Genomic DNA, 55905 nt, shown 5'->3' with positions numbered 1-55905 from the left:
CGATCTGACGCGCTTTCCCGCCGCAGGGGGCGGCATGGTGGACCTGACCCAGTATCCGCGCGGCAGCGGGCATGAGGATTTCGTCACTTTGGTGGAAGCTGAGGTCGGGATCGGTTGGACCGCCGTGACCCGTGCGGCACAAAATGACATTGTCGTGGTGCTCAAAGACAGCGCGGTGATGCCGGTGACGATGCTGTGGATTTCCAATGGCGGGCGCGACTATGCGCCGTGGGACGGGCGCCATGACGGGGTTTTGGGCATTGAAGATGGCTGTACGGCCGGGGCGGAGGGCCACAAAGCGGCGCTTGGTGACAATGCGATTGCCCGCGAAGGCGTGCCCACCGCGCTCGTCCTTGCTCCAGAGACCCGCCATACCCTGCGCCATGCCATCGCCGTTCTGCCGCGCCCGGAGGGGTTTGATGGCGTAAAATCGCTGACGATCCGCGAAAATCGGCTTATTTTGACCGCAATCAACGGGTCCGAGGCCGAAAGTCGGTTCGAAAGCGGTTATTTCTCTATTTGAAATATACCTTTCTGATGTAGATCAACGTGGCACAAAGCACCGCTTTATAAGCTGTCAGAAATCTCACAGGGAGCCCCCCGCCATGCGGCTGACAATCCGAACCAATCTTGCCATGCGTGTGTTGATGGCCTGTGCCGTGAACACCGGCCATATGGTGCGCCGTGCGGAGATCGCCAAAGCGGCGAATGCATCCGAGAACCATTTGGCGCAGGTGGTGCATCTTTTGGCCAATGAGGGCTATATCGACACCACGCGCGGGCGGTCGGGCGGCATCGCTTTGGCGCGCAGCCCCGACAGCATCACCATCGGCGATGTGTTTCGTCATTTCGAAGCGGGCGTACCCTTTGCCGAATGTTTCGCGGGCGATGACAATACCTGTCCGCTCAGTGCCGTCTGTCGGTTGCGCGTGGCGCTCACGGCGGCGTTAGAAGCGTTTTACGGCGTGTTGGACAGCATGACCTTGCAAGATCTGATTGCAGACAATGCCGGTCTTGAGGCGTTGTTGAACCTGCCGCAGCCGGATATGATGCTGCCGCAAGGCGGCTGTACGGTCGCGGCTCAGCTCTGAGGTCAGGCGGTAGTCTCTGATCCGGCGCGCGCGGCGCCAAAGTCAGCCATAACCTTGATCGGCCTGCACTTCAGCGCCAGTCCAGACAAGCCAGTGCCAACGCCAGTGCCAATGACATTCAGTCGCCAGCCCATGCAACGTAATCCATGCCCTCGCCGAGGGTTAAGGCGCTGAGCGGCCCATTCTTGCAAGGCTCGCAAGAGCTGTGTTCAGCACCGTGTCAAAACTTGCCGTCGCGTCGACCTCGATCACATCGGGTTCGTTGGCGGGCGGCTCCAACGTGGCGAATTGGCTGTCGATCAAGGTGGCGGGCATGAAGTGATCCGCGCGGGCGCTGACGCGGGATTTGGCGACATCGTAGGGCAGGGCGAGGTGGATAAAAACCACGCCCGGCACGCCGCGCAGCCGATCCCGATAGGCGCGTTTGAGCGCGGAGCAGGAGACCACGACACCCGCGTCTTGCGACAACTCCGCCGCGATCCGGTCCAGCCACGGCGCGCGCATTGTGTCATCCAAGGGCCGCCCCGCCGCCATCGCGGCACGGTTTTCGGGCGGGTGAAGATCGTCGCCCTCGACAAAGCGCCACTCAAGCTGCGTCGCCATGGCCTGCCCGAGCGTGGATTTGCCACAACCGCTTACCCCCATGATGACAAGGCTCTGTGCCATGGTGTTCCGCCTGTTCGCTGTTTTGTCGCTTTGTTCTATCATGTTGTTCTATCAAGGGCATGCGCCCTGACAAAGCCCCTGATGTCTGCCAGACAGCGCCCGGTCTTTGGTGTCGCCCTCACATGTTTGTGTTCTCATCCGTCACCCTATGCTGACCTGGGTCAATGTCATTGCTGTGGTTTTCTATCAGGCTACACTGATTGGAGAGGACTCACCGGTCGGGCGTGCTGTGCGCGCTGGGTTTTGGATCTGAAAAAGGGTCAAACATGTTATGACTGCCACGCCGAAAGAGGTTAAACATCAAAGTGATCAGCCGGGCGTGGATGCTGCGGCGTCCCGCGACGGTCATATCGCCGCCATTCGCGGCGGCGTTGTCGATGTCGCCTTTGACGGGGATGTGCCCCGTATCCATGATCTGCTCTATGCCGGCGATGTGGCGCTTGAGGTTGCGGCCTTAATTGGCGACGGTTTGGTGCGGGCCATGGCCTTGGCCCCCGTGCGCGGGCTTGGTCTGGGCATGGCGGTGCGCAACACCGGCGGGCCGATTACGGTGCCGGTGGGCGATGAGGTCTTGGGGCGGATGCTCGATGTGTTCGGTGCGCCAATTGACGGACGTCCCGCGCCCAAAGGTGCCGCTCTGCGCTCCATCCACCAAGCCCCGCCGAACCTCAGCGACCGGGTGTTGCAGTCCGAGACGCTTGAGACCGGGATCAAGGCGATTGATCTTTTGTCGCCGATTGAGCGCGGCGGCAAAACCGGGCTGTTTGGTGGCGCGGGGGTGGGCAAGACCGTGTTGATCACTGAGCTGATCAACAACACCGTCCAACATCACAAGGGCGTCAGCCTGTTTTGCGGCATTGGCGAACGGTCGCGCGAGGCCGAGGAATTGTACCGCGACATGGGCGAGGCCGGGGTGCGCGACAAGACCGTGATGCTGTTTGGCCAGATGAACGAGGCCCCCGGCGTGCGGTTTTTGATCGGCAACACCGCCCTGACCATGGCGGAATATTTCCGCGACGACAAAGGTCAGGATGTGCTGCTGTTGATCGACAATATTTTCCGCTTTGTTCAGGCCGGGTCCGAGGTCTCGGGGCTGATGGGGCGGATGCCCTCGCGGGTCGGCTATCAGCCGACTTTGGCGACCGAATTGGCGGCGCTGGAAGAGCGGATCACCTCGACCAACAAAGGTGCGATCACCTCGATTCAGGCGGTCTATGTCCCGGCCGATGATTTCACCGACCCGGCGGCGGCGCATATCTTTTCGCACCTCTCGGCCTCGGTCGTGTTGTCGCGCAAACGCGCCAGCGAAGGGCTGTATCCGGCGGTCGATCCGCTCGCGTCGGCCTCGGTGATGTTGACGCCCTCGGTGGTTGGCCAACGCCATTATGACATCGCCCGCGCGGTGCGCCGGACCTTGGCCGACTATGAAGAATTGCGTGACATCATCGCCATGCTGGGCCTCGAAGAACTGTCCTCGGCGGATCGGGCCACCGTGGCCCGCGCCCGTCGATTGGAGCGGTTTTTGACCCAGCCGTTTTTCACCACCGGCTCTTTCATGGGCACGACGGGCAGATCGGTGCCGATTTCGGACACGCTCGACGGCTGTGAGCATATTTTGGGCCAGAGCCAATTCGATTTGCCTGAGAGCGCCTATTACATGATCGGCGGGTTGCAGGACCTGAAGGGGGCGACATGAGCCTTGCCTCTGAGATGAGCGTCACCCTGCGCCTGCCGACCAAAACGTTGTTTAAAGGGCAAGCGACGCGGTTGATGGCGGTGGCGCAGAACGGCGGCTTTGGGATTTTGCCGAACCATATGGATATGGTCACGGCGCTGGTGCCTTCGGTTCTGACGCTGGTTCTGACGGATGGCAGCGAGGTGATTTTTGGCCTTGATGAGGGGCTTTTGGTGAAAAAGGGCCATCATGTCAGTGTCTCCACCCGGCGCGGTGTGGCGGGGGATGATCTTGTCAGTCTGCAAGACCGGGTGCAAGACAGTTTCATCCAGATGGACGAAGACGAACGCATCGCGCGCGCCGCCCTGTCGCGGCTTGAGGCCAATATGGTGCGCCGCTTTGCCGATTTGCGAAAGCCATCGTTATGAGCAACCCCCCAGATCCCAAATCGGACCGATCAGACCAGTCTGCCCGTGACATCGCACGTCATGCCCAGCGGATGAAATCGACCCGCGATCATCCCCCCCCAAGCCCGTTGCGTGGCATCAGCACCTTTGGCATGGTCGGCTGGTCGGTTGCTGTGCCCACGGTGGGCGGGGCGTTTTTGGGGATGTGGCTGGATCGGGTCGCGCCACAGACGTTTTCATGGACCATCGCTTTGATTTTGGGCGGTGTGGTGCTTGGGGCGTTCATCGCCGGGGCATGGATCAGCAAAGAAAGAGGCGAGCGATGATTTCGATAGACGCGGTGAGCGTGGATTGGATGGCTTTGCTGATCGGGCTTGCCAGTGGCGCGGTGATGAGTGCGGTGTTTTTTGCCGGCCTTGCCTATGGCATGCGGCGCGCTTTGAAAGCCACGCGCCCGGTTCCTGTCCTGATCCTGAGCGCGGTTTTGCGCATGGTGCTTTTGCTCGGCGCGGGCTGGGTCGTGGTGACCTTGGCCGGGGTTTGGGCCTTTGCCGGCTTTGCCTTGGCCTTTGTCATCTTGCGGTTTCTCGCCATCCGTTTGGACCTGTTTACCCCTGGATCAGGAGCCACATCATGACCCTGTCCCCCGACCAAACCATCTTGTTCGACCTATGGGGCATCTCGCTGAATGCCACGGTGTTTTTCACCTGGATCGTTATGTTGGTGCTGACGTTGGGCTCTATTTTGGTCACCCGAAATCTGCGCCCAGATGTGCCGCCAAATCGCTGGCGCACCATGTTGGAGGTGATCGTTCAGGGCATCGAAGGCCAGATCAAAGAGATCGCCGGACGCTCGGATCGCCCGTTGCTCTACTATGCCGGGACGTTGTTTTTATTCGTCGCCGTCTCCAACTTGCTGCTGGTCATTCCGGGGTTTGAACCGCCCACCGCGTCGCTGTCCACCACCACAGCGCTTGCGCTCTCCGTCCTGATTGCCGTGCCGCTGTTTGGCATCACCAGCCGGGGCCTTGGGGGCTATCTCAAGACCTATCTCCAACCCTCGTTCATCATGCTGCCTTTCAATATCATCTCCGAATTTTCGCGCGGCGTCTCTTTGGCCGTGCGCCTCTATGGCAACATCATGAGCGGGGCGGTGATCGCCACGATTCTGCTCGGGGTTGCTCCATTTTTCTTTCCGGTGATCATGGATGTGCTGGGCCTGCTGACCGGCATGATCCAAGCCTATATTTTTGCCATTCTGGCGACGGTTTACATCTCAAGCGCCACAGACTCTTCAAGAGCCTCTTCATCCGAATCCGCACATCCTCCCCAGACTGAAAAGGAAACATCATGACTGATCTCGGTCTCATTGCCGCCATCTCGATCTTTACAGCGGGCATCACCGTGTCGTTTGGCGCCATTGGTCCGGCGCTTGGCGAAGGGCGGGCGGCCTCCACCGCGCTTAGCGCCATTGCCCAACAACCTGACGCCGCCTCAACCCTGTCGCGCACCCTGTTCGTCAGCCTTGCGATGATTGAATCCACGGCGATTTATTGTTTCGTCGTGGCGATGATCCTGCTCTTTGCCAACCCGTTCTGGAACGCCGCCGTTGCGGCGGCGCAGACGGTTGCACCGGGTGTGGGCGGGTAAATCATGTCGATCGACTGGATCACGGTTGCGGCCCAGATCGCCAATTTTCTGGTGCTGATCTGGCTTTTGAAACGGTTTTTATATCGGCCGATTTTGGACGGCATCGACGCGCGTGAGGCCGAGATCAAGGCCCGGATGCAACAGGCCGCTGAGGCCGAAGCCGCCGCCAAAACGACGGAGGCCTCCTATCGCACCCAGATTGCGGAGCTGCAGTCGGCACAATCCGATGTCTCTGAGCGCCTGCGCCAAGAGGCCGAAATTGAACGCGACACGCTGTTGGCCGAGGCCCACGCCCGCATCGACCAAGAGCGCAAAAGCTGGCAGACGCATTTGACGGAAGAGGGGCAGAAATACAGCATCAAATTGCACCGTGCAGGGGCAGGGGCTTTGTTGTCTTTGACCCGTAAGGCACTGATGGATTTGGCAGATGACACATTGGAAGGGCGCATGGCCCATCACCTGATAGGCCAAATCAAACCGATGGTCTCTGACATCAAACAGGCCTCTGGACCCGCGACGGAGGCGGTTTTCACCAGTCATGCGACCCTGCCAGAGGCGGCGCAAACGGCCCTGAGTGCGGAGCTTCAGGCCGCTTTTCCTGGTGTGACACCGGCGTTTCGCACTGACCCGGACCAGGCGCCGGGGCTTGTCCTGCGCATGGGGGGGGCACAGGTGGCCTGGACCGTGGACAGCTATTTGGACGGGTTGGACGCGGTGATTCAGGATCACCTGTCCGCAGGGGGCGACCTCAAGGCGCAATCCAATGAAGCATGAGAGCGATGTGACTGTCCCTGATCTTGACCCAGGCCGACTTGTCAACACATTGTTGACCCTGAAAGCCCCCAAGCCGCATCTCAGCGAGATCGGCAAGGTCGCGGAGATCGCCGATGGCATTGTGATCGTCACCGGGCTGGAGCGCGCGCTCTCGGATGAGGTGTTGCTGTTTGAGGGTGGGGTGCAGGGCATCGTGTTGGACCTTGAACCGGACCGTTTGGGGGTGGTGTTGCTGGGTCCATCTGACCGGATTGCCGTGGGCGACACGGTGCTGCGCTCGCACCGGGTGGTCAGCACGGCGGTGGGGTTTGCGCTGTTGGGCCGGGTGGTCAATGCGCTTGGCGCGCCGCTTGATGGTAAAGGGCCGATCAAGGCCCAGGCCCAGCACCCGGTCGAAGCAGAAGCGCCGAAAATCCTCAACAGACAGGCGATCAAACGACCCTTGGCCACGGGGATCAAAACGATTGACGCCGCCGTGCCCGTGGGGTTGGGCCAGCGTGAGTTGATCATCGGGGATCGGCAAACCGGCAAGACCTCTTTGGCGGTGGATGCGATCCTCAACCAAAAAGACACCGATCTGATTTGCATTTACTGCGCCATCGGTCAGCGTGGCGATGCGGTGGCCAAAGTCATCGGCGCGCTCAGCAAAGGCGGTATGTTGGCGCGCACGATTGTGATGTCGGCAGGCGACGAAGACGCCGCCGGGCTGGCCTATGTCGCGCCCTATGCGGCGATGAGCATGGCCGAGTTTTTTGCCGCTCAGGGCCGGGATGTTTTGGTGGTGATGGACGATCTGACCCACCACGCGCGCTCCTATCGCGAACTCTCGCTGTTGCTGCGCCGCCCGCCGGGGCGCGAGGCCTTTCCGGGCGATATTTTCTACATCCACGCCCGGCTGTTGGAGCGTGGCGGACAATTCACCGATGACGCGGGCGGCGGCTCGATCACCGTGCTGCCCGTGGTCGAAACCCAAGCCGAAAACCTGTCCGCCTATATTCCCACCAACCTGATTTCCATCACCGATGGCCAGATTTACCTGTCACCCAGATTGGTGCGCAAAAATCAATTTCCGGCGGTGGACTTGGGCGTCTCGGTATCGCGCGTTGGCGGCAAGGCGCAAAGCCAAGCGTTCAGGTCCGTGGCGGGCAACTTGCGGGTGATGCTGTCGCAATTTGAGGAGTTGGAAGAATTTGCCCGCTTCGGCACACGGCTTGATGAGGCGACACGGGCGCGGTTGACCCGTGGGGCAGCGGTGCGCGGCGCCTTGCGACAGGCGGAGCGTGATCCGATGTCGGCGGTCGAACAGCTCACGGTTTTGGTCGCTGCGATGGAGGGGCAGTTTGACGGGCTGAGCGAGGCGGAGACGATGGCGGTGGTGTTGCGGCTGCGCGCCCGTGCCCGCGCCGATCTGGGCGATCTGGCCCAACGCATTGCCGAGAACGCGCCGATCAGTGAAGCGGATCGCGCCCGGATGGTCGAGCTGGGTCGGCACATGCGGCAGGCGGGCGGCGGGCCAGACAAAGGCACAGGCAAGGGGACAGGCAAGGGACGCTCAGGATGACCCAGTCGCTTGAACGCCTGACCCGGCGCACCGAGAGCATGAACAGCATTCGCGGCATCGTGCATACGATGAAAACCCTTTCGGTCATCAACGCCGCGCCTTATGATCATGCTGCCCGCGCCATCGAGGCCTATCATGACACGGTTCTGACCGGATTTCAGGCGTTTTTGCATCACTATCCATTGGATGCGAGGGACACGCCGGTTGTGCGGCGGGTGCTGATTGTCTTTGGTTCAGATCACGGATTATGCGGCAATTACAACGAGGCGCTGGCTGCCCATGTCGCCCAAGCCGTGCAAGATTGGCCGGAGGGGCCGCTCACTCTGCTTTGCGTTGGCGCGCAGATGGAAGATGCGCTGACCGATCAGGGCATGACCCCGAAAGAGACGCTGTTTCCGCCCGCCTCGGTGGACGGGATCGGACGGTTGTCCAATCTCTTGACCCAGCGCCTTGACGACATCCGCCATGCGGCCCATCCGGGCGACATCTCTGTGTCTCTGGCCTATTTTACCCGAGACGGCGGGGCGGGGCAGGTGCCAGACATCAAGTCGCTTTTGCCGCTCGACTCTGAGCTTTTGCGCGTTCTGTCCGCCACGCCTTGGGTCTCGCGCACGCTACCGTCCTTTACAATGGCGGCCGAGGATATGTTGATGGCGCTGATCCGTGAACATCTGTTCGCCAGCATGTTTCGCGCCGCCGCCGAAGCGCTGGTCACCGAAAACGCCGCACGGATGTCGCTGATGCAGCAGGCGGAACAGTCGATCGACGACCGTCTGGAGGGGTTGACCGGGCAAATGCGCGCGGTGCGCCAAGATGACATCACCACGGAATTGCTGGATGTGATTGTCGGCTTTGAGGCGCTTAAAAAGGGCAAAAGGCGCAAAAAAACCAAGGCTGATTGACGTTCATAGGCCGCGAGTCCGACCCGCTGCGGGGCTTTGCGACCTGTTATGTGGTTCGGGCCGCCGAAGGGCCAATGAGGAACCACTGCCCCGTTTGCTATGAAGAGACGTAGCTTTGTTTATTTCGCGGTTGTTTCGATTGCCGCAGCCTTGAAAGCCCGGCGTCTTGCAAAAAGCGACCGACGAGGAACCAATCGACAAGACCCCAAAAAACTGCAATCAGAATCAATTCCGGTGCAAAGCGCGAAGTCGCCGAAGCCATGGTTAAAAGAACCGTATCCAAAACTCCAAAGCCGACGGCCCACATCATTGCCCGGTGAAAAGAACGTGCAAGAATGCCGGAAAGCAGCCCACCGACGCCCCCGAATCTTAGGGACATGCCCAAGAACATCGCCAAACCGTTCATTTCTTTCCTACCTTCTTCCGTAAGTGTCCAAGTTCTTCCGCAAGTTTAACCGTATCGGGCACCGCGAAGAATCCCACAATCCCGCGACATCTTTCATCACGATGCTCTGCATTTCTCTATCGTTCTGGAACATCCATCATGCCCTGTCAGAAGGCTTGTGAGAACGTGTTCCGCAATCCAGCCTTGATCTGCTCAACCGCGAAGGAGCAGACGAATGAGGAAAGCCGTGTCATCTGGGCGCAGATCATCGGGACGAACGGCTGTTGCCGCTCCCTATGCTCCTCGGTCAACCAGAAAAGGTTACGCGTCCTCACCCCCATCAGTCCGGGAGCTTGGATCACGTAGAGCGTGCAGTTCTCAAGCAAATCAATGAGGCTTGATCCTATCAAGAATTTGAAAAATTTGAGTTTATCGGTATATGATCACAATCTGCAAATGCAAGCTGCGGCACAGTCAAAAAATAGGACGATATAAGGCAATGTTGACATCCAGAAAAGTGGAGCGCCCGTCGCTCCCGATCTTCGTTATGTGCCCATCTTTCGATGAAAACAGTGGCGGTATAATCGTCCTTCACGTGCTCGTGGATCGGATGAGAATGCTTGGTGTCGAGGCATATGCTGTCCCGTATATAAAAGACTATTCTGACGTCCGATCACGCTGGCTTCGCGCAATAAAAACCTGGAATGGCCTCCGGAAGCACAGGAATTTTAAATCGCACCCAAGTATGGACGTTCCTGTTGCCTCAGGTGAGTGCGTCGGCGACGGCATTATTGTATATCCCGAGACAGTATCTGGAAACCCACTAGGTGCTAGGCGGGTCGTGCGCTGGCTTCTCAACCGTCCTGGTTTCTTTGGGGTTGATGCGCGGATCGGGGCAGATGATGAGATTTTTTTTTATCAAGAAACTTTCGCGCAGGGCATTGAAGGAATTTCCCCAAGCAGATTGTTGCAGGTACGCTGGCTCCGCGATGACATATACCGTGACTTAGGGCGCGAGAGATCGGGATCGTGTCGCATGATCCGCAAAGGAACCGCAACGGCCGCGCAAATCCCCACTCCCGACGACGCAATTCCACTGGACGGAAAAAGCCACGCTGAGATAGCCGAGATTTTCAACACGACTGAAGTATTCTATTGTCACGACCTTTATACAATGTATGCTTATTATGCAGTGCTTTGTGGCTGCATACCGGTTGTTGTTCCTCAACCTGGATTGAGTTCAGAGGATTGGCACGCAGGGTTCGAGCTAAAAAACGGCGTGGCATATGGCGAAGAAGAAATGGACTGGGCGCGTTCCACACGCAAGCAACTGATCGCGGACATGCGCCAAGCGAAGGAGCGAGAGTTAGAAAATGTAATGCATTTTTTGGCAATTCTGAAGGAGCGTTTTGGGTAAAGAGTTGACTGGGTCAGACACCATCAGGGAGAGGCATTAGGTGCGTGACATTGCTATTTATGGATGCGGTGGCTTTGGGCGTGAGGTATTGCAGATACTGCATGCACTCAATGCGCAGGAGCCACAGTGGAACTGCTTGGGTTTTGTCGTTGATCCCGGCTTCGCTCGTCCAGAATCCGTGCACGGATTACCAGTGGTGGACGACATATCGTCACTTGAACGAGGAGCGCGCGCAAACATTGCAATTGCTATCGGCGCGCCGTCAGTGAGAAGGCGTGTCGCTGAGAAGCTGGGGGCGCTCGGTCACGTTTTCCCGACACTGGTGCACCCGCGCGCGTGGATCGGGGCAAAAGTATCTCTCAGCGAGGGAGTTCTGGTTTGTGCCAATGCATGTCTGACGACGGATATCATCGTGTCTCCACATGTGCACTTAAACCTGAGCGTAACCGTGGGTCACGATGCGGAGTTGGGTGCCTATTCGACAGTTAGTCCCGGAGCGAATATTTCTGGTTACGTCACATTGGGAGAAGGCGTCGACATTGGGACAGGTGCGACTGTCATACAGGGTATCTCAATCGGCGACGGAGCTGTGATCGGGGCCGGCGCTGCGGTGGTTCGCTCTATACCGCCTCACTGTACAGCCGTTGGTGTGCCTGCAAAAATAATCAAGACCGGTCAGGACACATCATAGCAAGCGCGCAATTTCGTCCTCCAGTTCACCATCTGTGAGTGCGGCGACGTCCGGATGGGTCGGTATGTTGACGAGATGCGCGTAAAGCGCTTTTGTTTTCGGTGATTCTGCGAGGGGTTTGTAGTATTTTGCAAAGGTAAGCCGCCGCGTCTCCATCACTCGTTCAAGCGGAATTTCGTTGGGTCCTATGTATCCCCAACTCATAGCAGGTGCTGTCACTCCAAATGGACGAATGGGCGAGAAACCGAGGCCACTAGCAATTCGGTGGACGCGCGCTGATTGTTCCAGATACAATGGTTCCCATTCCGGCGCTTTTTCCAGCCGTTCGATCAAGAATGCGCATGCTATGTCAGAGAGCTTGCCATTGTTTAGCCAACTTGCCGCGTCTCGCGGCACAGGACCGTAATTGAGCAGGCTGTAAAGTTCCCCAGATGCTTCTGACGGCGTAAGCGCTAAGCCACCCTCGCCCATACCATATGGCTTGGTGTGGTGAAGACTGAGTGCTTGCCACGGCCAGTCAGGCATTGAGCGGCTGATGCCCGCCGCGTTATCGATTAGAAGAAACTTCCCAGTTTCTTGTGAAAAGGCTGTATATTCGGAGAAATCTTGGAAAAGCCCGAATGGATTGACAACAATAATACCATCGAAGCTATCGCTCGGCAGCTCCCTCACGCGGTCGAGGTCCAAAAGCCCTTGCTCGGTGCAATCCAACAGCGTCATATCCGCGAAAAACCCGCGCCCTAGGTTTTGAAAGCTAAATGCAGACCCCACCCATTTGAGTTTACGATCCTCACGCGACGCCAAAACGCGAGCCATTGCCTCCAATGCAATTCCTGCGTTGGCGCATGGAGTTATGGAGCAGGCGCTTGTCAAGCCAAAATGAGCTGAGTAATCATTTGCGAGCTTTTCATACAATGGTCCACGGTTAGCCCATGTGTTTTGTGCAGCACAAATTTCAAGAAGACTCGAGATGCGCGCCATGTCCGGAAATTTTTGATTAACAAATTTAATTTCTTTGTTTGTTTTCATTGCAGAATTTCCGCTCACGTCTCACACTTCCTATAGATCGGCGCTGGTAACAACACCATGTCCTTCAACCTGACCGCCCCCCCCCACAGATGTTGCTCAAGTTCTGATAGCGTCACATCCATGTTGGTTCTCTACGTCAAAATGCACTTTTCGGGGAGAGAGGGTCGGTTGGTCCTGTGGCACCTGGACCACTCACGTCGATACGTCGCCTCTTTGCGAAAAATCGTATATTTATCAGCGCGTAGCGCGCCTTTGGTGTGATGTTACCGCCTGCCGATGTCGTCGGCAACCACGAACACCCGTTACACCTATAGATTGTCGATCAACCATGACAGATTCCGTCGTGGTGTCGTCTCGGTGTGTGGTGAATGCTGGTTTGAGTATGGAAGCAAGACGACGTAATATCAATATGTTAGGAGGAAACGACCACGAAGACGCACTTGCTGCGAAGTATCGGAAGTTCGACGACCTAGGAAACCGCACATGCGACTCTCTCTCATGTGAGCAGATACAGGGGGTGTTGAAATCAATCTGCGCAGGTCGGTAGGAAGTCATTGGTCCTGATGGAAAACGTGTAAATTTCGACAAAGGAGAAAAATGACAGAAACGGTAAGAGACAAAATCAATGAGGTGCCCTCCCAGACACCTGCCTCGTCCATTCTCTGTTGTTTGATTTCATAGTCAACGGGTGACAGCATACCGTTGTTTGTGTGCTTGCGTTTCGGGGGGTCGAACATCCCGATGTCGTCAAACACCTCTTGTCGGGCTGCGTCGCGAGTCTGGTAGGTTTCCACCGGAGGCGCTCCCGTTTCAGGAGTTGAAAGATGCTTTCTACCACCGCGTTATCGTGTTCTGCTACCGCGTTATCGTGACAATTCCCACGTCGGCTCATGCCAGATTCCAGATTGTGCTGGCTGAGAAATATCTGCCACTCGCGGCTGGTGAATTGCGAGCCTTGGACGCCCTTCTCAGTGTCAAGCCGCAATCTGAGCCTGATTTATCTGTTTGTGGCGGCGAGCGATGAGGTCGAAGACGTTACGTGTAATGTAACGTTTCAGGCCTCGAATAGGGGCTTATCCTGTCTTGTCGCTATCTGACGCCCGCCATGTCACCGCTTCGCTGTGCATCTTTGGCGGCTGGCATGTTGCACAGTGTCGAGACGGCATTGGCTGAAGTGTATGAGAATGCCCCGATTGTTTCCCAAATCGTGCGCTTCCTCGAAGCGGCGGGCACTGGCCTTAACGAATTGGGCGCGGGGTTCCGTGGCAATGGGCGCTTACTCCTGTTGCCGCTCTCATGGCCCAAGAGGCATCGGAGAAGCTGGGCGGCGGTGTGACGCTGGACGTTATGCGACCATTGCAAACCTTTGATTCTGGTGGCCGAGCGCGGGCTACGGGGCAGATTGTTGAGGCAATGGCGAAAGAGGCGGGGGTTGATTTGGATAAGGCCGCTCAAATCGTGAATTTTGCGCCAGAGCGTGGCGGCAGGTAAATTGTAGAGGTGGCGGCGGTTATGTTCAGCTTCCCGCCTTCGCGCTCTTTGTCGAAAGCGCACTGACCCCTCGCTGTAATGGCGGGGGGTTATTTTATTGTGCGACCCGTTTCTTCATTTCTTCGAGGTCCTTTGAAATCTCTTCAATGGTGCGAGTCGGAGACTTATCCGCCACCACCGTATTTGAATTTGAGGAGTGGCTTTGTTCAATGCTCGTGCTGGGCGCACTGCTACCAGTTATTGAATCGCGAATTTCTTCTAGAAGAAAAATCACCTTGCTAAATGAGAAGAACAAGACGCCAGAAATTGCTAGCGAAACCGAAAGGCCTAGCGCTAACATAAATGATGTCGGTTCGGCGATAGCTATAATTATGAATATGCCAGCTAGCCCCCAGCAGACATAGGCAATGAAATTTAGTATCTTCATAGATTGCTCTCAATAGTTTCTAGACTGGCGTGACGACGATATACAATTCGCTGAGTGATGGATTGTTCCTAATTTCTCTGTCAAGGATTTGGCCAATTGTGGCATCTTCCCCAGCGCGTATGCAGTAATTCATATCTGCAACAAGGGTTCGGGCAGATGAATCTTCAAAGAATTGGACAGTATAATCTCTGTCACGTCCTTCACTCATATTCATTCCTCCAATTGCTTTAAAGTGCAGTCAGAGTAGGTCGAAACGGGCTTTCAGGCAACAAATGCGATCTGTTCCCCCGGTGTTCCCCCAGAGCAAAAGGCAAAGAAAAAGGGCCTAGCTGATTTACAGCTAAGCCCTTGAAATCTTTGGCTCCGGCGGTAGGGATCGAACCTACGACCAATTGATTAACAGTCAACTGCTCTACCGCTGAGCTACGCCGGAACATGTGGCGCTGTATAGCTATGTGGTTTGGGCCGTGCAAGGGGGTTTTATGACAAAACTTGGATTTTTGTGCCGCTTTCTTTCAAAGCACTGAAAAGGTCGCGGATTCAGCGAGTTCTGGCGTAGCAGAAACCCGGTTTTTTTGGCTTAGATCAATGAGATGAGCCAAGGTGTTGCGGGCGGCCATGGGCAGGTGGGAGGCTGGCAGATCGGTGTAGACCGCGCGGGTGAGGGTGAGGAGATCCATTGGTTTCTCGGCCAAAACCCGCAGGATTTGCGCTTCGCGCGCGGCACGGTGGTGCAGCAGGAACCTGATCCGTTCACCTGGGGTTTTGACCGGCGCGCCGTGACCGGGGTAGAGACGGGCCGGGGCCTGGTCCATCACCAAGGCACAGCTGTCGCGAAACGCCGCCGCATCGCCATCGGGCGGGGAAATCAGCGACGAGGACCAGCCCATGATCAAATCGCCGGAAAAGACCGTATCGCCAAAGCCAAAACACAGGTGGTTGCCCATATGTCCGGGGGTGTGCAGCGCTTTGATCGTGCCCGCCGGGGTGTCCAGTACGGTGCCATGAGGGACGGTTTCGTCGGGAACAAAGCCGTGATCCAAACCTTCGCCCCCGGCCAAAAGCCCATCGTTTGCCAGCGCGTCCATATGCGCGGCGCGCCCCGCCTGAGCATCGCCAAAGGCAAGAATCGGTGCCCCGGTTTCCTGCGCCAAAGCGCGCGCGCCGGCACTGTGATCGGCATGCGCGTGGGTGACGAGGATATGGGTGAGGCGGGTGCCATGGGGCAGGGCGTTTAAAATTGCAGCGTGGTGGCTGGCGTCATCCGGGCCGGGGTCGATCAAAACGCGGGCGTTTCCGGTGCCCAGCACATAGGTATTTGTACCCCAATAGGTCATTGGCGAGGGGTTCGGTGCCAGAATACGGATCACGGCGTCGTCAAGCTGGGTCAGGGTGTCTGGGCGCGGGTCCACTTGATTTCTCTTTCCATTGATGCGGCAGCAAGGCTACCAATAGCGCATGTTTTTTACTTGGCTCAAAAAATATATGCCACGCGGGCTGTATGGGCGCGCCGCCCTGATCCTTTTGGTGCCCGTCGTGGTGATCCAACTTGTGGTCATGGTTACCTTTTCGCAACGCTATTTTGAAGACATCACCCGCCAATTGATGCGCGGGGTGGTGGCCGAGCTGAACCTCTATGTGGCGGCGGTGGAGGGGATCCCCGAGGATCAAATCGCGCCAGCCCTGGCCGAACTTGATGCGCGGTTGGAATTTGCCTCTGGCTTTGGCACTCTTGAACCGGTCGCCGATGCGCGCCCTTGGTATGACGTCTCATCAAGGGTCATCGCGGCGGTTTTGCGCGCAGGCATTGAGGGGGTTGAAGGGGTGGATGTGTTGACCCAGCCCGCGGTGGTGCATCTGTCGATCCTGACCGATGCGGGCCGTTTGGATGTGCGTTTGCCGCGTCGTCGCGCGTCGGCCGCAAATCCGCATCAATTGATGGTCTGGACGCTGTTCACCGGCGTGGTGATGACATTGATCGCGGCGGTGTTCCTGCGCAATCAATTGCGGCCGATCCGACAATTGGCGCGCGCTGCCGAAAGCTTTGGTCGCGGTGAAATCCGGCCTTATCGGCTGGCGGGCGCGGTCGAAGTCCGCTCGGCCGGGGCGGCGTTTTTGAATATGCGGGCGCGCATTGAGCGTCAGATCGAACAGCGCACATTGATGTTGTCCGGTGTATCGCATGATCTGCGCACGCCTTTGACGCGCATTCGTCTGGGGCTAGCCATGCTCGATGTGCCACCCGAGGACACCAAAGACATCACCGCCATGCAGTCCGATCTGGATGAGATGGAGCGGTTGATTGATGCCTTTTTGGCCTTTGCCCGGTCGGACACGCTGGAAGAGCCGGTGCGGCTTGATCTCTGTGCGCTGGTGGTGGCGGCCAAAGCCAAGGCCGACCGTGCCGGGGGGCAGGTCAGCCTTGGTGAGATGCCGGATCATGACGTTTGGCTTATGGCCCGGCCCGAGGCCCTGGCCCGCGCGCTTGACAATCTGGTCTCAAATGCTCTGCGCTATGGCAACCGAACCCAACTGAGCCTGCGCCTGTTTGAGCGTGCCGTGGTCCTGTCGGTTGAAGACGACGGGCCGGGGATCGAGGCCTCTGCCCGCGAGCGCGCCTTGCAACCCTTTGTGCGCCTGGACGCCGCGCGCAATCAAAACCGCGGCTCGGGCGTCGGGCTTGGCCTTGCCATCGCGCTTGATGTGGCGCGCCGTCATGGTGGCACACTCCGGCTTGGGGTCAGCGAGACGCTTGGAGGACTCAAGGCCGATTTGGTTTTGGCACGTTGATCTGGTACATCACCGCACCAAAGGCGGGAGAGGGCGTTAAAAATGCCCAATCTTCCATCACATCATTGATTTTATTGAGTTTTGGTAGGCCCGGCAGGACTTGAACCCGCAACCAAAGCGTTATGAGCGCTCTGCTCTAACCAATTGAGCTACAGGCCCCTACCAATGCTGTGACTATTGCGGACGCGCGCCGGGGTCAAGAGTGGCTGTGATAGAGCGCTCTTTTGCAAGCTCGCGCTTTTCTTTATCGGCCATCTGCGTTAAAGCGCGGAGCAAATGATGCCAGTTTGGGGACCAGAGATCATGAGCGACGGCAAAAACGGCCTGACATATGCGGATGCGGGTGTGGATATTGATGCGGGCAATGCGCTTGTGGAGCGGATCAAACCGGCGGCGAAAAAGACCGCGCGTCCGGGGGTGATGTCCGGGCTGGGTGGCTTTGGTGCGCTGTTTGATCTGAAGGCCGCCGGCTATGATGATCCGATCTTGGTCGCCGCCACCGATGGCGTTGGCACCAAATTGCGCATCGCGATCGACACCGATCACGTCTCGACCGTTGGCATCGACTTGGTCGCCATGTGCGTCAATGATCTGGTTTGTCAGGGTGCTGAGCCACTGTTTTTCCTGGATTATTTTGCGACGGGCAAACTCAAACTCGACAATGCCACGGCCGTGATCGAAGGTATTGCCAAGGGGTGTGAACTCTCCGGCTGTGCGCTCATCGGTGGCGAAACCGCCGAAATGCCGGGCATGTATGAAGACGGCGATTTCGACCTTGCGGGCTTTGCTGTGGGCGCGATGGAGCGTGGCTCTGACCTGCCTGCGGGGGTTCAGGCCGGTGATGTTTTGCTGGGGCTTGCCTCCAACGGCGTGCATTCCAATGGCTATTCCTTGGTGCGCAAAACCGTTGAAGTCGCGGGCTTTCGGTGGTCCGACATTGCGCCGTTCTCGGATGAGACCTTGGGCGATGAGTTGCTCAAACCGACCCGGCTTTATGTCAAACCGGTGCTCAAAGCGATCCGTGCGGGCGGCGTTCATGCGCTGGCGCATATCACGGGCGGCGGTTTGACCGAAAATCTGCCGCGCGTTCTGCCCGAAGGCTATGGCGCTGACATCAACCTCAACGCCTGGACCTTGAGCCCGGTGTTTGCTTGGCTGACCGAAACTGCGGGCCTGTCGCAGCACGAATTGCTCAAAACCTTCAACGCCGGGATCGGCATGGTCGCCGTTGTGGCCGCAGATCAGGCGGAAGCTCTGAGCGCATTGCTCGAGGCCGAGGGCGAAACGGTCTACCGCCTTGGCGAAATCACCGTGGGCGGTGGCGTGACCTATGAGGGCGAGCTTAAGTGAGCGGGACACATAAAAAGGTCGCCATCCTGATTTCGGGGGGCGGCTCCAATATGGTGTCGCTGGCAAATTCCATGGTGGGCGATCATCCGGCGCGCCCCTGTTTGGTGCTCTCGAATGTGCCGGGTGCGGGCGGTCTGAACAAGGCCTCCGACATGGGCATTGCCACGGCTGTTGTCGATCATAAAGACTTTAAGGGGGATCGGGAAGCCTTTGAAGAGGCGTTGATTTCTGCGATTGATGCTCATGCGCCAGATATCATCGCACTGGCCGGGTTCATGCGCATTCTGACGCCGCGCTTCATCACGCATTATGCGGGCAGGATGCTCAATATTCACCCCTCGCTTTTGCCGAAATACAAAGGCCTTCATACCCATCAACGCGCCATTGAGGCCGGGGATTCCGAGGCGGGATGCTCGGTCCACGAAGTCACCGCCGAGTTGGATGGTGGGCCGATTTTGGGGCAGGCGCGGGTACCAATTTTGCCCGATGACACTGCAGACACCCTTGCGGCCCGTGTGCTTCCACGCGAACATGCGCTGTATCCTGCCGTCCTCAGACGCTTTGTCGTGGGGGACATCACCCGTGTCGATCTGTAACCGCTGTTCCCCGCGTTTCGGGCAAAGCACTTTCATTTCGCCCGCAAACCCCGTATCACGGTCCAATCGGCGGGATGACCCCGCGCCGCTCAAAAAAGAAGTCTAGATGATCACACTCACAACGACCGAGGGCCTTCAGGCCTTCTGCGACCGCGCCAAAAAGCAAGCCTATGTCACGGTCGATACCGAATTCCTGCGCGAACGGACCTATTATTCCAAGCTCTGCCTCGTTCAGCTCGCCATTCCGGGCGATGCCGAAGAAGATGCGGTTTTGTTAGATCCGTTGGTCAAGGGCCTCGATCTTGCGCCCCTCTATGATCTGTTTCGCGACACCAGCGTCGTCAAAGTGTTTCATGCGGCGCGTCAGGATCTTGAGATTTTCTTCATCCAAGGCGGCGTGATCCCCGATCCGCTGTTCGACACCCAGGTCGCGGCCATGGTCTGTGGCTTTGGCGAACAGGTCGGCTACGAGACCTTGGTGCGCAAAATTGCCAAGGAAAATTTGGACAAGACCTCGCGCTTCACCGATTGGTCGCGCCGTCCTTTGACCACGGCACAGGAAAATTATGCGCTGGCGGATGTGACCCATTTGCGGGTGATTTACGAATTCCTGCGCGATGAGATCAAACGCGAAGGCCGGGAAAAATGGGTGGCCGAGGAGCTGGAAATCCTCACCTCGCCCGCGACCTATGTGGTGCAGCCGGAGGAGGCGTGGAAACGCGTCAAGACCCGCACCAGCTCGGGCAAATTCTTGGCCGCCGTCAAAGAGCTTGCCGCCTTTCGCGAGATTTATTCGCAAAGCCGCGACATCCCGCGCAACCGCGTTTATAAAGACGATGCGTTGTTGGAATTGGCCTCGACCAAGCCGACCTCGCTGCAAGACCTGTCGCGCTCGCGGCTTTTGCTGCGCGAAGCGCGCAAAGGTGAGATCGCCGATGGTATTTTGCAAGCTATTGAAAAGGCGTCAAAATACACCGCCGCCGAGATGCCCAAACTGGACCTGAGTAATGATAAGTTACAGGTCAATCCGGCTTTGGCCGACATGTTACGGGTGCTGCTCAAGGCGAAATCCGACACCTATAATGTCGCCGCGAAAATGATCGCTTCGGCCTCTGATCTGGATATGATTGCCGCTGGAAAACGCGATTTTCCGGCACTCAAAGGCTGGCGGGCCGAGGTGTTTGGCGTCGATGCGCTGCGCCTGTGCAAGGGCGAGATCGGCCTTGCCGTCAAAGGTCAGCGCGTGGATGTGATCGAACTGTAAGGGATCGGGCGGGGCCGCATCGCGCGGCTCAGCCCGTTCTTTTAGCTCAAGGTCATCACAAAGCGTGGGCCTCTCGGGGCCAAAGGTTCAAACCCGCAGGCCAAATAGGCCGCTTGCGCCGGTTTGTTTTCGACATGGGTGCCAACCGTCAGTTGCACACAGTCCAGATTGCGCGCGGTTTCTCGCGCCGCCTCGATCAAGGCGCGACCAATGCCCATGCCGCGCTGATCCGCGTCGACATAGAGGTGGTGCAAATCCATGGTCCGCAGGCCAAATTGCAACTGAAGCCCACCGACAAGCGCGGCATAGCCCACGGTTTTACCGTGACTCTCCGCCACCAAAATACGCGCCCAAGGCGAGGGGGCATAGATCAGGTCAATCAACGAGGCCTCATCAAGGCTCATGCGGTCACCATGATGGCGGGTCAAGGCATCGATCATCTGCAAGACGCGCGCACAATCGGTCCGTTCCATCGGGCGGATGGACAAGGGCACATGCGTCAGATGCGAGGTCTTGGCGGGGTGGGGTTTGGTCATCACTTGGGTCTCCTGATTACGCGCCACAGGACACCAAGAAAATTAAAGCCGCCCTATGGCGGCCGTGAAATTTACATGACAAATGGCCGCATCCTATGTGGAGCAGCGATAATACGAAGTCATGGCGAACAGATGTGTCATGGAGGGGATTGTGCGAGAGGCGGTGCGGCCTGTCAATCTGAAAACGTGGCATAGGAGACTCGGGGGGCCAAAAGAGGGGCGCTGTGAAAGGAGCGCTTCAATGCGTCGAAATGGATCGAACATCAAGGCCAATCGCGTGAAAACCCCACCTCAAATCATTCATCGAGGCGGGGTCAGTCAATTTTGGGATGCGGATTTCGGCCATTAGCCGTCGTAATCGACTTCCTCGGTCAATTTCAAAGCCTCGCCGCGCGCATTGGCGATGTCAATCAGGCCAAGGTTGTCGGGCGTCAATTCCCCCCAGCTTGCGACCAGGGCTGAGGGTTCTGTGCCGGGCACAACCGGGTATTCAGAATTGGCCTCCGCATAGATTTCCTGCGCATCTTTGGAGGTCAAAAACTCAATGAATTGAGTGGCCTCGGCGATGTTCTTTGATGCTTTGGTGAGCGCCACACCGGAGATATTCACATGGGTGCCGCCGCCTTCGACGTCAAACACCGGAAAATCAAGGCGCACCGAGTCAGCCCAGACCTTTTGCTCCGGGTCAGCCAACATTGCGCCCATGTAATAGGTGTTGCCCAGGGAAATGTCGCATTCCCCGGCCCAAATCGCCTTGACCTGTGCGCGGTCATTGCCCTGGGGTTTGCGGGCTAGGTTGTCTTTAAGCCCTTGAAGCCATTGCTTTGTTTCCTCTTCACCATGGTGGGCGAGATAGGCGGAGGTGAGGCCGATCATATAGGTGTGCATTCCCGAACGGGTGCAAATCCGGCCTTTCCATTTCGGGTCCGCGAGGTCTTCGTAGGTGGTCACTTCGCCGGGGGCCACGCGTTCTTTCGAGGCATAGACAATTCGCGCCCGCGTGGTCACGCCCCACCAATTGCCCTCGGGGTCATGGTATGTGGCGGGGATATTTTGTGCCAGTGTCTCGGTCATCAAAGGTTGAGTGACACCCGCATCCACAGCTTCGGAAATCCGTGCAATATCAACGGTTAAGATCACATCGGCGGGGGAGCGATCGCCCTCTGCCTTGAGCCGTTCGACCAAGCCTTTTTCGAGGAAGGCGACGTTGACCTTGATGCCTGTCTCCTCGGTGAAGGCCTCGGTCAGCGGCGCGATCAATTCGGGCTGACGGTAGGAATAGACGTTCACATCGGCGCTTGCTGCCGTGGCGGTGAGTGTCAGGGCAGCGGTCAGGGCGAAGTTGGGTTTAAAAGGCATCAGAATCTCCAAGGCTTCATGTGTGGCTTTTAAACCCGACAAAAACCATCAGGTCAATAGGTGATAAATTTACTCGGAAAATGTAGCCGAGTGATTTCGATCTATCTGGCGGTTTTCTCGGCCGCTTTCACCGCGTCCCAAAGCGCATCCATTTCCTCCAGATCGCTGTCTTGGGGCGTCTTGCCTTTTGCCGCAAGTCCGTCCTCTATAGCATTGAACCGACGGGTGAATTTTGCATTGCAACTGCGCAGGGATTCCTCGGCATCGACGCCCAAATGGCGGCCCAGATTGACCATAACGAACAATAAATCCCCGAATTCCTCGGCCACATCCGCTTGGGTTTTGCTCTCACGCGCTTCGACCAATTCTGCCGCTTCCTCACGGATTTTGTCGATCACATGCGACACATCCGGCCAGTCAAACCCAACGCGGGCCGCGCGTTTTTGCAATTTTTGCGCCCGCATCAAGGCGGGCAATCCCATCGCCACCCCGTCCAGAACCCGCGTTTCGCCGCGCCGCTTACGCTCGGCGGCTTTTTCGCGCTCCCAATCAAGGGTTTGCTGTTCCGGGCTCTTTTGATTGCTCTCATCGCCAAAGACATGCGGATGGCGCGAAATCATCTTGTCCGAGATCGCCTTTGCCACATCGTGAAAGTCAAAAAGCCCTTTGTCCGCCGCGATTTGCGCCTGAAACACCGATTGAAACAGCAAATCCCCCAGCTCGGATTTCAAATCCGCCATGTCGCCGCGCGTGATCGCGTCGTCGACCTCATAGGCTTCTTCGATTGTGTAGGGTGAAATCGTCGCGAAATCCTGTTCAATGTCCCAAGGGCAACCGCCCTTCGGATCACGCAGGCGCTTCATGATTTCCAAAAGCTGTTCGATGCCCTCGGGCACGCTGTGGATCGGGTCGGGAATGGGGTGCTGTGTCATGGTGCCAAGGTGCCGCGCCAAAAGGGGCTTTGCAAGGCCAAAGCCGCTGGCTATAAGGTCTCCATGACCAACATTTGCACCATCATTATTTGCTGCATTATCTGCTAACGAAAGTTACGCGGGGTCGGTCTCTTTTCTCTCAAAAAGTAAGCTGATAAGCCCGCGGGGATGGCCCTGAGGAGCGCTTATGACCGTGATCAAGCTGACCAACACGAAAACCCGCAAAAAAGAGGTTTTCACCCCGATTGATGCCGACAATGTGCGGATGTATGTCTGTGGGCCGACGGTCTATGATCGCGCCCATATTGGCAATGCGCGGCCTGTGATCGTGTTCGATGTGCTCTATCGTCTGCTGCGGCATGTCTACGGCGCGGATCACGTCACCTATGTGCGCAATTTCACCGATGTGGATGACAAGATCAACGCCCGTGCCGAGGCGAGCGGGCGGAGCATTCGCGAGATCACCGATGAAACGACGCAGTGGTATCTCGATGATATGCGCGCAGTTGGGGCACTGGACCCGAACGAGATGCCGCGCGCGACCGAGTATATCCCGCAGATGATCGCGATGATCGAGACGTTGATCGCAAAGGGCCACGCCTATTCGGACGGGGCGGGGCATGTGCTGTTCTCGGTGAACTCCTATGAGAAATACGGCGCTTTGTCGGGCCGGTCTGTCGATGACATGATTGCCGGTGCGCGTGTCGAAGTGGCGGATAACAAACGCGATCCGATGGATTTCGTGCTGTGGAAACCGTCTTCAGACGATCAACCGGGGTGGGATAGCCCGTGGGGGTATGGCCGCCCCGGCTGGCACATCGAATGCTCGGCCATGTCCTATGAGCTTTTGGGCGAGAGTTTTGACATCCACGGCGGCGGCAACGATTTGATGTTCCCGCACCACGAAAACGAGATCGCCCAAAGTTGCTGCGCCCATGGTCATGATCATGACGGCGGGGGCTTTGCCAACTATTGGCTGCACAACGAAATGTTGCAGGTTGAGGGCAAGAAAATGTCCAAGTCTCTGGGCAATTTCTTTACCGTGCGGGACCTGTTGGACGGTCACGACGGAATGGCGAGCGTTCCGGGCGAAGTGATCCGCTTTGTGTTCCTGAGCACGCATTACCGCAAGCCGATGGACTGGACGGCGGAGAAGGCGGAGCAGGCGAAGAAGACTTTGTGGAAATGGCGTTCGTTCTCGAATGGGGTAGTTGCTAGTAAGCCATCGCCTGAAATAGTAAAGGCACTTGCTGATGATCTGAACACACATGACGCGCTTTCCGAGCTTCATAGGCTCGCAAGCAATTTGGATGCCTTCGAAAATGGTGCCGATATGCCACCATTTGATGTTGATGCAGCTTATAGTGAATTCGTTGCCTCGGCGAACCTTCTTGGACTGCTTACGCCGGAACTTGGACGTTGGGCAGAAGAAGCAGTTGATCTTTCAGTTTTCTCAATGTTGCTAGAGGCCTACAGATCTCGTGCAAAAGAAACTAAGGATTTCTCTGAAGTCGATTCTCTTAAATCATCTCTGCTTGCAGCGGGCGTTGAGGTGCGTATGACCAAGGATGGAGTGGAACTTGACGCGGGTCCCAACTTCGATGCTTCAAAGCTTGAGGGGGTCGGCATCCCGCCAGTATTCGACACTTGGAAACAGGGGGGGCTGCTGTGAGTACAACCAAAGACCGCCTCTACCTCTACGACACAACCCTCAGAGACGGCCAACAGACCCAAGGCGTGCAATTTTCCACGCCGGAAAAGCACATGATCGCGGAGGCGCTCGATCATCTGGGCGTCGATTATATCGAGGGCGGCTGGCCCGGTGCCAACCCGACCGACAGCGAATTTTTCGCCGAACCGCCCAAAACCCGCGCCACCTTCACCGCCTTTGGCATGACCAAACGGGCAGGGCGCTCGGCGGAGAATGACGAAGTCCTTGCGGGGGTGTTGAACGCGGGCACCAAGGCCGTCTGTCTGGTCGGCAAGACCCATGACTTTCACGTCACCACGGCGCTCGGCATCACGCTGGACCAGAACATTGACAACATCGCCAAATCCTTTGCCCATGTGGTGAAAGAGGGTCGCGAGGCGCTGTTTGATGCCGAGCATTTCTTTGACGGTTACAAGGCCAATCCCGACTATGCGCTGGCCTGTCTCACCGCCGCCTATGACAATGGCGCGCGCTGGATCGTGCTCTGTGACACCAATGGCGGCACGTTGCCGGGCGAGGTCTATCAGATCACGTTGAAGGTCATCGAATCCGGCATTCCCGGCACCCATTTGGGCATCCACACCCATGATGACACCGGCAATGCGGTGGCCAATTCACTGGCGGCGGTCAACGCCGGGGCGCGTCAGGTGCAGGGCACGTTGAATGGTCTGGGCGAACGCTGTGGCAATGCCAATTTGACCACGCTGATCCCGACATTTCTACTGAAAGAACCGTATAGGTCGACGCTCGACACCGGGGTGTCTGAGGCTGCTTTGGGCGATCTGGTCAAGGTGTCGCGGATGCTTGACGACATCCTCAACCGCGTGCCTTTGCGCAGTTCGCCCTATGTTGGCGCCTCCGCCTTTGCCCATAAAGCGGGCCTTCACGCCTCCGCCATTCTCAAAGACCCAACCACCTATGAACACATCCCGCCGGAGATCGTCGGCAACGCCCGGATCGTGCCGATGTCCAATCAGGCCGGGCAATCCAACCTGCGCTCCCGCTTGGCGGATATGGGATTGGACGTGTCGACAAAGGCCGATCTGGGGCGGATTTTGGACCGGATCAAAGAGCGTGAGGCGGAGGGGTATTCCTATGACACCGCGCAAGCCTCGTTCGAGTTGGAAGCGCGGCGCGAATTGGGCTTGATGCCCGCGTTTTTCGAGGTCGAGCGCTACCGCGCCACGGTCGAACGCCGCAAGGACGCCAAGGGCCGGGTGATCCACCTGTCCGAGGTCACGGTGGTGGTCAATATCGCGGGCGAGCGGCATTTGTCCGTGTCTGAAGGCATCATGGCGGATGGCTCTGATGGTGGCCCGGTCAACGCGCTCTCAAAGGCGCTGGTTAAGGATTTGGGACCTTATTCGGACCTGATTTCCGACATGGAATTGGTTGATTTTAAAGTAAGAATCACCAATGGCGGTACAGAGGCACGGACCCGCGTGATTATTGATCACGAGGACACATTGGGGCGGCGTTGGTCGACGGTCGGCGTGTCGTCCAACATCATAGATGCGTCGTTTGAGGCGCTGTTGGATGCGGTGCTGTGGAAACTGACGCGCGATGGCGCGCAGGCGCTTGGTGCAGAATGAGAGCGAAATAATGTCCATACAAGCCTGTGCTGAGATTGTCCAAAAGGGCGACGAAGACCGGTTTCGCGCCACCATGGCCGCGCCTGTGGCCGCGCGCGAGGTGTTGTTTCCGATCCATGCCTTTTGTCTGGAGGTCGCAAAAGCGCCCTGGGTGACGAAAGAAAGCATGATTGCGGAGATGCGCCTGCAATTTTGGCGCGATGTGTTGACCGAGAAAACCGAAGGCAAAGCCCCGCGCGCCCATGAGGTGGCGGCGCCTTTGGCTGCTGTGTTGGATGCGGCGTCGGCTGAGGCGCTGGACGCCACGGTGACGGCGCGGCAATGGGATATTTACCGCGATCCGCATGAAGACGCGGCGGCGCTGTACCGCTATCTCCACGCCACATACACGATCCCGCTACATGTCGCGGCGCGGCTTTTGGGGGCACCCGATACGGCGTCAAAAGCACTCAACAGTCTGGGCCAAGGCGGGGCTTTGGCGCGCTATTTCATGGCGATCCCGGCACTTGTCGACGCGGGACGGGTGCCTTTGCTAGATGGTCGGCCAGAGGCGGTGGCAACATTGGCGAAAGCCACGTTGGAACAGGCCCGTTGGGGGGCGCAGCAGCTTTCAAACCTTGGCAAATCCGCGCGCGCGCCGATGATCGACGCGGTGATGATGTTGCCAGTCCTGCGGCAAGCGGCGAAAGACCCAAGCGTGGTCTTGGAGGGACGTTTGGGGCAGGGGCCCGCGCGCAAATCCCTGCGCTTGGCAGTTGCGTCTCAGTCGCCGACATGGGGCTTTTTCTAAAGCAATTTTTTCTGAGTGTAGTCCAACACATAGACCCGGATCGCGGAGGCCAGACCACTGTCCACGCCGCGGGTTTCGTCAATTTCGGCGGCCAGCACATTGATCGGTAGATCACGCTCTTTGGCGATGGCGCGAAAGGCACGCCAAAATGCATCTTCGAGCGACACAGAGGTGCGGTGACCGTGCAGCGTCAGCGAGCGTTTGACAGGCCGCGCACTCATCTGTCGTCTTTCTTGTGGGCGTCCAAAAGGGCCTTGGCTTTGGCGGTTTGCGCTTGTTCGAGCGCCTTTTGCGCCTTGCTGCGCCCGAATTTCACCGCATTTTCATCGGCCAATGCACGCCTGTCCGCTCGGGCCTTGGCCTTGCGGAACTGATTGAGATTGGCGACGTTTTTTTCGGTGCTCATGGCGGCAATCTATCCCATGCGCAGGTCATCGCCAAGATCAGATACGAAAGCCCCGTTCAACGCGGTGGAGGAACGGGGCTGGCGTGTTTCGATGGCTGATGACTTACATGCGCTGAAGCGGCACGCGCACACCAATGCTCACGACTTGATTGTCCACGTCGAATTTCAGCGGGGTGACCGGAGACTGTCCACCATTAATCGGGGTGCTGCCACCCTGAGCTGTGCCAAAATTATAGTAGCGATAGCTGGCTTCCAGGATGACGGGCCATTGGCCGGGTTTGGTGACCTGCCAACTGGCGCCAAAGCCCAAGGAGTAGGCCAGGCTGGTGGAACTGTCGCCCTCAAAGCTGCGATCAACCCCGGTCGACAGGCTGTCATTGGTCCGGGTCCACTCTCCGACTTTGTTGTTGGCAAGGCCAAGCCCGACGACGACAAACGGATTGAAGGTGGTGTTTTTGCCGGCGGCCTCAAGCGGCGAATAATAGAGGCTGCCCATCAGAGCGCTGGTGTCCAGCGTGGCCGAGGTGATATCGGCATGAGTGGCGCAATCCGACCCGTCGGAGGCCGAGGCGCAGGGGCCGCTGACGCTCATCGATTCGGAAAACGTCATCCCCAGATCGAAGCGATAGCCATTCATCCAGTCAAAGCCCATCGCCACGGTGCCAAAACTGCCATCTTCGCCGCTCAGGTCAAAATTGACTTGTGGGTCAGAGGGATAGCCGTGGGGTTGCCACGATCCGTCATTGATATCCGTGGTGGCCATGCCAAATTCGGCACGCAGATAGGGACCGTAGGTGACACTGGCAAGACCTGCGCCGGGAAGGTTGTCGGGCGCGGCGGTCAGTGGGGCCGTCATGGCGGCGGTCAACGCGACACTCAAAGCGAGCGGTGCAAGGCGGGATAGGTGCGTAATCGGTTTCATAGGTGCTCCATAGACTCTTATCTGTTCATTAAGGGCAATGTCTGTCTGTGGGGAAGGCCCCCAATGGGGGCCTCTGTTTTGTTGTTTGTGATCAGATCGACGGGGTTTAACCGTGACCTGCAAGAACTGCGATGCGAATGGCCTCGGCATTGGCCGCAAGATCGGCGGCATCAGCGGCGCTCATCGGCACACCAAGAATGGTCGTGACGGCGATCACAGTGTCGGTCGAAATCGTGACGGTCTTGTCAGAGGCGACCCCCAAAAGCGCGGCCAAAATCGTATCGACATTGTTTGTGACGCCGCTGGAGGCCAATGGGGAGTCCCCTTCGAGATAGGCCTGGAACAAGGCCAGACTTTGCAGCGGGCTGTCGATGATCACGGTGTCATCCCAATTGAGCGACAACTCGGCGATCATGTCGGAGAGGCTGAGATTATAGAACTCAACCGCATCGCCCGACAGTTCCGCAAGCGCCTCTGTCAGGGCACGATCCAACACATGTTCGGGTGAACGAGCCACGTTGAGGCGACCAATTTCAACTTCTGGGATGCCTTCGTTGGCCCAAACCGGCCCACCAGCCCCTGCGTTGGAACTGTCTTGATTGGCGCGCGGGCCTGCACCTTCAGAGTCTTCGCCCGGCCCGCCTTGGCCAGATCCCTGTGCACCGGTGGATTGGCCGCCATGACCTTCTTTCCCGCTGTTGCCGGAATCGCCATCGCCAGAGCCAGCGTGTGGGCCTTTTTGTCCACCGTCTTCCCCGTCTTCGGCCGCATAGGCGGGTGTCACAATATCTACACTCATTACATAGGCCGTGGTACCGACCAAAGCCGCACTCAATGCCAAAATGGACAAAGCACTCATAAGTTTAGATTTTTTGGATGTGGCAAAATATGTCATGTTATCCTCCCCGGAGTCATATGATGTCCAATACAGATGTGGAGCGCTGTCCACTCTTTCTTGCCTTGGACGATATCATCATCATAGATCACTTGCGTAAAACTACCTTGATGCCGATCAATGTAAAACAATGTTGTTTGATAGAGATTTGCATTTTTGCATGCATTGTCTTTTATGCATCACCTATGCATCAGTTGCATAACAGCGGGAAAGAATGCCTGCCTGCTGTGGAATATTGCACAGAATGTTGATTTCGTCAGGGTAAAAGCTCGGTCGATCCGATCGTCCGCCTGTGACGCCGTGGTCCGGCCGGAACAGATGATCGGGCGCAAGGCTGATCCGCTACGCGCGAAACAGCGACTCCCTACGCAGAAACCCCAACAAAATAAAGTGAAGGCGATCTTCGGGTCGCCTTTCGTTTTTGGCGACGGAAGGCGGCTGCGCCGTGCGTATCAGAGGCTCCATGAAACAGGAGAACCACATGAAAACCCTTCTTGCCGCCCCGCTTCTCATCACCCTCGCTCTGCCCGCCACGGCGCAGGGCCGCTTTCCGGTCGAGGACATCGCCAAGGATCTGGGCCTGACCAAGCAAGAGCTGACCCAATGTTTCAAAGCCAACCGTCCCTCGCGCGAAGAGATGAAAGCCGCGAAACAACGCTATAAAGCCGGCGAGGTCGTCGCCCCCGAGGGCGCACGTCCGGAAATGGTCGCCTGCGTGCAGACCCATAACCCGGAGATCACCACTGCGCGATACGAAGAGGTGATGCGCTCCTACGCGCCTCAAAACTAACGGCAAAGCGAAAGCCGCCTGCCGGATGACCCGCGGGACTGTGATCGCGCGTGAGTCCTAAAACCGCGAAATCATCGCGAAATCACCACAAAATCTATGACGGTCTGGCGGCCTATAACGTCGCCAGATTTTCACATCCGCCGCTGCTGCGCCCAGCTTGGGCACGGGGCACCGCTTTCCGCGATGCCCTGCTCGCTGACATTAGCCTTTCGGGCCGATCATCTGTTCCGGGCGCACCACGGCGTCAAAGGTGGCTTCATCGACAAAGCCCAAAGCAATGGCTTCTTCTTTCAATGTGGTGCCGTTTTTATGCGCGGTTTTGGCAACTTTGGTGGCGTTGTCATAGCCGATGGTCGGGGCCAGGGCGGTGACCAGCATCAGGGACTCGTGCAGAAGTTTTTCGATGCGCGGTTCGTTGGCCTCGATACCCACCACCATGTTGTCGGTAAAGGCGGAGGCGCTGTCGCCCAAAAGCTGCATGGATTGCAAGACGTTATAGGACATCATCGGGTTGTAAACGTTCAATTCGAAATGACCTTGCGAGCCCGCAAAACCGACGGCGGCGTCGTTGCCCATGACATGCGCACAGACCATGGTCAGGGCTTCGGCCTGGGTCGGGTTGACCTTGCCCGGCATAATCGAAGACCCCGGCTCGTTTTCCGGCAAGATCAATTCACCCAAACCACAGCGCGGGCCGGACCCCAAAAGGCGGATGTCGTTGGCGATTTTGAACAACGAGGAGGCGACGGTTTTGAGCGCGCCGGAGAACATCACCATGGCGTCATGGGCGGCCAGCGCTTCGAATTTGTTCGGCGCGGTCACAAACGGCAGGCCAGTGATCTCGGCCATGTTTTTCGCCACAGCTTCGGCCCAGCCCTTTTTGGTGTTCAGCCCGGTGCCCACGGCGGTGCCGCCCTGCGCCAATTCGTAGATCGCAGGCAGGCACATCTCAACGCGCTTGATGCCCATGCGGACTTGGTGCGCGTAGCCGGAGAATTCCTGACCCAAGGTCAGCGGCGTCGCGTCCTGGGTATGGGTGCGGCCGATTTTGATGATGTCTTTGAAGGCGTCGGCTTTGACTTCAAGCGCCTCGGCCAATTTGGTCAACCCCGGCAGCAACACGTCGCGCGCCTGCATGCCGATGCCGACATGCATCGCGGTCGGGAAGGTGTCGTTCGAGGACTGGCCCATGTTGCAATGATCGTTCGGGTGAACCGGCTTTTTCGACCCCATTTCGCCGCCGAGCATTTCAATCGCGCGGTTCGAGATCACTTCGTTGGCGTTCATGTTGGACTGGGTGCCGGAGCCGGTTTGCCACACCACGAGCGGGAAGTTGTCGTCGAATTTGCCGTCGATCACCTCATTCGCTGCGGCGACAATTGCATCGCCCAACTCTTTGGACAGGTTGCCTTGCGCCATGTTTTCCATCGCACAGGCCTTTTTGACCACGCCCAGCGCGCGGATGATCGGCACCGGCTGACGTTCCCAACCGATCGGGAAATTCAGGATCGAGCGCTGGGTTTGCGCACCCCAATATTTGTCGCTTGGGACTTCGAGCGGGCCAAAGCTATCGGTTTCGGTGCGGGTGGTGGTCACGGGGGTGGACATGGGGGATCTCCCTTGGTGCAATGCCAAATATTGCCTCGGCTATACGCGCTCAGGGGGGCTCATGCAATGTATACGGACGCATACAACGCCATGGTAGCGCTAAAAGATCGCCGGTTTTGGCCGGTGACACGTCTAAATCGGCTGGCGTGTATATTCAAACACCCGTGCGGGCGGCAGATTGGCCCAGATCGTGCCCTTCTTGCGCGCCGTGATGCCGTGCTGACGCTGCATGTCCGGCTCGATCGGCGAACTGAATGCATAGGTGAATTGGGTAAAGACGCCGCCCGGACGCAGGGAGGCGAAGACCGAGGCGAGGATGCCGTCTTGCAAGGTAGGGCGGTTGAGCAACGGCACGCCGGACAAGACCGCGCCGACATTGGGGGACAGAACGTGATGGATTTCGGTCGCGGAGCGGTTGAGCACCTGAACGCCGGGAAATTTGCTGCGCAGATCGTCGCAAAACCGGGCGTTCAGTTCAAACAGGGTGAGGCGTTCGGGCGCCACGCCGCGCTCCAAAATCGCGCGGGTGAACACGCCGGTGCCCGGCCCGATTTCCACGATAGGCCCGTCAATGTCTTCAAGCCCCGCCGCCATGACCCGTGCCATAGCCGAGGAGGAGGGCGCAATCGCGCGCACATCGTCGGGGTTGCGGATCATCTCTCCAAGGAAAACAGCAAAATCGCGTGGCATGTGGCTCTCCTCTGGCGTGATGCTGAGATAGCAGTGCCCATCGCCGTGTAATCTGACAAGGGGGGAGCCGATCGCGTTACGCAAAATTCACGAAGCTGTTTCGCGGCTGTTAAAAAGGGGCCGCGCGGCCAGTCTATTATTTGCGAAACTTGTCGAGCGAGACGATTTCCGCCTCTTTCGGCCCGTCCGTTGCGGTGCCGGATGTGTCGGTCTCATCCTTACGCTCGAAACTTTTGACTTCGGCGTCATGGGGAATCTCGTCTCCCTCCATCTCTTCGACGTCGTAATCCTGGGTCTCAAAGCGCAGGCCAAATTCCACCGACGGGTCGACAAAGGTGCGGATCGCGTCATAGGGGATGTACAAAGGCTCCGGGCTGTCGCCGAAATTCAATGTGATCGCCACGCCATCGTCGGTGACGTCGAGATTGTCGAACCAATGCTGAATGACGATGGTCATTTCCTCGGGATAGCGATCCGAAAGCCAATCGGCCAGTTCCACATCCGGGTGCATGGTGTCGAAGGTGATAAAGAAATGATGATCCCCCGGCAGGCCGTCTTTGGCCACGCCGTCCAGCACCTTACGGATCAGACCACGCATCGCGTCATGCATGAGGTTCCCGTAGTCGATGGTTTTGGCCATCTGTGCATCCTTTCTGTGTCTCCTGTGGTGCAGCATACGAGATTCTGCGGCTAAGGAAAGAGGTCATCAAAGGACAATATGAAACGCGAGGCCTGTAAGGGCCACGAGGGCCAGCACAGTCATCAATCCGCGCTTGAACGCAAAGAGCAAAATCGCCGCCAGCACCATGAGGGCGAGGGCCTTGAGGTTGAGGCTCTGCAGCATCGGCAGATCAAGGCGCACAGGCCCGGCCTGTATCCGTGTGGTTTGGGCAAAGAGCACATGCAGGGTGAACCACCATGACAGCGAGGCGATGACGCCCACCACGGCGGCGGTGATTGCCTTGAGAGCACCCGAGAGCCTTGGGCGGGTGCTGATCCAGTCGATGTAAGGGGCACCCGCGAAAATCCAAAGAAAACAAGGCACAAAGGTGACCCAAAGCGTCAAAGACGCGCCGATCACGCCGCCCCACAGGCCCAAAGGGGTGGCCGCCATATAGCCGACAAACTCGGTGACCAAAATCAGCGGTCCCGGCGTGGTTTCGGCCAGTCCCAGGCCGTCAAGCATGGCCTCGGGCGTGAGCCAGCCCTGGTTGTTGACCACCTCTTGGCTCATATAGGCCAAAACCGCATAGGCACCGCCAAAGGTCACCACGGCAAGGCGGGAGAAAAACAAACCGATTGCCAAAAGCCGCTCTTGGCCCGTGGCCCAAAGGCTGAGCAAGGGCGCGGCCCACAGCGCCCCCCAAACGACGAGCGTGCGGGGCAGGTGATGGGCTTTGGGCGCGGCGTGGATTTGGACCTCTGCGGGGGGAGCGGTGAGCGCGCCGACGAGCGCGGCGGCCAAGACGATCACCGGGAACGGCACGGCAAACACCGCAATCAGCACGAAAGAGATCACCGCCATCGCCCAACGATCCACCCGCCCCAAGGCCTTTTTGCCCAAGCGAAACAGGGCTTGTAGCACGATCACAGTGACCGTGGCTTTGACGCCTAAAAACAGCGCCTCAGAGAGGGGCAGGTGGCCGAAATGGGCGTAAAGCGCCGCCAGCGCCAACATGACCAATGCGCCGGGGAGGACGAAAAACAGCCCCGCGATGACACCGCCGGGCACGCCGCGCAAACGCCAGCCGCAATAGGTGGCAAGCTGCATCGCTTCGGGGCCGGGCAACATCATGCAAAAGGACAGGGCGGAGAGAAATCCCTCCTCGTCCATCCACTTGCGGGTCTCGACCACTTCGCGATGCATCATCGCGATTTGCGCCGCCGGTCCGCCAAAGGACAACAGGCCAATGCGGGCGAAGGTTTTGAGAAAGTCGGGCAGGGGTGTTTGTGGCCGAGGTGTTTGGGGCAGGGGCGTCATCCGGGCGCTCGCGTTTGTCCGGGGGTCATGTCCGGCACGCCTTTGGTAAACGCCCCTGCGTTTGGGTCAAGAGTTAGATGCTCAATTTGCCAGTGCCAGGCGCACCAAACCGCCGGTTTCGCCCTCAAGCACGCCATGCTCCGCCGAGGTCGGTTTCAACATCGCCTCAACCAAGACCGGCACCGAGGTCCAATAGGGGATGTACCATTCCTGATCGACCTCCAGGATCAACACCTCGTCCTTGGCCGCATCATAGGCCCCGATGACGGAGACATGCGGGCCGTCCCAATCGCCGGTGACGACGCCTTGGTTGAAATAGATCATCATTGCGTCTTCGGCGCTCTGTTCGTTGAGTGTCAACCACTCGCGCACGGTGGCAAGCGTGGCTTCCGAGGCGTCAGTGGGTTTAAAGGCGCTGACCGTATAGCTGTCGAGACCGGCCGCTATGAGCGCCTTTCCGGCATAGGTCTCAAGCTCGGCAAAGGTCACACCATCGCCGCCCTCGGCGGAGATGTCGGACCAATGGGCGTCGCCAACGCGTTCCAACAGGTCAGGCTGGGTCATCACCGTGTCTTCGGCATTGGTGGGCAGGCCGGAAAGCCCGTTGACCGCCCCCGTGATGGCGGCGACCGAGCAGGCGGAGGTGGTGAATTGCATTTTCACATAGGGCGCGAAGGCCCAGTAATCGGGCGCGGGCGTTTGGCGCAGATAGTCCGTGGCCTGCGTGATGGGGGTCGCGTTTGGCCCGAGTTTCGGCAGCGGTGCGTCTTGTGCGCTCAGGGGCAGGGACGCGAGCGTTGCAAGAGCCAGAGGAAGAGCAAGGAATTTGGTCATGGATCACCTATGGAAAGACGCCGGACAGGCGATGATCTACCCCGTATGCGCCTGATAGAGATGGCGCGTTTGAGCATTGCTTTTAGGGTAGACAAAGGGCCCGGCTTGATCACTTTTGATCAAATTTCGCGCAAGGCAAGAAAAATCGTATTCTGGGCTCTGCGCAGCTTCTGAGCAGCTCAGGCTTAGCCTAAAGATTCACCCGCAAGGCAGAGCGCCACTGTGTTGGGCGGAAGGTTGCCCATTTGTTCAAAATAGCTGACAAAATCAAAGTTGTTATAGGCTTCGCAGATTTTGCCATCCTTGGTGCGGATCATCACCTGACCCGAAATGGAGACCGGTTTCATGTCCATCGCGCGTTTTGCGTTGAGGCGCATTCGGACCCACGCCCGATCGCCCTGTTCCATCGAATCAAGAATGTCACAGGACACATCGCGCAGCGCATGAAGGACGGCGGGGACGAGGACGCGAAAATCCTCAAGCTCGGCGGCAAGATCGGTCATCAACCCGGAGGCGGCACCAGAGATGCCGAAATAGTCGTCAATGGCGGATAAATCGCCCTGAACCCAGACCCGTTCATACCATGCTTTCAGCAGTTCAACGCCGTTCATTTTCTCATCCGCCTCTGTCCATGACCTTTAAAAACTATGGGCGCAAACCCTAAAGGATTGGTTTAAATCCAGACGAATTTACAAATTGACCTAACGTCAAGTTTCTTATCCGGCAGAGAGGGGGAAAGTGCAGGTTTCTGTTGCCAGGTACCTGCGAACCCCGCCTTAAGTCGCTAAACCTAAGGACTTAGTTTTCGATTTTTCGCACAGCTTACGCTGCGAGAGCCATCGGAGCTTTGTTGTCATTTGCAACTAGCTTTAGTGTACCGATAACGGTGGTAACTCACCGAAACAAAGCAAACCCCTTTAGACGTCCGTCGATCCTATTTCGTCCCCATGATCCAAATCGCCAAGGCCTCAAATGAAGGTCCAAACCGATGGGTGTATGGTGGAGACGCCGGGTACCGCCCCCGGGTCCGATCCGCGTATTACGAGCGCGTTTATGTCCATAGTCCGGTTGCCCGAACACCTCATACCTAAGCGGTTCCGGGGCCGGGTTCAAGAGGGGCAGAAGAGGGATGGCCTCGATCAAACGCAAAACGCCGCCCCGAAAGGAGCGGCGTTTCTTTTGGGGGGTGCTGAGACCGGCTTAGAACCCGGCTTTGATTTTCTCAAAGGCCTCGGATTGCTTTTCGCGCAACTCAATGGACATCGGCAATTGGGCCAGAATCGGGGCGTCAATCGGCTCAAGGCCAGCATCGATCAAGGTTTGATCGCCCAAAGTGGCAAGGCCTTTAAGGTTCGGCGTGCCGTAACCCGCCTCCATCAAAGGGGCCGCGTTGGCGACATCCAAGAAGCCGTTGATAAAGTCATAGGCCTTGTCTTCCGAGCCGGGAGCGTCTTTGAGGTTCACATAACCGCACAGCCACAGCGACGAGCCTTCGGTGGCTTGGCGTTGAAAGCCGATCGGGAACTCTTCTCCAACCATGGTCGGGTAGGTTTCGTTCCAGGCCCAGGCCACCAACACTTCGCCCGTGGCCAAAAGTTGAGCCAATTCGCCCGGATCGGTCCAATAGGTGCGCAGGTTCGGGTGGACTTCGCGCAGCCAGTCAGAGGCGGCTTCAAATTGCTCATCCGTGGCGTTTTGCCAATTGGTCGTGCCGGTCGCCAGATAGGCGAGTGCATAGGCGTCATCGACGTTGTCTGGCAGGGTCATGCGGCCTTCGTATTTCGGCTTTTTGAACACCTGAAGCGAGGCGACGTCTTCGGCGGGCACCTCATCCATGTTATAGGCGATGGCGGTGGAGCCGAAATCGGACGGGATAAAATAGGACGTCGCCGCCGCCGTATCTGCACCCAACAGATTGCTGTCGAGGTTGGCATAATCGGTGATTTTGGAGGTGTCCCAAGCTTCCAGAATGCCACTTTCGACCCATTTCATCACCGATCCGGCACAGACATGGCTGACGTCGGCCTTAAAGCCGGAGACGAGTTTTTGCAGCGCTTCGTCTTCCTCGCCAAAGAAGGCAAACGACGGCACGTCGCCGTTTTTCTCGATATATTTGGTGTGGAAGTCGGCGTTTTCAAAACCGGAGTAATCAAACACAAGCAGATCTGCGTCTTCCGCAAACCCCGCGCCCGCGAGCGTGGCAAGGGCCGTTGAGGCGCACAGAAGTTTAAAGCTGTTCATTGGGTCGTCTCCCTAAAGTGGACCAATTTCAGTGATCGACGCTATCACGGGTTTTGACTTGTGCAAGGGGGAGAGAGGGCCGGTTTGGGCTTTTTCTATCGCTTTGCTGATAATTTGATCAAATTAGATGCGGGCGCCGGAGTTTTTCTGCGCGTGCAGCGATTCGGTGGCTTCCGCTTGACGCAGCGTTACGGTGCAAAGCGCGTTCAAAAGCTGGTCGATCAGCGCCGCATCGCGGGCCTCAAGAGCATCCGTGATCCGAATGTGCAGCGCCACAATTTCTGCCCTGTCGCGGTTGCGAAAGGTGATCATATTCATCAAGGGCTGCATCCCTTCGACAGCTCCCGCCAAATGCCAGGACAGGACCGGGTTGCTGGCGCCATCGACCAAAGCTCGGTGAAACGCCACATCCGAGGCACAAAACGCTTCGTCTGAGAGGCCGGGTTGGGATTGGCGGGTGATTTCAGCCCGCATTGCGGCCAAATGATCGACGTCACGGTTTTGCGCCGAAAGCGGCGCGCAGCCGCGCTCAAGCGCAAACCGGGCGCGGCAGGCGGTGGCAAAATCTACCTCATTGAGACTGAGCAACAGGGTCGCTGTGGTGGCCAACTGACCGTAGGCTTCGGGATAGGACAGCCGATGGACAAAGGCCCCACCGGACGCGCCGCGTTTGGTGCGGATCAGGCTTTGGGCCGCCAGCCGTTTCAATGCTTCGCGCACGGTTGGGCGCGAGACGCCATAGGTGTCCGACAGCTCCGCCTCAGACGGCAACCGATCATCCGCCACCAAATCCCCGGACAGGATCGCATCGCGAATGGCCTGCGCGATCTGGGCAGAAAGGTCCTTTTCAGCCGTTTTTTGCTGCGATTTTGAATTGTCAGGCATTTGACTTGCGCTCACGATTTAATTGTCTGACATTTATGGGGAGACTCAGCGCCGCTTGCAAGACCATCTGGCACGCCCTGCGGGGCACAGCGGCCATTTCGACAAAACGGGAGAGACATATGTTCAAAGCATTGGTGATGGAACAAGGCGAGGACGGGCTGGCTACGGCCCAGATCAAACAGATCGACACGGACGCGCTGCCTGAGGGCGATGTGGTGGTCAATGTTGATTATTCCACCCTCAATTACAAAGACGGGCTGTGCCTGTCGCCCAAAGGCGGCGGTTTGGTCCGCAAATATCCGCATGTGCCGGGCATTGATTTCTCTGGCACGGTCGCAAGCTCGGACAGCCCTGATTTCAAACCCGGCGATCCGGTGGTTCTGACCGGTTGGCGCGTCGGTGAGGTGCATTGGGGCGGTTATGCGCAACAGGCGCGGGTCAAATCCGATTGGCTGGTGCCGCTGCCGAAAGGTCTGAACACACGTCAAGCCATGGCGGTCGGCACGGCGGGCTTTACCGCGATGTTGGCGGTGATGGCGCTGGAAGATCACGGGTTGAAACCGGGGCAGGGTCCGGTTTTGGTCACAGGGGCGTCGGGCGGTGTCGGCTCGGTTGCCACCGCGATCCTCGCGCATCTGGGCTATGAGGTCGCCGCCGTGACCGGACGCCCCGAGAGCGCGGACTATCTGCGCGATCTGGGCGCGACCCAAATCGTGGCGCGCGAAGAGATCAACGAGGCGGTCAAACGCCCGCTTGAGACCGAGACATGGGCGGGCTGCGTCGATGCCGTCGGTGGCGAGATGTTGGCGCGGGTGCTGGGCCAGATGAAATACGGTGGCTCTGTGGCCGCTGTGGGGTTGGCGGGCGGCGCGGCTTTGCCGACGTCAGTGATTCCGTTTCTGTTGCGTGGCGTGAACCTTTTGGGCATCGACAGTGTGATGCAACCGAAAGAGGCCCGCCTGCGGGCTTGGGCACGGATCGCCACCGATCTGCCGATGGAGAAACTCGAAGAGATGGTCCATCCCGCCCGGCTCGAAGACCTGCCGGAGCTTGGGGCGTTGATCCTCAAAGGCGGGATCAAAGGCCGGGTTGTGGTCGATCTGAACGGCTGACCTGAGGAGACCTCAAAACGGTGTCATCCGCATCCGCGCCCGCGGTGTGACCACCAGCAAAAGGATCAGCGCAATCAGAGAACAGGTCATCATCGCCGCCACCATCGGCAGGGGCGTTCCGTCAAAGAACGGCCCTGCGGCGGCGGTCATGATCCCGCCCGCAACCATCTGTAACGTGCCGCCCAATGAGGAGGCCAGCCCGGCAATCTCGCCGTGATCGTCCAGAGACGCAACCATGGCGGTTGGGATGATCAGGCCGACAAAGGCAAAGGTGGCGACAAGCCCGGCCACCATGACCCAAAACGTGCCAAAGCCTGCAAGCACCAGTGCAAACAGCGCCAGCATCGAGGCGGCATAACCAAACACGCCAAGACTGATGATCTTCAACGCCCCATGTTTGCGCATCAGCCCCGGTGCAATCTGTGACGCACCGATAAATCCCATGGCATTGACGGTGAAGGCCAGAGAGAACTGCGCCGGCGTCAGGCCGAAGCTCTCGGTGTAGACAAAAGACGCCGAGGCGATAAAGACGAAAAATGCCGACATCGAAAACGCGCCAATAAAGGTCAGCCCCAAAAACACCGGATCGTGAAACAGCGTCCGGGCTCCGCGCGCCATCGCGCTCAGACTGACCTTGACGCGCTTGTCTTTCGGCAAGGTTTCGGGCTGCAACAGGGCTGTGATGACAAAGGCCACGATCCCGGCCACCGCCATCGCCGCAAAGATGCCGCGCCACCCGGTCATGAGAATCAAGCCAGAGCCTGCCAGCGGCGCAAACATTGGCGAGACCGAAAACACCAACATCACCAAGGACATCAACCGGGTCGCTTCATAGCCGCGATATTGATCGCGAATGATCGCGCGGGTCACCACCATCAATGAGGCCGCGCCCGCCCCCTGAATCATCCGGGCGGTGATCAGCGCGGCGATGGTGGGCGCAAGCGTCGCCGCGATCGACCCGATGATGAACAGGGTCAAGCCGATATAGATCGGCACTTTGCGCCCGGCTTGATCGGCCAAGGGGCCATAGATCAACTGCGACAGACCAAAGGCCATGAAATAAAGCGAAATCGTGCCCTGCGTCGTGCCGACACTGGCACGAAGATCCGCCGCAATCGCCGGAAGCGCGGGCAGAAACATGTCGATGGCAAAAGGCCCAACGGCAGAAAGAAGGCCCAAAACAAGGGCGCTTTTGAACAGCGGAGACATGGGGAGACCTTCATTCGGGAGGGCGAGGGTGCTGTGTGAGAGCGGTCGCGGGTCAAAATGGGAGAAACTGGCCTGAGCCACCTGTAAGTTTCGGGCGCTTTGCCCCTCTGGTCAATCTGCGAAACTGTCGGTAAGCCTGTTGAAAAATGTAGAATAAGGGACCCAATCATGATGGACTTTGCAACCTTGATGCCCTTCGCGCTGTTGATCGCCGCCATTGGCGCGTTTGCCGGTATCCTGGCCGGGCTTTTGGGCGTCGGCGGCGGCATCGTCTTGGTCCCGGCGTTTTATTATGCCTTCGCGGGCCTCGGCTATGGCTCGCCACAGTTGATGCAAATCTGCCTGGCGACCTCATTGGCCACCATCATTGTCACCTCGATCCGCTCGGTGCTGTCGCATCACAAAAAGGGTGCGGTGGACTGGTCGATCCTGAAAAGTTTCGCCCCCGGCATTGTCATTGGCGCCGTGGTGGGCGTTTTGGTCGCCTCAAGCCTGCGCACCGTCACGCTTCAGATGATCTTTGGCGGTGTCGCCGTGTTCATCGGCCTCTATATGGCCTTTGGCAATGCCGCATGGCGGTTGGGCTCCGAGATGCCCAAAGGCCTCATGCGGGGGGTCATTTCGCCGCTGATCGGGTTCTTGTCGGTGCTGATGGGCATTGGCGGCGGGTCTTTTGGCGTGCCAACGATGACACTTTACGGTGTGCCGATCCATCGCGCCGTTGCCACCGCGGCGGGCTTTGGTGCCATCATTGCCATCCCGTCAGTCATCGGTTTTCTCTTTGTCGATATTCCGGCGGAGGTCACGCCGCCTTTCACCATCGGGGCCGTGAACATTGCGGCCTTTCTTGTGGTGATCTCAATGACACTCATCACCGCGCCTTTGGGAGCGAAAATTGCCCATGCGATGGACCCCAAACCGCTCAAGCGGGTGTTTGGTGGTTTCCTGATCCTCGTTGCACTCAATATGCTGCGTAAGGCGATGATGGGGTGAGTATTTTTGCTGCCATGAAGCCCGTTTTCATTGCAGGCCAAATACTCTCTAAAAATCAGGTAATCTGACGTTTCAGTCGCGCGGCCCGGCCACCGCGGCGCGTGGTCGGGGCAGGGGTGCGGTTCGGCAAATCCGCCATGATCTCCTGCCGCACCTCAGGCGTCATCCGCGACCAAGCGCCGATTTCCTCAATCGAGCGCGCGCAGCCAAGGCACAGCCGCGTGTCTGGGTGGATTTGACAGACCTTGGTGCAAGGGCTCTCAATCTCGTCACGGCGCCAAATCTCGTCGCTCATCGCAGCCTCACAAATGCCCAAGCCGGTCCAACGCGCCCTGAAGGATCACGCCAGCGGCGACTTGGTCGATTTTTTCGGCCCGTTTGGCGCGCGACATATCGGCCTCCAACATGGCGCGGTCTGCGGCAACGGATGAGAGGCGTTCGTCCCAAAAGGTGATCGGAATCTCGGTCAACTGCGCCAGATTGCGGGCAAAGGCGCGGGTTTTTTGACAGCGCGGGCCTTCGGAGCCATCCATATTGCGCGGCAGGCCCAAAACGATGCCGCCGACTTCGCGTTCTTTGAACAGGGCCAAAAGCGCCTCGGCGTCCAAGGTGAATTTCTTGCGACGGATCGTGGTCGTTGGTGAGGCGACCGAGCGCAACCGATCCGAGATCGCCACGCCGATGGTCTTGTCGCCAAAATCCAACCCCGCCAATGGGGCCATGACGGGCAGGGTGGCTTTAAATTCCGCCATATCATCGGTGATCAGCGCGCTCATTCGACAAATCCCGCGCGTTCGGCCCCGCCGCGCACCACGGCCAGTTTGGCCGGGTCGGCACCAAAGATCACCTGCGCCTCGCCCCAGATCGCTTTGGCTCGTTCCGTGTCGCCCAGCATCGCCAGCGAGGAAATCAGCCGCGCCCATTCTTCCGGCGTGCCGCCCTCATTGGCCAGACGGGCAGACAGGCCTTCGACCATGCCGCGGATCATCTCTTGGCGCTCTTGCGGCGTCATGTCGGCGGCGTTTTCCATGTCTTCTGCCGAGGGGCCTTTCAGACCATCGTTGGCGGGCGGCAGGGTGTAGCGGATGCCCGCAGCCTGAGCCACGGCTTCGATTTGCTCGCGAATGAGTGGCAGCCAAGGATCGGTCGGCTCAGAGCGGGTCAACAGCGGTTGCCAGAGGCGAAAGGTCATATCCGGGCGGTCGTTTTGGGCAAACATCAGACCGGAGAAAAACACGGCGATGCCATTGTTTGGATCGCGTTTGAGCGCGTTGGACAGGGCCGTTTCGGCCTCTGGCGAGACAAAGCCACCGGCCGCCAAGATCATCATATTGGCCATTTGCGCATAGTCTTCGGCGGTGGCCTCCGCGCCTTTGATGCGGATCACCTCGCTTTGCGCCAAATAAGCCTCGCGGAAATTGCCGATATTGGCCTCGTTGCGGGCCAACAACATGTGGCCTTCAAGCTCGTCCGGGCGCGATTGCAACGCCGCACGCAATTTGATCACAAGATCAACCAACTGCTGGTCTGCCTGTTGCGCCATCGGTGTGGCCGGGACTTTGGCTTCGGCTTCGTCCTGGCTCATCCGCGTGGCGCGGATTTCGTCGGCCAAGGCAATCCGGTGCGCAAGGGGCAGATCTTCGTATTTCGGTTGCCCGAGGTCGCCATAGAGCCAGACCCCGCCGCCCAAAAGGGCAACGGCCAAAGCGATGGCGCCCCAAAGCGTGCCTTTGGGCGCACCGGCTTTGCCGCCCTGATGCTCTTTATCGGCCTCAAGCATCCGGCGCGACACTTCGGTGCGGGCGCGTTTGGCATCATCAAGCGAGAGCACCCCGCGCGCCAGATCGCGTTCCACCTCTTTGAGCTGGTCGCGGTAGACTTTCATTTCGATCTCGGCGGTCGAGGTGCTTTGCGCCCCCATTCCGCGGCCACGGCGCAGCACAAGAGCGATGGGAGCGATAGACAAAAGGGCTATGGCAGTGGCGATGATCCAAAAGGTCATGTCAGGGTCCATGTAAGGCAGATGTGATGCACAGCTTTACCCGTCCGCTGCCTGTCGTGAAACCCCCAATGACGCAGGTGTGACCGGATGGCTCAGGGGATGTTCTGATCCTGCGGTGGCTGTGACGTAAGATACTGAATAGGTCGCGTCATCACGGGGACACAACAGAAAACCCAAATCCCCGAAATCCGACCTTCTATGCGCCTCTGATCATTGCTCCACAGCGGGTGTTCGCCGTTTTTGCAAATGAGTCTAAACATTCGCCCTTGACCCCGGACCGCTCCCGGCTCAGGTATATGTCCGACAGAAACGCACAACTTCTGAAATGGAGGCCCTACAATGGCATTCGAACTTCCCGATCTTCCTTACGCTCACGACGCTCTGGCCGATCTCGGCATGTCCAAAGAGACGCTTGAGTATCACCATGACCTGCACCACAACGCCTATGTGACCGTGGGCAACACGCTGGTTGCGGGCACCGAATGGGAAGGCAAATCCATCGAAGAGATCATCAAAGGCACTTACGATGCCTCTGCTGTGGCCCAATCCGGCCTCTTCAACAACGTCTCCCAGCACTGGAACCACAGCCAATTTTGGGACATGATGGGGCCGGGCGAGAAAAAAATGCCGGGCGAGCTTGAAAAAGCTTTGGTCGAAGCCTTTGGTTCGGTTGACGAGTTCAAAAAACAATTCTCCGCGGCGGGCGCAGGTCAGTTTGGCTCCGGCTGGGCCTGGCTTGTCAAAGACACCGACGGTTCGCTCAAGGTCACCAAGACCGAAAACGGTGTGAACCCGCTGTGCTTTGGTCAAACCGCTTTGCTCGGCTGTGATGTGTGGGAACACTCCTACTACATCGACTTCCGCAACAAACGCCCGGTCTACCTGTCGAACTTCCTCGACAAACTGGTCAACTGGGAAAATGTTGCATCGCGCATGTGATCGACCGGATGTGATCTTTGCGATCATAATGGAATGGAAAGGACGTCCCTCGGGGCGTCCTTTTGCCTTTGGCGGGTTTGCTTTGGAGCGTGGACAGTTGCGGTGCAGTTTGTCACACAGGCAAGCATGACGAAGGAGCGCATGACATGACCCCACTGCCGAACGCATGGACCCTTGATCCCGACACGCTGGCCGAGGCCGTGGCGCTGCGTCATGAGTTGCATCGTTTCCCGGAGGTGTCTGGCACCGAATTTGAAACGGCCAAGCGGATCGCGGCGCGCATGGGGGCCTTCGGGGCCGAGGTGGTCGAGGGTTTGGGCGGTACGGGCGTGGCGGCGGTGTTTGGGCCGAAAGATTTGCAGGGCGGGACAACGCTGATGATCCGGGCTGAACTGGATGCTTTGCCAATCTTGGAGGCCGAAGGGCCGGAGTATCGCTCAGAGGTCGACGGCGTCGGGCATCTGTGCGGACATGACGGTCATATGGCGATCTTGTTTGCCGTGGCCTCGGCTCTGTCGCGCCACGCTCCGGCCACACGCGTGGTGTTATTATTTCAACCCGCCGAGGAAACCGGGGCGGGGGCGCGGGCGGTTTTGGACGATCCCAAATTTGCCGCCTTGCAGCCTGATATGGCAATTGCGCTGCACAATCTGCCAAAGCTGCCTTTGGGCGCTATCGCCTTGCAAGAGGGCCCGGTGGCCTGTGCCTCCAAAGGGCTGCATGTCGCTTTCACGGGCCAAACCTCCCACGCCGCCCGACCCGAGAATGGCCACTCTCCGGGGCTGGCTTTGGCGCGGCTGATCCCGGCGCTTGCGGCGCTGTCGCGCGATGTGCCGACAGAAGACCCGCGCTTTCGCCTCGCCACCGTGACCCATGCCCGGCTTGGCGTGCCATCTTTTGGTATCAGCCCCGGCGAGGCAGAATTACAGGTCACGCTGCGCACATTGCTGAATGCGGAAATGGAGACCCTTGAGGCCGAAGCGCGGGCCTTGATTGAGGCGGAAGGCGCAGAGTTCGCCCCGGTGATCACCGTGCATGACCCGTTCAGCCATTCGGTCAATGCGCCCGCCGCCACAGCGCTTTTAGAGAGTGCCACGCAGGATCTGCCGCGCGTCAAAGGTGCCATCCCGATGCGCCCGTCCGAGGATTTTGGCCTCTTTGGCACCCAAATCCCCGCCGCCATGCTGTTTCTGGGCTCGGGCACCGATCAACCGGAATTGCACAACCCGGATTTCGATTTCCCCGATGCTCTGATCCCGATCGGGGCAGAGATTTTCCTCCGTGCGATCCAAGCGTTTTCTGTTCCGCTCTAAATCCTAGCCCCTGTGCGGATTTAGAGCGTTGCCATCGCGCCAAATCCACGCTTTTTGAGGCCCATGACCGACACTCAAAAAGGCCTCGTTGCCCTGATCCTCGCACAGACCCTTTGGGGCCTGTCGCCCCTCTATTACAAAGCGGTGGCGGATGTGCCAGCCTTTGAAGTGCTGGCGCATCGCACGCTTTGGACCTGTGTGTTGTTTGGCGGTTACTTGGCCTATCAGGGCCGTTTGCACGACCTGCTGACCCTGATGCGGGGGCCAAAGCTGCGCTATGTGATCCCGGCCTCGCTTTTGATCTCGGTGAACTGGGGTCTGTTCATCTATGCGATCCAATCCGGGCAGGCGCTTGAGGCCTCGTTTGGCTATTACGTCTTTCCGCTGGTCGCCACGTTGATCGGCATGCTGGCCTTTCGCGAGCGGCTGCGCGGGTTACAAGTTCCGGCTATTCTTTTGGCGGCGCTGGCCGTGCTTGTCTTGGGGATCGGGCTTGGGGCTTTGCCGTGGTTGGCGCTGTCCTTGGCGATCACCTTTGCCAGCTACGGCGCGATCAAGAAATCCCTCGACGCCGGGCCGATCCTGTCGGTGACAGGCGAGGTGGTGCTTTTGGTGCCCATCGCCTTGGCTTATTTGATCGGGGCGGAACTGTTCGGCTGGGGCGGCAGTGTGGCGCAACCGGCGGGGGCGTTTGGCCATTCCCTGTCCGGCAGTCTCCTGTTGATCGCGGCCGGGTTGGCCACCGGCGTGCCCTTGATCTTTTTCGCCACAGCCGCGCGGCGTTTGCCGATGACGGTGGTCGGCATGGGGCAATATTGGAACTCCACGATTCAATTCGGACTGGCCGTTTTGATCTTTGGCGAACCCTTCACCCACTGGCACGCCATCGCCATGCCGCTGATCTGGAGCGCTCTGGCGCTCTATTCGGTGCAAGCGATCCGGGCGGAGTCGGCAGCGCGAAAGCTGCGGCGGGCAGGGTGAGGGGGACGCACTGGCTTTGGCCGATGCGCGGGTTGTTTACTGAACGATGATCTCGGACAGAAGCGCCCGTTCCATGCGCTGGAAAAAGGCGGACAGCTCTTGGTCCATCCCCGCCCAATCCATCTGAGCCGCGTCAAGAGCCGGGGCAGGGTGACCCGCTGCCGCCACCACATCCAGACGATAGCGTGTGGGCGGGTGGGTGCTGTCGATCCGGTGTAGCAACATCATGGCCTCCGCATTGAGGGCATTGGCTTTTTCAGAGGTGGGGGCCGCTATGGCGCGGGCCATTTTGTCAAAGACCGCGATGTGTTTTGAGCCATCAAAATAGGTCTGCGTGCGCGCATCTTCGGCCAAGGGCGAGAGAATGAGCTTTCGCAACAATTCGGTTTTGGCCGCTGTCCCTGCCACCGATGCGGCCGCAAGATCGGCCAAATATTCGGCCCTTTGACTGTCGGCAAACATCAGGGTTTCAAACCCGCGCGACAGGGCCGCAATCGCAGTGCCACACAGAAAGCCAAACACCTGATCGATCAGACCACGGTCTTCAAAATAGAAACGGCTGTTGGTTGCCCCATCTATGAGCATGGGCGGGTGAGAGAGATCCTGCCAGCGCGCCAACGTGCCAAGGGCGGCATAGCTCAGCCGCCCCCGCGCCGGATCATGGTTGATCAAATGCCCGATTTCATGGGCAAGCAGAGCCACGCGTTCAGCGGGCTCAAGCGCCAGCCAAAGCGGCGCGCCGAGGCCCAAGATCCGCTCCGTCTTGCTATATTCGGCCATATAGGCGTTCACTTCAGCAAGGACATGAACGCCGTCGATCCTGGGTGCATTCATCTGTGCACAGATGTCATCAAGCACACCGAACACCTTTGGCGCATCGGGGCGTCGCAGTGTGGCTTTCGTGTTTTTATGCTTTGGCGTGCGTAAATAGTAACCGACAGCCACAAACAGGACGCCCGCGCCAATCGCCACGACACTCTCGTGGCGAACCACGATAAGCACGAGGCCCAAAGCGGCCACGCAAAAGGGGGTGCTGACAATCAACAGCGACAGAAGCGTCACAGTCCACCGAAGGGGGCTTGTGTCCATGACGCGGCCCACGTCGCGATCCTGTGAGACGTCTTTTAAAACGGCGTCCCGAATGGCTTGGCCAAAGCGATGGTTCAATTGGTCACGATAGGTCACGGAAATGCTCAGGTTGCTCCGCCTCACTTGGAAATGCGATCTGCTACGGCATCTATTTGATTTGAAGTGGGTTTGTCATTGGAAAATGAGGCGGCCAAATGTTCAAGCCTGCTGCGCGCCGCAGTCATTTTCCTCCTCACCCCACGCCTCACGAGCGAAAAAATCGCAGTAGGCTGATGCCCGCATCTGTGAGGTCAGCGAGGCGCGCCAGAATGTGTTCCGGTGCGAGGCCGGATGTTTGCCCCTCCGCCATAGAAATTCTTTCAACAAGCCGTATCAGGCGGCGTCGGTGAATGCCAAGCCGCGCTTGGATTGGGTCGGCGATGCACCCGGCGAAGGTGGTCACAAGAGAGGCGGTCATGGCCAATGCCACCCCCGTCAGCACGACGAACCAGATCGGCAAGCTCACGGAGAAGACCCCGTACCAAAGGCTTCCCAATCCTGAACCAAGTGGGAAATGCGCGACGGCTGAGGCATGCGCGACATATTCCGACACTTTCGGGGTCAGCGAGGTCACACCCGGCGTGGCCGTCCCGAAGAGCAACAGCCCGGCCAAGAGGACAAACAACGATGTTGTGATCTCGGCAACGGCAGAGCGGACGCCGGTATAATCGGTGATCAATGCGCGGCTGTGTGGCGTCAGAGTGGCGCCCTCAAGCAGGTCGGTGGCGATGTCCGCCTCGATCACGCGTGCCACAGAGGTTTTGAGGAAAATCTGCCGCGCCTTCAGCCAAGCCTCCAAACGGCTAAACCCCGCCAGACGTGAGGCGACCGCCGCCAATCCGACCAACAAGAACACCGGCGCAAGGGCCACGTTGATGGGCGCACGCAACAGATCCCACCCGAATGCGACGCGATGTAGCCGGAGGGTCGCGGCCAAGTGGAAGTGGCTGCGCACAAAGGCATCGACCCTCTCCTGTATGGCCTGCGCGGTGTTTTCTATCGGCTGTTGCATGGGGGCCATTCGTTTTGGCGTGTCATCACAGTATCTCCCAGATCGCGCGGGACTGAAAGGGGGAGCAACTGGCAAGGCCGACACCTTTGCGTGTGTGCTGATGACCTGTGTGCAGTGCGCGACCACCGACGTAGGGGCCTTTGGACGCCGCGCACCGAAGGTGTTTTTGTCGCGTTGCTCACGTCCTGCAACCTCTTTGATCTGAGGCTGCTGTTAGAGCCGCGGTCCGGCCTGCGCAATCCGCTTGGTCTGGGCCTTGCTCCGCTTGGCCCGCCTTATCCCCGAACCGCCCTCAATGCCGCAACCAACTCTTCCACCGTTTCGACCGTTTCAAAATAGCTTGATGTCGACATCGGTGCGAAGCCTTCGGAAATGATGTGTTCGATCAGGCCTTCAAGCGGTTTCCAATAGCCATCCGTGGACAAAAGAAAGATCGGTTTGTCATGCAGGCCGATTTGTTTCCAGGTCAGCACTTCGAAAAATTCGTCCAAAGAGCCCGCGCCGCCGGGCAGGACGACGATGGCGTCCGAGTTCATGAACATGACCTTTTTGCGCTCATGCATGTTTTCGGTGATCACGAAGGTGGTCAAATCGCGTTTGCCGACCTCTTTGGGCAAAAGATGCGTCGGGATCACGCCAAAGGTCAAAGCCCCCGCACTCTGGGCCGCGCGCGCCACGGCCCCCATCAATCCGACATCGCCCGCACCATAGACCAAACGCCAGCCTTCATCGGCCAAAGCGCGGCCAAAGGCGGTGGCGGCGGCTTCATAGTTGGGCGCGCCGCCCGCGCGCGAGCCGCAATAGACACAGACGGAAAAGAGCGAGGTTGTTGAAGAGGCGGCGGTTGTCATGACGCGTACTTTCTAAAGCGTTTCCAGGAACATCTGAGGCAGGTTTGACTGGAAACGCTGTGGGACATGTCAGCCTCGTCAGGGGGGCGCCGAAAGCCAGTGCGGACGGGCTTTGCTTGAAACGCTTTGAAAAAGGAAGTCTTTGACCCTTGTTAGCCCCCTTGCTAGGCTGTCTCAACCCTTGTCAAAAGCAATGTGGTGGTGCTTTGGTCGCGCGGTCATACTGACCGGGCCAAACTCTGCTTGGCGTGTTGGGCGTGGGATATGGGGATGAAGGACACAATGGGCAAAACGCAGGGATGGATGATGCCCGTCGCCGCAGTGGTGGCGATCGGGTTGGTGGCAGGGATCGGGTACACATTATATGTGGCCTATCCCGGCGGCGGTGCGCCGGGCGCGCCAGCGGCGTTGACCTCTGAGATCGGGATCTCTGACGGTGGGACAGGGAGGGAGGCGGCGGACACGGTCGCGCCCGAAAGCCCCGAAAGCCAAGCGCCAACGGACCAAGAGATCGCGCCCGCAGGCATGGTACAGAGCTATCCGGCCTTCGATCTTGTGCGCATTCCTCCCGATGGCTTGGCCACGGTGGCCGGACGCGCCGAGGCGGGGGCTGAGGTGGCAATCTTGGTCGATGGTCAAGAGGTGGCGCGCACATCGGCCAACGGCCGCGGCGAATTTGTCGCCTTGTTCGATCTCGCCGGGAGCGATAGCCCGCGCGAAATGCGCCTGCGCAGCGGGGCGAATGCGGACACACCAGACGGCAGCGAAAACGTGTTGGACAGCGCCGAAAGTGTGATCATTGCACCCTTTGCTGCGGTGCCGGACCTTGATGTCAGCACCGAGAGTGCCGCTGTGGCGGTGGATGGCGTCCCGGCGGAAACGGGCGCGGCACAAAGCGAACCGGGGGATGCGGCCGCAGCCTCCGCCACGGGAGGTGCCGTGGCAACGTCGATTTTGCGGACCGCCGAGGCTGGGGCGACTGGTGAGACTGCTGAACCGGGGGAACAGTCACAGACCGATCCCACACCAGAAAACACGGCAGAAAGCACAGCAGAAAACGCAAGTGTCCCACCAGTTGCCCCCACAGTGATGATCGCGACCGATGAGGGCGTCAAAGTGTTGCAACAGCCGGGCACTGAGGCGGGAGACTTGCGCATTGATGCGGTGACTTACGATCCCGAGGGGCGGGTGTTTGTGTCTGGGCGTGGCGCGCCGGGGCAGAGTGTGCGGCTCTATCTCATGGAGGCGCTCAAGGCCGAGGCTTCGATTGGCGCGGATGGGCAATGGCGGCAGGAACTGAGCCATGTGGCTCCGGGGCGCTACAGGTTGCGCGCCGATCAGGTGGACGCGACAGGGCAGGTCACACAGCGCGCCGAAATCCCGTTCCATCGTGAAGATGTGGCGGTTTTGGCGGGGACGTCCGCGGGGGATGCGGCGATACCGATTGGGCAGACGAGCGCGCCCCTTGAAGCCCCGCTCTCCAAACCGACCCCAGCCGCAGCTCCAACCCCGGCCCCAACTCCGGCCCCGGCCCCGGCCAAACGCATCATGTCTGTGACCGTTCAGCCCGGCAATACGCTTTGGGGGATTGCCTCGGCAACCTATGGCGATGGGGTGATGTATGTGCGGGTGTTTGATGCCAACAAAAGCCAAATTCGCGATGCTGATTTGATCTATCCGGGGCAGATTTTCGTTTTACCTGAGTGATCCGATCAGGTGTGAGACCGAAGGCACAGCAGGCTGTGCGGCATCGGGGCTTGTGCCCGGCGGTGGTCTGCGCGATTGTGTCGCTCGCTTTGAAACATGCCACCGAAAGGCAGCCCATATGCGCGGCAACCGCCCGATGACCACCACCGAAGGCCCGAAAAATGGATGGGCGGTGATCCGTGCCGTGATCCCGTATTTTTGGCCCAACGCAGGTCCAAAAGCCGAAGTCCGTGCCACCAAAATCCGGGTGATCATCGCCTTGGTGTTTTTGATGGCGGCGAAAGTTGTCACCGTTGGCACGCCTGTGTTGTACAAAGCCGCCGTCGATGCTTTGGCCGGGGACGCCAAATCGGCGGCCTGGATGTTGGGCATGGGGGCGGTTGGGTTGACCGTCGCCTATGGCATGGCGCGGCTGATGTCGAACGGGTTCAACCAGTTGCGCGATGTGGTCTTTGCTCCGGTGGCGCAATCGGCGCTGCGCAAATTGGCGCTTGAGACCTTCAATCACATTCACGCCCTCTCCATGCGCTATCACATTGCCCGCAAAACCGGGGGGCTTAGCCGGATTATTGAGCGTGGCACCAAAGGCGTGGCGTTTTTGCTGCGCTTTCTGGTGTTCAGTATCGGGCCTTTGGCGATTGAACTTGCTATGATTTTGGTGGTCGTCTCCTTTGCCTTTGGTGCCTCCTATATGGCCGTTTTGGCCGGGACGATCCTCGCCTATGTGGTCTTTACCTTTAAGGTCACGGAATGGCGGGTGAAGCTGCGCAAGGAGATGAACGACCAGGATACCGACGCCAATCAAAAGGCGATCGACAGTCTTTTGAACTTTGAAACGGTGAAATATTTCGGCGCCGAACAACGCGAAGCGGCGCGCTATGACAAAGCCATGGAAGCCTATGAAACGGCGGCGGTCAAAACCGCCTATTCGCTGGGGTTTCTCAACTTTGGCCAAAGCTTTTTGATCACAGCGGGGCTTGTGATCGTGATGGTCATGGCCGCGCTTGGGGTTGAAAACGGCACGATGACCGTGGGCGATTTTGTCATGGTCAACGCCTATATGGTGCAGATCACCATGCCGCTGAATTTCCTTGGGACGGTGTACCGTGAAATCCGTCAGGGGCTGGTCGATATGGAGGCGATGTTTGATCTGTTGCATCAACCCGCAGAAATCCTTGACGCGCCCAATGCGCCCGAGCTTCAGGTGGCGGGCGGGGCCGTGGTACTCAAAGAAGTTGAATTTCATTATGACCCGGCCCGTCCGATCCTCAAAGGCGTGGATATTGTCGTGCCCGCCGGGCGCTCTTTGGCCATCGTTGGCCCGTCCGGGTCGGGCAAATCCACCATCGGCCGGTTGCTGTTTCGGTTTTACGAGGTCACCGGCGGATCGTTGCAGATCGACGGTCAGGACATTCGCGATGTGACGCAAAACAGCCTGCACGCCGCCATCGGCGTGGTGCCGCAGGACACGGTGCTGTTCAACGACACGATCCGCTATAACATTGGCTATGGGCGTGATGGGGCGAGCTATGAGGAGATTGTCAAAGCCGCGCAAAAGGCCCGGATTCACGATTTCATCATCGGCCTGCCAGACGGCTACGAGACCCAGGTGGGCGAGCGCGGGTTGAAACTGTCGGGCGGGGAAAAACAGCGGGTGGGAATTGCCCGCACGCTGCTCAAAGACCCGCCGATCCTGTTGCTCGATGAGGCGACCTCGGCGCTCGACACCCAGACCGAGCGCGATATTTTGGACGCGCTCAAGGCCGCTGGCGAAGGCCGCACCGTGATCACCATTGCGCACCGGCTCTCCACCGTGGCCGATGCCGATGAAATCGTGGTTCTGGAACAGGGGCAGGTGGTCGAGCGCGGCACCCATGAGGGGCTGTTGAACGCCCATGGCAAATACGCGGCGATGTGGGCGGCACAGGCCGAAGACCGCGACGAGGCGGCGGCGTGATCTGAGTATTTGGACCATGGTAAGGGCCTTGGTCAAAATATTTCCTGCCAGAGTGATCCACGGCCAAGGCGCACGCGTAACCATTTGGAACGCGGAGAGAAAATGACGTCAATTTGGTGGATCCGGCGAGACTTTCGCCTTTCAGACAACCCGGCTTTGGTCGCGGCGGCTGCTTTGGGCGCGGTTGTGCCTGTGTTTATTTTCGATGACACAGTCGCGGATTTGGGTGCGGCGCCGAAATGGCGGATGGGGCTTGGGTTGGCGCATCTGATTGCGCGGATTGAGGCCTTGGGCGGGCGGGTTGTCCTGCGCTCTGGTGCGGCCTCTGAGGTGCTATTGCAGCTGGCCGACGAGCTTGGGGCCGAGGGCGTGTATTGGAATCGTCTGTATGACAAAGCGGCGATTGCACGCGACACGGCCGTCAAATCGGCACTGAAAACTGCGGGGATTCAGGCGCAATCCTCAAACGGTCATCTGTGTTTTGAGCCCTGGACGGTGGAGACCAAAACCGGCGGCTATTACAAGGTCTACACGCCGTTTTGGAACACGGTGCGCGCGCGCAGCGTGGCGGATCTTTTGCCTGCGCCGGATGTGATTTGGCCACAGGATTGGCCCAAGAGTGAGGCGCTGGTCGATTGGCAAATGGGGGGCAAGATGCAGCGCGGGGCGGCGGTGGTTTTGCCCCATTGTCACATTGGCGAAGCAGCGGCTTTGGCACGGCTTGATGCGTTTATCGAGCGCCATGTCGAGGCCTATAAGGCCAAGCGCGATTTCCCTGCGGAGCCGGTGTGTTCGGGCCTGTCGGAGAACCTGACCTACGGCGAAATATCACCGCGACGCATATGGCACGCAGGATGGCATGCGATGGAGGCAGGGGCGGCAGGTGCCGAGCATTTCCTGAAAGAACTCGTCTGGCGCGAGTTTGCCTATCATCTGTTGTATCGCGAACCGGATTTGGCCCATCGCAATCACCGCGAGGGCTGGGATGAGTTTGACTGGCGCGGCGAGAATGACGACGCCGAGGCGTGGCGGCGCGGGCGCACCGGGGTGCGGTTTGTCGATGCCGCGATGCGCGAGATGTATGTCACCGGGGTGATGCACAACCGGGCGCGGATGATTGTGGCGTCGTTTTTGACCAAACATTTGCTGACTGATTGGCGGATTGGCCGGGCGTGGTTTGAGGATTCTTTGATTGATTGGGATCCGGCGGCCAATGCGATGGGATGGCAATGGGTGGCCGGATGTGGCCCCGATGCCGCGCCTTATTTTCGGGTGTTTAACCCCGATGGTCAGGCCGAGAAATTTGATGCCGATGGGGCCTATCTGCGGGCGTGGATTGCCGAGGGAGAGGCGGAGCCGAGCGAGACAGCTTTGTCCTATTTCGCGGCGGTGCCCAAAAGTTGGGGCCTGTCTCATCAGGATCGATACCCGGAGCCGATCATTGGGTTGAAAGAGGGGCGCGTGCGGGCCCTTGCGGCCTATGCGCGGCTCAAACCGTGACGAAACGCGAATTTATGCTATATTTGGGGGTAAAACGGGGCGGAATATGCCGCCACATCCACACTCCAAGATGAACCACAAGACGACGCTACAGGGATAAACGGAGGCCAAGATGCTTGATCACACCACCCGGCCGGCACAGGCCAAAGAGGTGTTTACCTCAACAGAGGGGCAGGGCAACCTGCCGCGATATTTCACTCAAGTGTTTGATGTTGCGACCAATATGTCGCGCGGGCGGTTGGATTTTGTGATGCCGGATGGGCGGGTGTTTCGCGCCGAAGGGCGCTCGACGGGACCTGTGGCCGAGATTCATGTCCACTCGGACGATGTCTTTGCCCGGCTCATCCGCGAAGGCGATCTTGGGTTTTGCGAGGATTACCTTGATCAGGGCTGGAGCACACCGGATTTGATGGCGTTCATGGACCTGCTTCATGCCGACAATGATGATCTTTACGACGGGTTTCCGGGCATGGCCTTTGTGCGTGCCTATGAGCGGATGCGCCATTGGTTGAACACCAATTCCAAACGTCAGGCCAAGAAAAATATCTCTTATCACTATGATCTGGGAAATGATTTTTATGGGCTTTGGCTTGATGAGACGATGACCTATTCCTCGGCTTTGTTTGAGGAGGGGCAACAGAGTTTGGAAGCCGCGCAGATCGCGAAATACGCCTCTATGGTCGATGAAATGGGCGTGAAACCGGGCGATCATGTGTTGGAGATTGGCTGTGGTTGGGGTGGGTTTGCCGAATATGCGGCGGGTCAACGGGGGCTCAAAGTCACCGGGCTGACGATTTCTGAGGAGCAGTTTAAATTTGCCGCCGAACGGATCAAAAAAGCGGGCCTGTCGGATCGCGTGCAACT

Annotated in this window: 58 protein-coding genes, 2 tRNA genes, 1 other RNA gene and 1 pseudogene (2 of these 62 cut by a window edge); 31 read left to right on the top strand and 31 right to left on the bottom strand. The window is 58.5% G+C overall.

The annotated features are described in order from the left end of the window. A protein-coding gene (locus tag B30_RS06435; RefSeq protein WP_009571230.1) for a hypothetical protein crosses the window boundary here: on the top strand, positions 1-523 show its 3' end. Its footprint begins 560 nt before the window's first position; 523 of the gene's 1083 nt are visible here — the last part of the coding sequence; its start codon lies off the left edge, out of view; its stop codon occupies positions 521-523. 82 nt (positions 524-605) lie between these two features. Continuing rightward, positions 606-1091: an RrF2 family transcriptional regulator gene (locus B30_RS06430; RefSeq protein ID WP_009571229.1), complete on the top strand. Its 486-nt coding sequence runs from the start codon at positions 606-608 to the stop codon at positions 1089-1091. A 162-nt stretch (positions 1092-1253) separates the two neighbouring features. On the opposite strand, the gene B30_RS06425 is transcribed toward B30_RS06430, so the two are convergent. Continuing rightward, a complete protein-coding gene (locus tag B30_RS06425) occupies positions 1254-1757 on the bottom strand; it encodes a gluconokinase (protein WP_009571228.1) in 504 nt (167 codons plus the stop codon). A gap of 271 nt (positions 1758-2028) precedes the next feature. On the opposite strand from B30_RS06425, the gene atpD reads away from it, so the two are divergent. The 9 genes from atpD to B30_RS06380 are packed head-to-tail and all read left to right on the top strand — an operon-like array spanning position 2029 to position 8725. Beyond that, positions 2029-3453 carry a F0F1 ATP synthase subunit beta gene (atpD, locus tag B30_RS06420; RefSeq protein WP_009571227.1) on the top strand — a complete coding sequence of 475 codons (1425 nt, stop codon included), beginning with the start codon at positions 2029-2031 and terminating at the stop codon, positions 3451-3453. Then, positions 3450-3860 carry an ATPase gene (locus B30_RS06415; RefSeq protein ID WP_009571226.1) on the top strand — a complete coding sequence of 137 codons (411 nt, stop codon included), beginning with the start codon at positions 3450-3452 and terminating at the stop codon, positions 3858-3860. Before atpD ends, B30_RS06415 begins: the two co-directional genes overlap by 4 nt. Continuing rightward, positions 3857-4165: an AtpZ/AtpI family protein gene (locus B30_RS06410; RefSeq protein WP_009571225.1), complete on the top strand. Its 309-nt coding sequence runs from the start codon at positions 3857-3859 to the stop codon at positions 4163-4165. Before B30_RS06415 ends, B30_RS06410 begins: the two co-directional genes overlap by 4 nt. Continuing rightward, positions 4162-4476: an N-ATPase subunit AtpR gene (locus tag B30_RS06405; protein WP_009571224.1), complete on the top strand. Its 315-nt coding sequence runs from the start codon at positions 4162-4164 to the stop codon at positions 4474-4476. The genes B30_RS06410 and B30_RS06405 overlap by 4 nt, the downstream gene beginning before the upstream one ends. Then, positions 4473-5192, top strand: a complete 720-nt coding sequence (locus tag B30_RS06400) for a F0F1 ATP synthase subunit A (RefSeq protein ID WP_009571223.1) — start codon at positions 4473-4475, stop codon at positions 5190-5192. The genes B30_RS06405 and B30_RS06400 overlap by 4 nt, the downstream gene beginning before the upstream one ends. Then, complete coding sequence (locus B30_RS06395; protein WP_009571222.1) at positions 5189-5488, top strand: F0F1 ATP synthase subunit C; 300 nt, start codon at positions 5189-5191, stop codon at positions 5486-5488. The genes B30_RS06400 and B30_RS06395 overlap by 4 nt, the downstream gene beginning before the upstream one ends. Before the next feature lie 3 nt (positions 5489-5491). After that, positions 5492-6262, top strand: coding sequence for a F0F1 ATP synthase subunit B family protein (locus tag B30_RS06390; protein ID WP_009571221.1), 771 nt, complete (start codon positions 5492-5494; stop codon positions 6260-6262). Continuing rightward, a complete protein-coding gene (locus B30_RS06385) occupies positions 6252-7823 on the top strand; it encodes a F0F1 ATP synthase subunit alpha (RefSeq protein ID WP_009571220.1) in 1572 nt (523 codons plus the stop codon). Before B30_RS06390 ends, B30_RS06385 begins: the two co-directional genes overlap by 11 nt. Then, the gene (locus tag B30_RS06380) at positions 7820-8725 is read left to right on the top strand and encodes a F0F1 ATP synthase subunit gamma (RefSeq protein ID WP_009571219.1); all 906 of its coding nucleotides are present in this window, start codon (positions 7820-7822) and stop codon (positions 8723-8725) included. The genes B30_RS06385 and B30_RS06380 overlap by 4 nt, the downstream gene beginning before the upstream one ends. Positions 8726-8822: 97 nt before the next feature. Here the strand turns inward: B30_RS06380 and B30_RS06375 are convergent, their stop codons facing one another. Beyond that, positions 8823-9131 (bottom strand): hypothetical protein, encoded by a 309-nt coding sequence (locus B30_RS06375; RefSeq protein ID WP_009571218.1) that lies wholly within the window; start codon positions 9129-9131, stop codon positions 8823-8825. A 724-nt stretch (positions 9132-9855) separates the two neighbouring features. Here B30_RS06375 and B30_RS06365 point away from each other — a divergent pair. Further along, entirely contained in the window at positions 9856-10527 is a 672-nt protein-coding gene (locus tag B30_RS06365; RefSeq protein ID WP_157789793.1) for a hypothetical protein, read from the top strand. A gap of 40 nt (positions 10528-10567) precedes the next feature. Next, entirely contained in the window at positions 10568-11218 is a 651-nt protein-coding gene (locus B30_RS06360) for an acetyltransferase (RefSeq protein WP_009571215.1), read from the top strand. Here B30_RS06360 and B30_RS06355 read toward each other — a convergent pair. Continuing rightward, positions 11213-12247 (bottom strand): DegT/DnrJ/EryC1/StrS family aminotransferase, encoded by a 1035-nt coding sequence (locus B30_RS06355; RefSeq protein ID WP_040401986.1) that lies wholly within the window; start codon positions 12245-12247, stop codon positions 11213-11215. The two genes, B30_RS06360 and B30_RS06355, sit on opposite strands and share 6 nt — an antisense overlap. Positions 12248-12921: 674 nt before the next feature. Further along, positions 12922-13205 (bottom strand): annotated as a pseudogene (locus tag B30_RS22480) (IS3 family transposase); the annotation flags it as partial. Between the two features lie 147 nt (positions 13206-13352). Here B30_RS22480 and B30_RS22120 point away from each other — a divergent pair. Then, the gene (locus B30_RS22120; protein WP_157789792.1) at positions 13353-13583 is read left to right on the top strand and encodes a hypothetical protein; all 231 of its coding nucleotides are present in this window, start codon (positions 13353-13355) and stop codon (positions 13581-13583) included. A 249-nt stretch (positions 13584-13832) separates the two neighbouring features. Here B30_RS22120 and B30_RS06340 read toward each other — a convergent pair whose 3' ends face one another. The 3 genes from B30_RS06340 to B30_RS06330 form a co-directional block, all read right to left on the bottom strand. Then, positions 13833-14165 (bottom strand): hypothetical protein, encoded by a 333-nt coding sequence (locus B30_RS06340; protein ID WP_009571210.1) that lies wholly within the window; start codon positions 14163-14165, stop codon positions 13833-13835. A 358-nt stretch (positions 14166-14523) separates the two neighbouring features. Next, positions 14524-14598 (bottom strand) — tRNA-Asn (locus B30_RS06335). 82 nt (positions 14599-14680) lie between these two features. Further along, complete coding sequence (locus B30_RS06330) at positions 14681-15577, bottom strand: MBL fold metallo-hydrolase (RefSeq protein WP_009571209.1); 897 nt, start codon at positions 15575-15577, stop codon at positions 14681-14683. A gap of 46 nt (positions 15578-15623) precedes the next feature. Between B30_RS06330 and B30_RS06325 the strand changes: the two genes are divergently transcribed. After that, positions 15624-16955, top strand: a complete 1332-nt coding sequence (locus B30_RS06325; protein ID WP_009571208.1) for an ATP-binding protein — start codon at positions 15624-15626, stop codon at positions 16953-16955. An 82-nt stretch (positions 16956-17037) separates the two neighbouring features. Here B30_RS06325 and B30_RS06320 read toward each other — a convergent pair. Then, positions 17038-17114, bottom strand: a tRNA-Ile gene (locus B30_RS06320). Between the two features lie 144 nt (positions 17115-17258). Here B30_RS06320 and purM point away from each other — a divergent pair. The 3 genes from purM to rnd all read left to right on the top strand — a co-directional run bounded on the left by purM (position 17259) and on the right by rnd (position 20165). Next, complete coding sequence (purM, locus tag B30_RS06315; RefSeq protein WP_009571207.1) at positions 17259-18305, top strand: phosphoribosylformylglycinamidine cyclo-ligase; 1047 nt, start codon at positions 17259-17261, stop codon at positions 18303-18305. Beyond that, positions 18302-18901 (top strand): phosphoribosylglycinamide formyltransferase, encoded by a 600-nt coding sequence (gene purN / locus B30_RS06310; RefSeq protein ID WP_009571206.1) that lies wholly within the window; start codon positions 18302-18304, stop codon positions 18899-18901. The genes purM and purN overlap by 4 nt, the downstream gene beginning before the upstream one ends. Positions 18902-19007: 106 nt before the next feature. Next, positions 19008-20165, top strand: a complete 1158-nt coding sequence (gene rnd / locus B30_RS06305) for a ribonuclease D (protein ID WP_009571205.1) — start codon at positions 19008-19010, stop codon at positions 20163-20165. Between the two features lie 41 nt (positions 20166-20206). Here rnd and B30_RS21300 read toward each other — a convergent pair whose 3' ends face one another. The 3 genes from B30_RS21300 to mazG all read right to left on the bottom strand — a co-directional run bounded on the left by B30_RS21300 (position 20207) and on the right by mazG (position 22992). Beyond that, positions 20207-20701 carry a GNAT family N-acetyltransferase gene (locus tag B30_RS21300; protein ID WP_009571204.1) on the bottom strand — a complete coding sequence of 165 codons (495 nt, stop codon included), beginning with the start codon at positions 20699-20701 and terminating at the stop codon, positions 20207-20209. Between the two features lie 345 nt (positions 20702-21046). After that, positions 21047-22060, bottom strand: coding sequence for a Fe(3+) ABC transporter substrate-binding protein (locus B30_RS06295; protein ID WP_009571203.1), 1014 nt, complete (start codon positions 22058-22060; stop codon positions 21047-21049). 101 nt (positions 22061-22161) lie between these two features. Continuing rightward, positions 22162-22992 (bottom strand): nucleoside triphosphate pyrophosphohydrolase, encoded by an 831-nt coding sequence (gene mazG / locus B30_RS06290; protein ID WP_051130596.1) that lies wholly within the window; start codon positions 22990-22992, stop codon positions 22162-22164. A gap of 187 nt (positions 22993-23179) precedes the next feature. Between mazG and cysS the strand changes: the two genes are divergently transcribed. From cysS to B30_RS06275, 3 genes are read left to right on the top strand one after another with little or no spacing between them, the layout of a single operon-like run. Next, a complete protein-coding gene (cysS, locus tag B30_RS06285) occupies positions 23180-24664 on the top strand; it encodes a cysteine--tRNA ligase (protein ID WP_009571201.1) in 1485 nt (494 codons plus the stop codon). Beyond that, on the top strand, positions 24661-26295 hold the full coding sequence (gene cimA / locus B30_RS06280; protein ID WP_009571200.1) for a citramalate synthase: 1635 nt from the start codon (positions 24661-24663) through the stop codon (positions 26293-26295). Before cysS ends, cimA begins: the two co-directional genes overlap by 4 nt. 10 nt (positions 26296-26305) lie before the next feature. Next, complete coding sequence (locus B30_RS06275) at positions 26306-27085, top strand: squalene/phytoene synthase family protein (protein ID WP_009571199.1); 780 nt, start codon at positions 26306-26308, stop codon at positions 27083-27085. Here the strand turns inward: B30_RS06275 and B30_RS06270 are convergent. The 4 genes from B30_RS06270 to B30_RS06255 form a co-directional block, all read right to left on the bottom strand. Further along, positions 27082-27306, bottom strand: coding sequence for a ribbon-helix-helix domain-containing protein (locus B30_RS06270; protein WP_009571198.1), 225 nt, complete (start codon positions 27304-27306; stop codon positions 27082-27084). The two genes, B30_RS06275 and B30_RS06270, sit on opposite strands and share 4 nt — an antisense overlap. Then, complete coding sequence (locus B30_RS06265) at positions 27303-27491, bottom strand: DUF4169 family protein (RefSeq protein WP_009571197.1); 189 nt, start codon at positions 27489-27491, stop codon at positions 27303-27305. The genes B30_RS06270 and B30_RS06265 overlap by 4 nt, the downstream gene beginning before the upstream one ends. Positions 27492-27594: 103 nt before the next feature. Then, positions 27595-28413, bottom strand: a complete 819-nt coding sequence (locus B30_RS06260; protein WP_009571196.1) for an outer membrane protein — start codon at positions 28411-28413, stop codon at positions 27595-27597. Positions 28414-28519: 106 nt separating this feature from the next. Then, complete coding sequence (locus B30_RS06255; RefSeq protein ID WP_009571195.1) at positions 28520-29308, bottom strand: hypothetical protein; 789 nt, start codon at positions 29306-29308, stop codon at positions 28520-28522. 481 nt (positions 29309-29789) lie between these two features. Between B30_RS06255 and B30_RS06250 the strand changes: the two genes are divergently transcribed. After that, positions 29790-30098 (top strand): hypothetical protein, encoded by a 309-nt coding sequence (locus B30_RS06250; RefSeq protein ID WP_009571194.1) that lies wholly within the window; start codon positions 29790-29792, stop codon positions 30096-30098. A gap of 201 nt (positions 30099-30299) precedes the next feature. Here B30_RS06250 and fumC read toward each other — a convergent pair whose 3' ends face one another. The 9 genes from fumC to B30_RS06210 all read right to left on the bottom strand — a co-directional run bounded on the left by fumC (position 30300) and on the right by B30_RS06210 (position 38337). Beyond that, complete coding sequence (gene fumC, locus B30_RS06245) at positions 30300-31694, bottom strand: class II fumarate hydratase (protein ID WP_009571193.1); 1395 nt, start codon at positions 31692-31694, stop codon at positions 30300-30302. A 144-nt stretch (positions 31695-31838) separates the two neighbouring features. Then, positions 31839-32396 carry a class I SAM-dependent methyltransferase gene (locus tag B30_RS06240; RefSeq protein WP_009571192.1) on the bottom strand — a complete coding sequence of 186 codons (558 nt, stop codon included), beginning with the start codon at positions 32394-32396 and terminating at the stop codon, positions 31839-31841. Between the two features lie 136 nt (positions 32397-32532). Next, positions 32533-33036 (bottom strand): SspB family protein, encoded by a 504-nt coding sequence (locus B30_RS06235; RefSeq protein WP_009571191.1) that lies wholly within the window; start codon positions 33034-33036, stop codon positions 32533-32535. Between the two features lie 66 nt (positions 33037-33102). Continuing rightward, on the bottom strand, positions 33103-34377 hold the full coding sequence (gene chrA, locus B30_RS06230; RefSeq protein ID WP_009571190.1) for a chromate efflux transporter: 1275 nt from the start codon (positions 34375-34377) through the stop codon (positions 33103-33105). Positions 34378-34458: 81 nt separating this feature from the next. Next, a complete protein-coding gene (locus tag B30_RS06225; protein WP_009571189.1) occupies positions 34459-35211 on the bottom strand; it encodes a phytochelatin synthase family protein in 753 nt (250 codons plus the stop codon). A gap of 185 nt (positions 35212-35396) precedes the next feature. Further along, the gene (locus tag B30_RS06220; protein ID WP_009571188.1) at positions 35397-35822 is read right to left on the bottom strand and encodes a nuclear transport factor 2 family protein; all 426 of its coding nucleotides are present in this window, start codon (positions 35820-35822) and stop codon (positions 35397-35399) included. 126 nt (positions 35823-35948) lie between these two features. Further along, positions 35949-36328: a transfer-messenger RNA gene (gene ssrA, locus B30_RS21680) on the bottom strand. Between the two features lie 83 nt (positions 36329-36411). Beyond that, entirely contained in the window at positions 36412-37452 is a 1041-nt protein-coding gene (locus tag B30_RS06215; protein ID WP_009571187.1) for an extracellular solute-binding protein, read from the bottom strand. 123 nt (positions 37453-37575) lie between these two features. After that, complete coding sequence (locus tag B30_RS06210) at positions 37576-38337, bottom strand: FadR/GntR family transcriptional regulator (RefSeq protein ID WP_009571186.1); 762 nt, start codon at positions 38335-38337, stop codon at positions 37576-37578. 119 nt (positions 38338-38456) lie between these two features. Here B30_RS06210 and B30_RS06205 point away from each other — a divergent pair, with 119 nt between their 5' ends. After that, entirely contained in the window at positions 38457-39449 is a 993-nt protein-coding gene (locus B30_RS06205) for an MDR family oxidoreductase (RefSeq protein WP_009571184.1), read from the top strand. Between the two features lie 12 nt (positions 39450-39461). Here B30_RS06205 and B30_RS06200 read toward each other — a convergent pair whose 3' ends face one another. Continuing rightward, positions 39462-40658 carry a multidrug effflux MFS transporter gene (locus tag B30_RS06200; RefSeq protein WP_009571183.1) on the bottom strand — a complete coding sequence of 399 codons (1197 nt, stop codon included), beginning with the start codon at positions 40656-40658 and terminating at the stop codon, positions 39462-39464. A 168-nt stretch (positions 40659-40826) separates the two neighbouring features. Here B30_RS06200 and B30_RS06195 point away from each other — a divergent pair, with 168 nt between their 5' ends. Continuing rightward, positions 40827-41651: a sulfite exporter TauE/SafE family protein gene (locus B30_RS06195; RefSeq protein WP_009571182.1), complete on the top strand. Its 825-nt coding sequence runs from the start codon at positions 40827-40829 to the stop codon at positions 41649-41651. Between the two features lie 55 nt (positions 41652-41706). Here the strand turns inward: B30_RS06195 and B30_RS06190 are convergent, their stop codons facing one another. The 3 genes from B30_RS06190 to ccmI are packed head-to-tail and all read right to left on the bottom strand — an operon-like array spanning position 41707 to position 43653. Further along, positions 41707-41946, bottom strand: a complete 240-nt coding sequence (locus tag B30_RS06190) for a DUF1289 domain-containing protein (protein ID WP_009571181.1) — start codon at positions 41944-41946, stop codon at positions 41707-41709. 7 nt (positions 41947-41953) lie between these two features. Then, a complete protein-coding gene (ruvX, locus tag B30_RS06185) occupies positions 41954-42427 on the bottom strand; it encodes a Holliday junction resolvase RuvX (protein ID WP_009571180.1) in 474 nt (157 codons plus the stop codon). Continuing rightward, positions 42424-43653 (bottom strand): c-type cytochrome biogenesis protein CcmI, encoded by a 1230-nt coding sequence (gene ccmI, locus B30_RS06180; RefSeq protein WP_009571179.1) that lies wholly within the window; start codon positions 43651-43653, stop codon positions 42424-42426. The genes ruvX and ccmI overlap by 4 nt, the downstream gene beginning before the upstream one ends. Before the next feature lie 339 nt (positions 43654-43992). Here ccmI and B30_RS06175 point away from each other — a divergent pair, with 339 nt between their 5' ends. The 3 genes from B30_RS06175 (at position 43993) to rarD (ending at position 46886) form a co-directional block, all read left to right on the top strand. Further along, complete coding sequence (locus B30_RS06175) at positions 43993-44592, top strand: superoxide dismutase (RefSeq protein WP_009571178.1); 600 nt, start codon at positions 43993-43995, stop codon at positions 44590-44592. A 146-nt stretch (positions 44593-44738) separates the two neighbouring features. Beyond that, positions 44739-45905 carry an amidohydrolase gene (locus tag B30_RS06170; protein WP_009571177.1) on the top strand — a complete coding sequence of 389 codons (1167 nt, stop codon included), beginning with the start codon at positions 44739-44741 and terminating at the stop codon, positions 45903-45905. 63 nt (positions 45906-45968) lie between these two features. Further along, positions 45969-46886, top strand: coding sequence for an EamA family transporter RarD (gene rarD / locus B30_RS06165; protein WP_009571176.1), 918 nt, complete (start codon positions 45969-45971; stop codon positions 46884-46886). 36 nt (positions 46887-46922) lie between these two features. Here the strand turns inward: rarD and B30_RS06160 are convergent, their stop codons facing one another. The 3 genes from B30_RS06160 to B30_RS06150 all read right to left on the bottom strand — a co-directional run bounded on the left by B30_RS06160 (position 46923) and on the right by B30_RS06150 (position 49877). Further along, on the bottom strand, positions 46923-48071 hold the full coding sequence (locus tag B30_RS06160; RefSeq protein WP_009571175.1) for a M48 family metallopeptidase: 1149 nt from the start codon (positions 48069-48071) through the stop codon (positions 46923-46925). Between the two features lie 148 nt (positions 48072-48219). Next, positions 48220-49026: a DUF6635 family protein gene (locus tag B30_RS06155; protein WP_009571174.1), complete on the bottom strand. Its 807-nt coding sequence runs from the start codon at positions 49024-49026 to the stop codon at positions 48220-48222. 275 nt (positions 49027-49301) lie between these two features. Beyond that, on the bottom strand, positions 49302-49877 hold the full coding sequence (locus tag B30_RS06150) for a TIGR00730 family Rossman fold protein (RefSeq protein ID WP_009571173.1): 576 nt from the start codon (positions 49875-49877) through the stop codon (positions 49302-49304). Positions 49878-50147: 270 nt separating this feature from the next. On the opposite strand from B30_RS06150, the gene B30_RS21295 reads away from it, so the two are divergent. The 4 genes from B30_RS21295 to B30_RS06130 form a co-directional block, all read left to right on the top strand. Further along, positions 50148-51584, top strand: coding sequence for a LysM peptidoglycan-binding domain-containing protein (locus B30_RS21295; RefSeq protein WP_157789791.1), 1437 nt, complete (start codon positions 50148-50150; stop codon positions 51582-51584). A 118-nt stretch (positions 51585-51702) separates the two neighbouring features. Next, positions 51703-53541, top strand: a complete 1839-nt coding sequence (locus B30_RS06140; protein WP_009571171.1) for an ABCB family ABC transporter ATP-binding protein/permease — start codon at positions 51703-51705, stop codon at positions 53539-53541. Positions 53542-53643: 102 nt separating this feature from the next. After that, positions 53644-55041: a cryptochrome/photolyase family protein gene (locus tag B30_RS06135; RefSeq protein ID WP_009571170.1), complete on the top strand. Its 1398-nt coding sequence runs from the start codon at positions 53644-53646 to the stop codon at positions 55039-55041. A gap of 112 nt (positions 55042-55153) precedes the next feature. Beyond that, a protein-coding gene (locus B30_RS06130; RefSeq protein ID WP_009571169.1) for an SAM-dependent methyltransferase crosses the window boundary here: on the top strand, positions 55154-55905 show its 5' portion. Its footprint extends 493 nt past the window's final position; only the first 752 of its 1245 coding nucleotides appear in the window; its start codon is at positions 55154-55156; its stop codon lies off the right edge, out of view.

The organism is Celeribacter baekdonensis B30 (assembly GCF_000299875.1).
GTDB classification, from domain to species: domain Bacteria; phylum Pseudomonadota; class Alphaproteobacteria; order Rhodobacterales; family Rhodobacteraceae; genus Celeribacter; species Celeribacter baekdonensis_A.
The sequence above is the reverse complement of the archived record's forward strand: the minus strand, read 5'-3'. Positions and strand labels throughout refer to the sequence as shown.

Bases quoted from the DNA above. Each gene is read 5' to 3' on its own strand.
- rnd (WP_009571205.1), top strand. From the start codon at position 19,008: ATGATCACACTCACAACGACCGAGGGCCTTCAGGCCTTCTGCGACCGC.
- B30_RS06140 (WP_009571171.1), top strand. From the start codon at position 51,703: ATGCGCGGCAACCGCCCGATGACCACCACCGAAGGCCCGAAAAATGGA.
- B30_RS06170 (WP_009571177.1), top strand. From the start codon at position 44,739: ATGACCCCACTGCCGAACGCATGGACCCTTGATCCCGACACGCTGGCC.
- B30_RS06175 (WP_009571178.1), top strand. From the start codon at position 43,993: ATGGCATTCGAACTTCCCGATCTTCCTTACGCTCACGACGCTCTGGCC.
- B30_RS06250 (WP_009571194.1), top strand. From the start codon at position 29,790: ATGAAAACCCTTCTTGCCGCCCCGCTTCTCATCACCCTCGCTCTGCCC.
- B30_RS06240 (WP_009571192.1), bottom strand. From the start codon at position 32,396: ATGCCACGCGATTTTGCTGTTTTCCTTGGAGAGATGATCCGCAACCCC.
- B30_RS21300 (WP_009571204.1), bottom strand. From the start codon at position 20,701: ATGACCAAACCCCACCCCGCCAAGACCTCGCATCTGACGCATGTGCCC.
- atpD (WP_009571227.1), top strand. From the start codon at position 2,029: ATGACTGCCACGCCGAAAGAGGTTAAACATCAAAGTGATCAGCCGGGC.
- B30_RS06380 (WP_009571219.1), top strand. From the start codon at position 7,820: ATGACCCAGTCGCTTGAACGCCTGACCCGGCGCACCGAGAGCATGAAC.
- B30_RS06390 (WP_009571221.1), top strand. From the start codon at position 5,492: ATGTCGATCGACTGGATCACGGTTGCGGCCCAGATCGCCAATTTTCTG.
- chrA (WP_009571190.1), bottom strand. From the start codon at position 34,377: ATGACGCCCCTGCCCCAAACACCTCGGCCACAAACACCCCTGCCCGAC.
- cysS (WP_009571201.1), top strand. From the start codon at position 23,180: ATGACCGTGATCAAGCTGACCAACACGAAAACCCGCAAAAAAGAGGTT.
- B30_RS06150 (WP_009571173.1), bottom strand. From the start codon at position 49,877: ATGACAACCGCCGCCTCTTCAACAACCTCGCTCTTTTCCGTCTGTGTC.
- B30_RS06265 (WP_009571197.1), bottom strand. From the start codon at position 27,491: ATGAGCACCGAAAAAAACGTCGCCAATCTCAATCAGTTCCGCAAGGCC.
- B30_RS06355 (WP_040401986.1), bottom strand. From the start codon at position 12,247: ATGAAAACAAACAAAGAAATTAAATTTGTTAATCAAAAATTTCCGGAC.
- B30_RS06405 (WP_009571224.1), top strand. From the start codon at position 4,162: ATGATTTCGATAGACGCGGTGAGCGTGGATTGGATGGCTTTGCTGATC.
- mazG (WP_051130596.1), bottom strand. From the start codon at position 22,992: ATGACACAGCACCCCATTCCCGACCCGATCCACAGCGTGCCCGAGGGC.
- B30_RS06155 (WP_009571174.1), bottom strand. From the start codon at position 49,026: ATGCAACAGCCGATAGAAAACACCGCGCAGGCCATACAGGAGAGGGTC.
- B30_RS06200 (WP_009571183.1), bottom strand. From the start codon at position 40,658: ATGTCTCCGCTGTTCAAAAGCGCCCTTGTTTTGGGCCTTCTTTCTGCC.
- B30_RS06340 (WP_009571210.1), bottom strand. From the start codon at position 14,165: ATGAAGATACTAAATTTCATTGCCTATGTCTGCTGGGGGCTAGCTGGC.
- B30_RS06275 (WP_009571199.1), top strand. From the start codon at position 26,306: ATGTCCATACAAGCCTGTGCTGAGATTGTCCAAAAGGGCGACGAAGAC.
- B30_RS06205 (WP_009571184.1), top strand. From the start codon at position 38,457: ATGTTCAAAGCATTGGTGATGGAACAAGGCGAGGACGGGCTGGCTACG.
- B30_RS06430 (WP_009571229.1), top strand. From the start codon at position 606: ATGCGGCTGACAATCCGAACCAATCTTGCCATGCGTGTGTTGATGGCC.
- B30_RS06270 (WP_009571198.1), bottom strand. From the start codon at position 27,306: ATGAGTGCGCGGCCTGTCAAACGCTCGCTGACGCTGCACGGTCACCGC.
- B30_RS06410 (WP_009571225.1), top strand. From the start codon at position 3,857: ATGAGCAACCCCCCAGATCCCAAATCGGACCGATCAGACCAGTCTGCC.
- rarD (WP_009571176.1), top strand. From the start codon at position 45,969: ATGACCGACACTCAAAAAGGCCTCGTTGCCCTGATCCTCGCACAGACC.
- B30_RS06235 (WP_009571191.1), bottom strand. From the start codon at position 33,036: ATGGCCAAAACCATCGACTACGGGAACCTCATGCATGACGCGATGCGT.
- purM (WP_009571207.1), top strand. From the start codon at position 17,259: ATGAGCGACGGCAAAAACGGCCTGACATATGCGGATGCGGGTGTGGAT.
- B30_RS06375 (WP_009571218.1), bottom strand. From the start codon at position 9,131: ATGAACGGTTTGGCGATGTTCTTGGGCATGTCCCTAAGATTCGGGGGC.
- B30_RS06295 (WP_009571203.1), bottom strand. From the start codon at position 22,060: ATGCCTTTTAAACCCAACTTCGCCCTGACCGCTGCCCTGACACTCACC.
- ccmI (WP_009571179.1), bottom strand. From the start codon at position 43,653: ATGACCTTTTGGATCATCGCCACTGCCATAGCCCTTTTGTCTATCGCT.
- B30_RS06325 (WP_009571208.1), top strand. From the start codon at position 15,624: ATGTTTTTTACTTGGCTCAAAAAATATATGCCACGCGGGCTGTATGGG.
- B30_RS22120 (WP_157789792.1), top strand. From the start codon at position 13,353: ATGTCACCGCTTCGCTGTGCATCTTTGGCGGCTGGCATGTTGCACAGT.
- B30_RS06415 (WP_009571226.1), top strand. From the start codon at position 3,450: ATGAGCCTTGCCTCTGAGATGAGCGTCACCCTGCGCCTGCCGACCAAA.
- B30_RS06190 (WP_009571181.1), bottom strand. From the start codon at position 41,946: ATGAGCGACGAGATTTGGCGCCGTGACGAGATTGAGAGCCCTTGCACC.
- B30_RS21295 (WP_157789791.1), top strand. From the start codon at position 50,148: ATGAAGGACACAATGGGCAAAACGCAGGGATGGATGATGCCCGTCGCC.
- B30_RS06425 (WP_009571228.1), bottom strand. From the start codon at position 1,757: ATGGCACAGAGCCTTGTCATCATGGGGGTAAGCGGTTGTGGCAAATCC.
- B30_RS06195 (WP_009571182.1), top strand. From the start codon at position 40,827: ATGATGGACTTTGCAACCTTGATGCCCTTCGCGCTGTTGATCGCCGCC.
- B30_RS06395 (WP_009571222.1), top strand. From the start codon at position 5,189: ATGACTGATCTCGGTCTCATTGCCGCCATCTCGATCTTTACAGCGGGC.
- B30_RS06260 (WP_009571196.1), bottom strand. From the start codon at position 28,413: ATGAAACCGATTACGCACCTATCCCGCCTTGCACCGCTCGCTTTGAGT.
- B30_RS06225 (WP_009571189.1), bottom strand. From the start codon at position 35,211: ATGACCAAATTCCTTGCTCTTCCTCTGGCTCTTGCAACGCTCGCGTCC.
- B30_RS06135 (WP_009571170.1), top strand. From the start codon at position 53,644: ATGACGTCAATTTGGTGGATCCGGCGAGACTTTCGCCTTTCAGACAAC.
- B30_RS06220 (WP_009571188.1), bottom strand. From the start codon at position 35,822: ATGAACGGCGTTGAACTGCTGAAAGCATGGTATGAACGGGTCTGGGTT.
- B30_RS06210 (WP_009571186.1), bottom strand. From the start codon at position 38,337: ATGCCTGACAATTCAAAATCGCAGCAAAAAACGGCTGAAAAGGACCTT.
- B30_RS06365 (WP_157789793.1), top strand. From the start codon at position 9,856: ATGGACGTTCCTGTTGCCTCAGGTGAGTGCGTCGGCGACGGCATTATT.
- B30_RS06255 (WP_009571195.1), bottom strand. From the start codon at position 29,308: ATGACATATTTTGCCACATCCAAAAAATCTAAACTTATGAGTGCTTTG.
- ruvX (WP_009571180.1), bottom strand. From the start codon at position 42,427: ATGAGCGCGCTGATCACCGATGATATGGCGGAATTTAAAGCCACCCTG.
- B30_RS06385 (WP_009571220.1), top strand. From the start codon at position 6,252: ATGAAGCATGAGAGCGATGTGACTGTCCCTGATCTTGACCCAGGCCGA.
- B30_RS06400 (WP_009571223.1), top strand. From the start codon at position 4,473: ATGACCCTGTCCCCCGACCAAACCATCTTGTTCGACCTATGGGGCATC.
- B30_RS06215 (WP_009571187.1), bottom strand. From the start codon at position 37,452: ATGAACAGCTTTAAACTTCTGTGCGCCTCAACGGCCCTTGCCACGCTC.